53 protein-coding genes and 5 pseudogenes are annotated in these 42,375 nt (G+C 52.4%); 53 read left to right on the top strand and 5 right to left on the bottom strand.

Features of this window, described 5'->3' with window-relative positions; translation table 11 throughout:
- From ACJHW7_RS22720 to ACJHW7_RS22805, 18 genes and pseudogenes are all read left to right on the top strand, one after another.
- Positions 1-95, top strand: a 95-nt coding sequence (locus tag ACJHW7_RS22720) for an IS1 family transposase (RefSeq protein WP_000306640.1), incomplete at its 5' end; no start/stop codon positions are given.
- Between the two features lie 37 nt (positions 96-132).
- A pseudogene (locus ACJHW7_RS22725) lies at positions 133-1,034 on the top strand (DUF1281 domain-containing protein).
- 3 nt (positions 1,035-1,037) lie between these two features.
- Positions 1,038-1,343 carry a hypothetical protein gene (locus ACJHW7_RS22730; protein ID WP_010892536.1) on the top strand — a complete coding sequence of 102 codons (306 nt, stop codon included), beginning with the start codon at positions 1,038-1,040 and terminating at the stop codon, positions 1,341-1,343.
- Positions 1,344-1,419: 76 nt separating this feature from the next.
- Positions 1,420-2,103: a DNA methylase gene (locus ACJHW7_RS22735; protein ID WP_000085939.1), complete on the top strand. Its 684-nt coding sequence runs from the start codon at positions 1,420-1,422 to the stop codon at positions 2,101-2,103.
- Complete coding sequence (locus ACJHW7_RS22740; protein WP_001104904.1) at positions 2,104-2,325, top strand: hypothetical protein; 222 nt, start codon at positions 2,104-2,106, stop codon at positions 2,323-2,325.
- Entirely contained in the window at positions 2,219-2,773 is a 555-nt protein-coding gene (locus ACJHW7_RS22745) for a DUF1380 family protein (RefSeq protein ID WP_001358893.1), read from the top strand. Before ACJHW7_RS22740 ends, ACJHW7_RS22745 begins: the two co-directional genes overlap by 107 nt.
- A 45-nt stretch (positions 2,774-2,818) precedes the next feature.
- On the top strand, positions 2,819-3,595 hold the full coding sequence (locus ACJHW7_RS22750; protein WP_001005032.1) for a hypothetical protein: 777 nt from the start codon (positions 2,819-2,821) through the stop codon (positions 3,593-3,595).
- 413 nt (positions 3,596-4,008) lie between these two features.
- Entirely contained in the window at positions 4,009-4,434 is a 426-nt protein-coding gene (locus ACJHW7_RS22755; protein ID WP_001198920.1) for an antirestriction protein, read from the top strand.
- Between the two features lie 46 nt (positions 4,435-4,480).
- Positions 4,481-4,903 (top strand): DUF1380 family protein, encoded by a 423-nt coding sequence (locus ACJHW7_RS22760; protein WP_000271685.1) that lies wholly within the window; start codon positions 4,481-4,483, stop codon positions 4,901-4,903.
- Positions 4,900-5,091, top strand: coding sequence for a hypothetical protein (locus ACJHW7_RS22765; RefSeq protein ID WP_001027495.1), 192 nt, complete (start codon positions 4,900-4,902; stop codon positions 5,089-5,091). Before ACJHW7_RS22760 ends, ACJHW7_RS22765 begins: the two co-directional genes overlap by 4 nt.
- Before the next feature lie 565 nt (positions 5,092-5,656).
- Positions 5,657-5,862: pseudogene (locus ACJHW7_RS22770) on the top strand (single-stranded DNA-binding protein).
- Between the two features lie 25 nt (positions 5,863-5,887).
- Positions 5,888-6,427 carry a single-stranded DNA-binding protein gene (locus ACJHW7_RS22775; RefSeq protein WP_000290801.1) on the top strand — a complete coding sequence of 180 codons (540 nt, stop codon included), beginning with the start codon at positions 5,888-5,890 and terminating at the stop codon, positions 6,425-6,427.
- Positions 6,428-6,483: 56 nt separating this feature from the next.
- On the top strand, positions 6,484-6,717 hold the full coding sequence (locus ACJHW7_RS22780; RefSeq protein ID WP_000005990.1) for a DUF905 family protein: 234 nt from the start codon (positions 6,484-6,486) through the stop codon (positions 6,715-6,717).
- Between the two features lie 65 nt (positions 6,718-6,782).
- Positions 6,783-8,741 carry a ParB/RepB/Spo0J family partition protein gene (locus ACJHW7_RS22785; RefSeq protein ID WP_000117173.1) on the top strand — a complete coding sequence of 653 codons (1,959 nt, stop codon included), beginning with the start codon at positions 6,783-6,785 and terminating at the stop codon, positions 8,739-8,741.
- A 54-nt stretch (positions 8,742-8,795) separates the two neighbouring features.
- The gene (gene psiB / locus ACJHW7_RS22790) at positions 8,796-9,230 is read left to right on the top strand and encodes a conjugation system SOS inhibitor PsiB (RefSeq protein ID WP_000845928.1); all 435 of its coding nucleotides are present in this window, start codon (positions 8,796-8,798) and stop codon (positions 9,228-9,230) included.
- Positions 9,227-9,989: pseudogene (locus tag ACJHW7_RS22795) on the top strand (plasmid SOS inhibition protein A). Before psiB ends, ACJHW7_RS22795 begins: the two are co-directional and overlap by 4 nt.
- A 173-nt stretch (positions 9,990-10,162) precedes the next feature.
- Positions 10,163-10,312: pseudogene (locus ACJHW7_RS22800) on the top strand (DUF5431 family protein); the annotation flags it as partial.
- The gene (locus tag ACJHW7_RS22805; protein ID WP_096937776.1) at positions 10,254-10,379 is read left to right on the top strand and encodes a type I toxin-antitoxin system Hok family toxin; all 126 of its coding nucleotides are present in this window, start codon (positions 10,254-10,256) and stop codon (positions 10,377-10,379) included. The pseudogene ACJHW7_RS22800 and the gene ACJHW7_RS22805, both read left to right, overlap by 59 nt.
- 276 nt (positions 10,380-10,655) lie before the next feature.
- Here ACJHW7_RS22805 and ACJHW7_RS22810 read toward each other — a convergent pair.
- Positions 10,656-10,976 (bottom strand): annotated as a pseudogene (locus ACJHW7_RS22810) (hypothetical protein); the annotation flags it as partial.
- A 69-nt stretch (positions 10,977-11,045) separates the two neighbouring features.
- Here ACJHW7_RS22810 and ACJHW7_RS22815 point away from each other — a divergent pair.
- The 3 genes from ACJHW7_RS22815 (at position 11,046) to ACJHW7_RS22825 (ending at position 12,504) form a co-directional block, all read left to right on the top strand.
- A complete protein-coding gene (locus ACJHW7_RS22815) occupies positions 11,046-11,252 on the top strand; it encodes a hypothetical protein (RefSeq protein WP_000547965.1) in 207 nt (68 codons plus the stop codon).
- Positions 11,253-11,276: 24 nt separating this feature from the next.
- Positions 11,277-11,564 carry a hypothetical protein gene (locus ACJHW7_RS22820; protein WP_000107542.1) on the top strand — a complete coding sequence of 96 codons (288 nt, stop codon included), beginning with the start codon at positions 11,277-11,279 and terminating at the stop codon, positions 11,562-11,564.
- A gap of 118 nt (positions 11,565-11,682) precedes the next feature.
- Positions 11,683-12,504, top strand: a complete 822-nt coding sequence (locus ACJHW7_RS22825) for a DUF932 domain-containing protein (protein ID WP_001234417.1) — start codon at positions 11,683-11,685, stop codon at positions 12,502-12,504.
- A gap of 295 nt (positions 12,505-12,799) precedes the next feature.
- On the opposite strand, the gene ACJHW7_RS22830 is transcribed toward ACJHW7_RS22825, so the two are convergent.
- A complete protein-coding gene (locus ACJHW7_RS22830) occupies positions 12,800-13,402 on the bottom strand; it encodes a transglycosylase SLT domain-containing protein (protein WP_077635603.1) in 603 nt (200 codons plus the stop codon).
- A 320-nt stretch (positions 13,403-13,722) separates the two neighbouring features.
- Here ACJHW7_RS22830 and traM point away from each other — a divergent pair, with 320 nt between their 5' ends.
- From traM to trbA, 22 genes are all read left to right on the top strand, one after another.
- Complete coding sequence (gene traM / locus ACJHW7_RS22835) at positions 13,723-14,106, top strand: conjugal transfer relaxosome DNA-binding protein TraM (RefSeq protein ID WP_001151524.1); 384 nt, start codon at positions 13,723-13,725, stop codon at positions 14,104-14,106.
- A 186-nt stretch (positions 14,107-14,292) separates the two neighbouring features.
- Complete coding sequence (traJ, locus tag ACJHW7_RS22840) at positions 14,293-14,982, top strand: conjugal transfer transcriptional regulator TraJ (protein WP_000283385.1); 690 nt, start codon at positions 14,293-14,295, stop codon at positions 14,980-14,982.
- A 98-nt stretch (positions 14,983-15,080) separates the two neighbouring features.
- A complete protein-coding gene (traY, locus tag ACJHW7_RS22845) occupies positions 15,081-15,476 on the top strand; it encodes a conjugal transfer relaxosome DNA-bindin protein TraY (protein ID WP_001309237.1) in 396 nt (131 codons plus the stop codon).
- A gap of 32 nt (positions 15,477-15,508) precedes the next feature.
- Positions 15,509-15,874, top strand: coding sequence for a type IV conjugative transfer system pilin TraA (gene traA / locus ACJHW7_RS22850; protein WP_000994779.1), 366 nt, complete (start codon positions 15,509-15,511; stop codon positions 15,872-15,874).
- A 14-nt stretch (positions 15,875-15,888) separates the two neighbouring features.
- Entirely contained in the window at positions 15,889-16,200 is a 312-nt protein-coding gene (traL, locus tag ACJHW7_RS22855; RefSeq protein WP_000012106.1) for a type IV conjugative transfer system protein TraL, read from the top strand.
- A gap of 21 nt (positions 16,201-16,221) precedes the next feature.
- Positions 16,222-16,788 carry a type IV conjugative transfer system protein TraE gene (gene traE / locus ACJHW7_RS22860; protein WP_000399792.1) on the top strand — a complete coding sequence of 189 codons (567 nt, stop codon included), beginning with the start codon at positions 16,222-16,224 and terminating at the stop codon, positions 16,786-16,788.
- Positions 16,775-17,503 carry a type-F conjugative transfer system secretin TraK gene (traK, locus tag ACJHW7_RS22865; RefSeq protein ID WP_001230787.1) on the top strand — a complete coding sequence of 243 codons (729 nt, stop codon included), beginning with the start codon at positions 16,775-16,777 and terminating at the stop codon, positions 17,501-17,503. The genes traE and traK overlap by 14 nt, the downstream gene beginning before the upstream one ends.
- Positions 17,503-18,930, top strand: a complete 1,428-nt coding sequence (gene traB / locus ACJHW7_RS22870; RefSeq protein ID WP_000146685.1) for an F-type conjugal transfer pilus assembly protein TraB — start codon at positions 17,503-17,505, stop codon at positions 18,928-18,930. The genes traK and traB overlap by 1 nt, the downstream gene beginning before the upstream one ends.
- Entirely contained in the window at positions 18,920-19,510 is a 591-nt protein-coding gene (gene traP, locus ACJHW7_RS22875; protein WP_000002792.1) for a conjugal transfer pilus-stabilizing protein TraP, read from the top strand. The genes traB and traP overlap by 11 nt, the downstream gene beginning before the upstream one ends.
- Positions 19,497-19,694 (top strand): conjugal transfer protein TrbD, encoded by a 198-nt coding sequence (locus tag ACJHW7_RS22880; RefSeq protein WP_001324648.1) that lies wholly within the window; start codon positions 19,497-19,499, stop codon positions 19,692-19,694. The genes traP and ACJHW7_RS22880 overlap by 14 nt, the downstream gene beginning before the upstream one ends.
- Positions 19,695-19,705: 11 nt before the next feature.
- Complete coding sequence (trbG, locus tag ACJHW7_RS22885) at positions 19,706-19,957, top strand: conjugal transfer protein TrbG (protein ID WP_001038342.1); 252 nt, start codon at positions 19,706-19,708, stop codon at positions 19,955-19,957.
- Positions 19,954-20,469 (top strand): type IV conjugative transfer system lipoprotein TraV, encoded by a 516-nt coding sequence (gene traV / locus ACJHW7_RS22890; RefSeq protein ID WP_000809841.1) that lies wholly within the window; start codon positions 19,954-19,956, stop codon positions 20,467-20,469. The genes trbG and traV overlap by 4 nt, the downstream gene beginning before the upstream one ends.
- A gap of 134 nt (positions 20,470-20,603) precedes the next feature.
- Positions 20,604-20,825 carry a conjugal transfer protein TraR gene (gene traR / locus ACJHW7_RS22895; RefSeq protein WP_001278689.1) on the top strand — a complete coding sequence of 74 codons (222 nt, stop codon included), beginning with the start codon at positions 20,604-20,606 and terminating at the stop codon, positions 20,823-20,825.
- A 159-nt stretch (positions 20,826-20,984) separates the two neighbouring features.
- On the top strand, positions 20,985-23,612 hold the full coding sequence (gene traC, locus ACJHW7_RS22900; protein WP_068858808.1) for a type IV secretion system protein TraC: 2,628 nt from the start codon (positions 20,985-20,987) through the stop codon (positions 23,610-23,612).
- A complete protein-coding gene (trbI, locus tag ACJHW7_RS22905; RefSeq protein ID WP_000097320.1) occupies positions 23,609-23,995 on the top strand; it encodes a type-F conjugative transfer system protein TrbI in 387 nt (128 codons plus the stop codon). The genes traC and trbI overlap by 4 nt, the downstream gene beginning before the upstream one ends.
- Entirely contained in the window at positions 23,992-24,624 is a 633-nt protein-coding gene (gene traW / locus ACJHW7_RS22910) for a type-F conjugative transfer system protein TraW (protein ID WP_001203720.1), read from the top strand. The genes trbI and traW overlap by 4 nt, the downstream gene beginning before the upstream one ends.
- The gene (gene traU, locus ACJHW7_RS22915) at positions 24,621-25,613 is read left to right on the top strand and encodes a conjugal transfer pilus assembly protein TraU (RefSeq protein WP_000830185.1); all 993 of its coding nucleotides are present in this window, start codon (positions 24,621-24,623) and stop codon (positions 25,611-25,613) included. The genes traW and traU overlap by 4 nt, the downstream gene beginning before the upstream one ends.
- Positions 25,614-25,621: 8 nt before the next feature.
- A complete protein-coding gene (gene trbC, locus ACJHW7_RS22920) occupies positions 25,622-26,260 on the top strand; it encodes a type-F conjugative transfer system pilin assembly protein TrbC (protein WP_130559722.1) in 639 nt (212 codons plus the stop codon).
- Positions 26,257-28,065: a type-F conjugative transfer system mating-pair stabilization protein TraN gene (gene traN, locus ACJHW7_RS22925; protein WP_000821847.1), complete on the top strand. Its 1,809-nt coding sequence runs from the start codon at positions 26,257-26,259 to the stop codon at positions 28,063-28,065. The genes trbC and traN overlap by 4 nt, the downstream gene beginning before the upstream one ends.
- Positions 28,066-28,091: 26 nt before the next feature.
- On the top strand, positions 28,092-28,349 hold the full coding sequence (locus tag ACJHW7_RS22930) for a conjugal transfer protein TrbE (RefSeq protein WP_000864318.1): 258 nt from the start codon (positions 28,092-28,094) through the stop codon (positions 28,347-28,349).
- Entirely contained in the window at positions 28,342-29,085 is a 744-nt protein-coding gene (gene traF, locus ACJHW7_RS22935) for a type-F conjugative transfer system pilin assembly protein TraF (protein ID WP_001030367.1), read from the top strand. Before ACJHW7_RS22930 ends, traF begins: the two co-directional genes overlap by 8 nt.
- A gap of 15 nt (positions 29,086-29,100) precedes the next feature.
- On the top strand, positions 29,101-29,448 hold the full coding sequence (gene trbA, locus ACJHW7_RS22940) for a conjugal transfer protein TrbA (RefSeq protein WP_001287913.1): 348 nt from the start codon (positions 29,101-29,103) through the stop codon (positions 29,446-29,448).
- 1 nt (position 29,449) lies between these two features.
- Here trbA and ACJHW7_RS22945 read toward each other — a convergent pair whose 3' ends face one another.
- Complete coding sequence (locus ACJHW7_RS22945) at positions 29,450-29,764, bottom strand: protein ArtA (protein ID WP_000415566.1); 315 nt, start codon at positions 29,762-29,764, stop codon at positions 29,450-29,452.
- An 80-nt stretch (positions 29,765-29,844) separates the two neighbouring features.
- Between ACJHW7_RS22945 and traQ the strand changes: the two genes are divergently transcribed.
- The 9 genes from traQ (at position 29,845) to traD (ending at position 39,201) form a co-directional block, all read left to right on the top strand.
- Positions 29,845-30,129: a type-F conjugative transfer system pilin chaperone TraQ gene (gene traQ / locus ACJHW7_RS22950; RefSeq protein ID WP_000624109.1), complete on the top strand. Its 285-nt coding sequence runs from the start codon at positions 29,845-29,847 to the stop codon at positions 30,127-30,129.
- Positions 30,116-30,661: a type-F conjugative transfer system pilin assembly thiol-disulfide isomerase TrbB gene (trbB, locus tag ACJHW7_RS22955; RefSeq protein WP_000059850.1), complete on the top strand. Its 546-nt coding sequence runs from the start codon at positions 30,116-30,118 to the stop codon at positions 30,659-30,661. The genes traQ and trbB overlap by 14 nt, the downstream gene beginning before the upstream one ends.
- Positions 30,591-30,932, top strand: a complete 342-nt coding sequence (gene trbJ / locus ACJHW7_RS22960) for a P-type conjugative transfer protein TrbJ (protein ID WP_001443031.1) — start codon at positions 30,591-30,593, stop codon at positions 30,930-30,932. The genes trbB and trbJ overlap by 71 nt, the downstream gene beginning before the upstream one ends.
- Entirely contained in the window at positions 30,919-31,299 is a 381-nt protein-coding gene (gene trbF, locus ACJHW7_RS22965; protein ID WP_024201580.1) for an F-type conjugal transfer protein TrbF, read from the top strand. The genes trbJ and trbF overlap by 14 nt, the downstream gene beginning before the upstream one ends.
- Entirely contained in the window at positions 31,299-32,672 is a 1,374-nt protein-coding gene (gene traH, locus ACJHW7_RS22970; RefSeq protein WP_021553026.1) for a conjugal transfer pilus assembly protein TraH, read from the top strand. Before trbF ends, traH begins: the two co-directional genes overlap by 1 nt.
- The gene (gene traG, locus ACJHW7_RS22975) at positions 32,669-35,485 is read left to right on the top strand and encodes a conjugal transfer mating-pair stabilization protein TraG (protein ID WP_001007052.1); all 2,817 of its coding nucleotides are present in this window, start codon (positions 32,669-32,671) and stop codon (positions 35,483-35,485) included. The genes traH and traG overlap by 4 nt, the downstream gene beginning before the upstream one ends.
- Before the next feature lie 32 nt (positions 35,486-35,517).
- Positions 35,518-36,039, top strand: a complete 522-nt coding sequence (traS, locus tag ACJHW7_RS22980) for a conjugal transfer entry exclusion protein TraS (protein WP_000632670.1) — start codon at positions 35,518-35,520, stop codon at positions 36,037-36,039.
- A gap of 24 nt (positions 36,040-36,063) precedes the next feature.
- A complete protein-coding gene (traT, locus tag ACJHW7_RS22985) occupies positions 36,064-36,795 on the top strand; it encodes a conjugal transfer complement resistance protein TraT (protein WP_000850422.1) in 732 nt (243 codons plus the stop codon).
- Between the two features lie 252 nt (positions 36,796-37,047).
- Positions 37,048-39,201, top strand: a complete 2,154-nt coding sequence (traD, locus tag ACJHW7_RS22990; RefSeq protein WP_000009350.1) for a type IV conjugative transfer system coupling protein TraD — start codon at positions 37,048-37,050, stop codon at positions 39,199-39,201.
- 8 nt (positions 39,202-39,209) lie between these two features.
- Here traD and ACJHW7_RS22995 read toward each other — a convergent pair whose 3' ends face one another.
- Both ACJHW7_RS22995 and vapB read right to left on the bottom strand, forming a co-directional pair.
- Positions 39,210-39,608, bottom strand: a complete 399-nt coding sequence (locus tag ACJHW7_RS22995; RefSeq protein WP_000911324.1) for a type II toxin-antitoxin system tRNA(fMet)-specific endonuclease VapC — start codon at positions 39,606-39,608, stop codon at positions 39,210-39,212.
- Positions 39,608-39,835, bottom strand: a complete 228-nt coding sequence (gene vapB, locus ACJHW7_RS23000; protein ID WP_020219222.1) for a toxin-antitoxin system antitoxin VapB — start codon at positions 39,833-39,835, stop codon at positions 39,608-39,610. Before vapB ends, ACJHW7_RS22995 begins: the two co-directional genes overlap by 1 nt.
- A gap of 81 nt (positions 39,836-39,916) precedes the next feature.
- Between vapB and traI the strand changes: the two genes are divergently transcribed.
- On the top strand, positions 39,917-42,375 hold a 2,459-nt coding region (gene traI, locus ACJHW7_RS23005; RefSeq protein ID WP_410233580.1), incomplete at its 3' end, for a conjugative transfer relaxase/helicase TraI.

Below are 42,375 nucleotides of genomic sequence, written 5' to 3' on the forward strand. Positions count from 1 at the left end.
CACGGCTGGGACGGAAGTCGCTGTCGTTCTCAAAATCGGTGGAGCTGCATGACAAAGTCATCGGGCATTATCTGAACATAAAACACTATCAATAAGTTGGAGTCATTACCGCCAAACTGGTGCTCGAATCGTATGTATTTTTCTGGTGAACCGGCACAGATCGCTGAGATTAAACGACTGGCCAGCGGTGCAGTCACACCGCTTTATCGCCGCGCCACAAATGAAGGTATTCAGCTGTTTCTGGCCGGAAGTGCCGGACTTCTGCAGACCACTGAAGATGTGCGGTTTGAACCATGCCCCGGACTGACGGCTGCCGGGCGTGGCGTTGTATCGCCGGAGAATATCGCGTTCACCCGCTGGCTGACACACCTGCAGGACGGTGTACTTCTGGATGAGCAAAACTGCCTGATGCTGCATGAACTCTGGCTGCAGAGCGGTACTGGCCGGCGTCGCTGGGAAGAATTACCGGATGATGCCAGGGAAAGCATTACCGCTCTTTTCACCCCAAAAAGAGGTGACTGGTGCGACATCTGGAGTAACGAGGATGTATCGGTGTGGTGGAACCGTCTGTGTGACAACGTCCTGCCGGAAAAACCATGCCGTTTGACCTGCTGACGGTTCTGTTCACTCGCCTGGATGTTGAAGTGAATGGCTTTAACGGTGGTGTTCTGAACGGTGTTCCTTCTGCATATCACTGGTATACGGAACAGTATGGCGTGAAGGGGCCTTGTGGGTATGAGGTGAATATCAGCAGTCAGGGAGACAACTTCATTCAGGTTGATTTCGACACGCCGTGGTGTCAGCCGGAAAGCGACGTTATTGCAGTATTAAGCCGCCGTTTCAGTTGCACGCTGGAGCACTGGTACGCCGAGCAGGGCTGCAATTTCTGTGGCTGGCAGCGATATGAGCGTGGAGAGCTTGTTGATGTGCTGTGGGGGGAACTGGAATGGTCTTCCCCGACAGATGATGATGAGCTGCCGGAAGTCACCGCGCCGGAGTGGATAGTCGACAAGGTGGCGCATTACGGTGGATGAAGTATGACGGAGACTGGCGGGCAACCGCCCGTTTCTTTTCCGGTAAAGGATGTCGCCGGGCTCCTCTTTTTACTGCGCCGGCTGACGCGGCGCGGCAGGAACGCTGCCTGTGGTCAGTGTCCCGCGTCCGGCTGGGCACGGGACGGGCGCTTTTACCGCTCCCGGCTGGCATCGGTGACAGTGTACGCCAGCCCGTCGCCCTTTTCTGATGAACGCCCTTCAAGCCGCTTTCGCGGCATATTCTCGCCGTCAAAAAGACGACGGCTGCGATATTCCACGGTCGGCCTGACCCGTTACCGGACGCGGTGAACAGCCCACAGGCCGCGGGGAACGGGCGCCACAGGGGCGCCCTCCCGGTGCCCTCTGTAAGAGAAGGAGTGCTGTTATGTCCCGTTTTATCCAGGGTGACTGCGTGCGTGTTATGGCCACGTTTCCGGGCAATGCTGTCGATTTCATCCTCACCGACCCGCCATATCTCGTCGGTTTCCGTGACCGTCAGGGGCGTACCATCGCCGGCGATAAAACCGATGAATGGCTGCAACCGGCCTGTAATGAAATGTACCGCGTGCTGAAAAAAGATGCGCTGATGGTGAGCTTCTATGGCTGGAACCGCGTCGATCGCTTTATGGCCGCCTGGAAAAATGCGGGATTCAGCGTGGTTGGCCACCTGGTGTTTACCAAAACCTACACATCGAAGGCCGCATATGTGGGCTATCGCCACGAATGCGCTTACATCCTGGCAAAAGGGCGTCCGGCGCTGCCTCAGAAGCCATTGCCCGACGTGCTGGGCTGGAAATATTCAGGCAATCGTCATCACCCGACGGAAAAGCCTGTTACCAGCCTGCAACCACTGATTGAGAGCTTCACACACCCGAACGCGATTGTGCTGGACCCGTTTGCAGGCAGCGGCTCAACCTGTGTGGCCGCCCTTCAGTCCGGACGCCGGTATATCGGTATCGAGCTGCTTGAACAGTATCACCGTGCCGGACAGCAACGTCTGGCTGCCGTACAGCGGGCCATGCAGCAGGGGGCCGCAAATGATGACTGGTTTATGCCGGAGGCTGCGTAAATGAACTATGCCGGACATAAAAAACTTCGCGCCGACGTGGCGGAGGTGGCCAACACCATGTGTGACCTTCGGGCCAGGCTGAACGATATGGAGCATCGCTGTCGCTTTGATTCCGATGTGCTTGTTGAACGCCTGGCACGCCAGACGCTGTATCGCGCCAATCGCCTGTTCATGGAGGCGTATACCGAAATTCTGGAACTGGATGCGTGCTTTAAAGATTGAGAAGGAGACGAGAATGTACGGAACATGCGAAACGCTATGCCGGGAGCTGGCAGCAAAGTATCCGGGATATACACCGCTGATGCTGGTTATCTGGTCCCCGGAAGAGATTCAGGCCCTCGCTGACGGAATGGATATTTCCCTGTCCGATCCTGAAATCAGGACCGTCCTGGCGCGCCTGGAGGACATCCCGGAAGACCAGCGAATTGAGTCCGGTATTTCTTCTGCCGCGGCGATGGAGATTATCAGCAACGTGAGCGAAAACCGCCAGGTGACCGTCCCGGCTGAACTGCTGGCGTCCCTGATTCAGACCGCCGAACAGGCACTGTGGAAACGTGAATGGGCCGCCCGTGATTACGGCCTCGCCGTCCCGGAATGCGTTACCCGCCGTCAGGCGGTGGTTAATCAGGCCCGCATCCTGCTGAAAAACAACACACACGAAAACGGCTGATGTTATCGCCGCCTGCGGGCGGCGATACAGGGAGAACGATTAATCATGAACGAAAACACAACGCTGAACGCACTGATTTGTCGTCACGCCCGTAACCTGCTGCTGGCGCAGGGCTGGCCGGAAGAGACGGATGTCGACCAGCGTAACCCGAAGTATCCGGGCTGGATCAGCATTTATGTTCTGCTGGATGCGCCCCGGCTGGCGACGTTACTCGTTAACCGCCACGGCGGCGTACTGCCGCCGCACCTGGCCTCCGCCATTCAGAAACTGACCGGAACCGGAGCGGAACTTGTTCTGTCCGGCAGTCAGTGGCAGTCGCTGCCGGTGCTTCCGGCAGACGGAACGCAGGTGTCTTTTCCGTATGCCGGTGAATGGCTGACCGAAGACGAAATCAGGGCTGTACTTGCGGCGGTGCGCGATGCGGTACGCAGTGTCAGTTGCCGGGTGGCAGAAGATATGCGGCGTATCCGGGCGGCGCTGACCACCACCGGTCAGACGTTACTGACCCGCCAGACGCGCCGCTTTCGCCTGGTCGTGAAGGAAAGCGATCACCCCTGCTGGCTCGATGAGGACGACGAAAACCTGCCCGTGGTGCTCGATGCCATCCTGAACCGGGGCGCACGTTTTTCGGCGGTGGAAATGTATCTGGTCAGCGATTGTATTGAACATATCCTGTCTAGTGGGCTGGCCTGCGATGTGCTGCGTATACCGGATGAACCGCCCCGCCAGTGGTTTGACCGTGGTGTTCTGCGGGAAGTTGTCCGGGAAGCCCGGGCCGAAATCCGCAGCATGGCGGATGCCCTGGCAAAAATCAGGGGCTGATGATGGCGGGGAAAATCCCCGCTTTTTTTCTGCCGGTCCCCGGACAGAGCACAAAGGAAGTCGCCGCCGGCTCCGCTTTACCCGGCCATGCAGGCATGGCCTTGTGGGTTTTCAGTTATGTGGCCGCCGTGTCGTGTGCGGGCGGTGCCGTGCCTCCATCTTAGCCGGGCTGGCGGGGATGCAAGGGTACGCTTCGCCGCTGCGGTCACCCGGTCCCTCCTTCCCGTCTGCCGTGATTTTCCGGTCGTTCACCCGCTCAGGTTTCGCGGTCTCACCCTCCAACTCCCGTCAGCCGTGTGCGTCAGGCTGCGGCTTCCCTTGCGCCCTGTGCATCCCCGCCTTATCGCCCGGCTTTTATGGAGGCACGGCACCGCCCGGTGTCGCGGAATATGTGAATAACGGAGGAAAACATCATGCAATATGCGAAACCTGTCACTCTGAACGTTGAAGAGTGCGACCGTCTCTCCTTTCTGCCTTACCTGTTTGGCAACGATTTTCTGTATGCCGAGGCGTATGTGTACGCGCTGGCGCAAAAAATGATGCCGGAATATCAGGGAGGCTTCTGGCACTTCATCCGCCTGCCGGACGGTGGCGGTTACATGATGCCGGATGGCGACCGTTTTCATCTGGTCAACGGTGAAAACTGGTTTGACCGCACGGTCAGCGCCGATGCCGCAGGCATCATTCTGACTTCCCTTGTGATTAACCGCCAGTTGTGGCTGTACCACGACAGCGGGGATGTAGGACTGACCCAGCTTTACCGGATGCGCGATGCGCAGTTGTGGCGTCACATCGAATTTCACCCCGAATGCAACGCGATTTACGCGGCACTGGACTGATTAACGGACGGGGCGGCAATGCCGCCCCTGTAAAGGAGACGAGAACATGTACTGTACTGTTAAAGAAATCATCCGCGATGTACTGGATACAGACGTGCCGGACAGTGAATGCGTTTTTGCCGTGGTGCTGACCCGTGGGGATGTGCGCCACATAGCCCAGGACTGGAACCTGTCAGACGATGAGCTGGAAACCGTCATGCAGCGGCTGGACGATGCCTTTGAATATGGTGCGGATGTCAGCATTGTTCACGACGTTGTTCGTGAGCTGATGGAAGAAAAGCGTGCCAGCCGTCAGGTGACAGTTCCGGCGGTGATGCTGGAAAAAGTGATGGCGCTGGCAGGCAGTGAAATGAAGCGCCTGTATGCCGTCGGGAGTGAGAACGGGGGCGACGGTGATGCGTTCGTCAGGGAGGAACGCGAAGCAATGGACGTTGTGTTACAGGCGCTGGACGGGGAGCACATGTCATGAATATCAGCACAGAAACCCGCGAAATTCTGCGCAATTACAAAGCCGTGATTAATGCGCGACGTCGTGAAATGGGGCAGAAACCGCTCACCACCGCGCAGATTGTTGATGAAATCTGCGATTTTGTGGCGAATCAGCAGGCTGTTTTCCTGGGCGGTCACTACATCTTACAGGGCAGCAGAAACAGGTGATACAGGGCAGGCGGTGGAGGCCGCCTGTCAGCCCGCGCGAAAACCCCTGGCAGGCTGACGCCTGCCGGAAGGGAAGCGGGCCACGCTGACGCGTCGCCCGTTACCCTTCCTGTTTGTGATGTGTCCGGAATGTTTTTTTCTGATGTTATTTTTCTGTGGTTACCGTGCCTGTTACTGTTCTTCTTCTTTTTCCTCTTCCTCTTCTTCCTCTTCTTTCCGTTCCTCTCCTGCTTATGGCTTTTCCGGGCGTCCCCCTGGTGGGGCGGGCTGTCGTGAACGGAGCCAGCGAAGCTGTCTCCGCCCTGGCGGGCTTCCATCCCTGACGCGAAACCCTGGCTTGCAGCGACCGTTCCGGTCGCGCCGCCTCTGTCGCGCCGTGGCCTGCGCTCCCGGCATCCCGGCAAAAGGCCGCCGGGATGTAAGGGGCAACGCCGTTTCGCAAACCGCGCTTCACGTCGTTGCGGCGGGTCCCTGCTCATTGCCTGCCGGGTGCCACACACCCGTATGAGTCCCTGTCGCCGGGGCTGATACAGCCACAACCTGCCGCACTGACTGTCCAGGGTAAATGAACAGCCCACAAAATTTTTTACCCAAAACCCGGTAAAAAATTTTGCGTTCTGCCCAGGACAGGTGTGTCAGGCCGTGGCAGTGATGCCCCTTGCGGCGAAGGTTCTCAAAAAGGTGATGGTGAATACCGGAGGGAACAAAAGGCAGGTCCCCGCAAAACGTCAAAACCGCGGCTCCCGAAACTCAAAAGATGATGGGGGCTGAAAACATCAACAGAAGGAGACACATCATGGCAGTTCGTGGCATTAACAAGGTCATCCTCGTAGGACGCCTGGGAAAGGATCCGGAAGTCCGTTACATCCCCAACGGGGGCGCAGTGGCAAACCTGCAGGTGGCCACGTCAGAAAGCTGGCGTGACAAACAGACGGGGGAGATGCGGGAGCAGACAGAATGGCATCGCGTGGTGCTGTTCGGCAAGCTCGCGGAAGTGGCAGGTGAATGTCTGCGCAAGGGCGCGCAGGTCTACATCGAAGGTCAGCTTCGCACCCGTAGCTGGGAGGATAACGGTATCACCCGTTACGTCACCGAAATTCTTGTTAAGACCACGGGCACCATGCAGATGCTGGTACGTGCCGCAGGTGCTCAGACTCAGCCGGAAGAGGGGCAACAGTTCAGCGGTCAGCCTCAGCCGGAACCACAGGCGGAGGCCGGTACGAAAAAAGGTGGCGCAAAAACGAAAGGCCGTGGACGTAAGGCCGCGCAGCCGGAGCCTCAGCCGCAACCGCCGGAGGGTGACGATTACGGGTTTTCAGACGATATCCCGTTCTGAACGACTGACTGTGACAACCGCCCCGTCCTGTGCGGGGCATCACCGGAGAGATGAGGATGAGCGAATATTTCAGAATACTTCAGGGACTGCCTGACGGTCCTTTTACCCGCAAACATGCCGAAGCCGTTGCCGCACAGTACCGGAACGTCTTTATCGAGGATGACCACGGCGAACAGTTTCGCCTGGTTGTCCGTAATAACGGTGCAATGGTCTGGCGTACCTGGAATTTTGAGGACGGTGCCGGGTACTGGATGAACCATGTCATCCGTGATTTCGGGATTCTTAAGTAAGAGAGGTGCCGGACGGGAACGCGTCCGGCAGACAATCATTATTACCGTTTTGGGAGGTACTAACTATGTCAGTTACAGAGTCTAAGGCAAAAACGGAGCGTAAATCCAGCCGTAAACCTGCAAAAACGCAGGAAACAGTCCTGTCGGCCCTGCTGGCGCAGACGGAGGAAGTGAGCGTGCCGCTGGCCTCGCTGATTAAGTCTCCGCTGAATGTGCGCACGGTGCCGTATTCTGCGGAGTCCGTCAGCGAACTGGCGGACTCCATTAAAGGTGTCGGCCTGTTACAGAATCTGGTTGTTCATGCCCTGCCAGGTGACCGTTACGGTGTCGCCGCAGGTGGTCGCCGACTGGCAGCACTCAACATGCTGGCAGAGCGTGACATCATTCAGGTTGACTGGCCTGTCCGTGTGAAGGTCATTCCGCAGGAGCTGGCGACTGCCGCATCGATGACCGAGAACGGTCATCGTCGGGATATGCACCCTGCCGAACAGATTGCCGGATTCCGTGCAATGGCGCAGGAAGGCAAAACACCTGCACAAATCGGTGATTTGCTGGGTTATTCGCCCCGCCACGTTCAGCGAATGCTGAAACTGGCAGACCTTGCGCCTGTCATCCTCGATGCGCTGGCAGAAGACCGCATCACCACCGAGCACTGTCAGGCGCTGGCGCTGGAGAACGACACCGCGCGTCAGGTGCAGGTGTTTGAAGCGGCCTGCCAGTCAGGATGGGGCGGTAAACCGGATGTGCGGGTTATCCGCAATCTGATTACGGAAAGTGAAGTGGCGGTGAAGGACAACACTAAATTCCGCTTCGTGGGGGCTGATGCTTTCTCACCTGACGAACTGCGTACTGATTTGTTCAGCGATGACGAGGGTGGCTATGTGGACTGCGTGGCGCTCGATGCCGCCCTGCTGGAAAAACTCCAGGCTGTCGCTGAACACCTTCGGGAAGCCGAAGGCTGGGAATGGTGCGCCGGACGCATGGAGCCTGTCGGTGAGTGCCGTGAAGATTCCCGGGCATACCGCAACCTGCCGGAGCCGGAAGCGGTGCTGACGGAGGCAGAAGAAGAACGCCTGAACGAACTGATGATGCGTTACGACGCGCTGGAAAACCAGTGTGAGGAATCTGACCTGCTGGCAGCAGAAATGAAGCTGATTGACTGCATGGCGAAGGTCAGGGCGTGGACGCCGGAGATGCGTGCCGGAAGTGGCGTGGTGGTGTCCTGGCGTTACGGTAATGTGTGTGTCCAGCGTGGTGTGCAGTTGCGCAGTGAAGATGACGTGACTGACGACGCTGACCGCACGGAACAGGTGCAGGAAAAAGCGTCAGTGGAGGAAATCAGTCTGCCACTACTGACGAAAATGTCCTCAGAGCGCACGCTGGCAGTCCAGGCAGCGCTGATGCAACAGCCGGACAAATCTCTGGCACTGCTGACATGGACGCTCTGCCTGAATGTGTTTGGCAGCGGGGCGTACAGTAAACCAGCACAAATCAGCCTGGAATGTAAACATTATTCGCTGACCAGCGATGCGCCGTCAGGGAAGGAAGGTGCCGCATTCATGGCGCTGATGGCAGAAAAAGCACGTTTGGTCGTCCTGTTGCCGGAGGGATGGTCACGGGACATGACGACGTTCCTGTCACTCAGCCAGGAGGTGCTGTTATCCCTGCTCAGTTTCTGCACTGCGTGCAGCATCCACGGCGTTCAGACCCGCGAGTGTGGTCACACGTCACGCAGTCCGCTTGACCCGCTGGAAACCGCTATCGGATTCCACATGCGCGACTGGTGGCAGCCGACAAAAGCAAACTTCTTCGGACACCTGAAAAAGCCGCAGATTATCGCAGCCCTGAATGAGGCCGGACTGTCCGGTGCTGCACGGGACGCGGAGAAGATGAAGAAAGGCGATGCGGCTGAACATGCAGAGTTCCACATGAAAGACAACCGCTGGGTGCCTGGCTGGATGTGTGCACCACGCCCACAGACGGATGCCACTGAACGTACCGATAACCTGGCTGATGCCGCCTGATGAACAACCACACCGCCCCGCCGGAGACGGGGCGGCAGCAAGGGAGATACCGTGATGAAAACTGAACTGACCCTGAATGTATTACAGACCATGAACGCACAGGAATATGAAGATATCCGGGCTGCCGGAAGTGATGAACGCCGTGAGCTGACTCACGCCGTGATGCGGGAGCTGGATGCGCCGGATAACTGGACGATGAACGGCGAGTACGGCAGCGAGTTTGGCGGCTTTTTCCCCGTCCAGGTCCGTTTCACGCCTGCCCACGAACGTTTTCACCTGGCGTTATGTTCACCGGGCGATGTCTCTCAGGTCTGGGTGCTGGTTCTGGTGAATGCCGGTGGTGAGCCGTTTGCGGTGGTTCAGGTACAGCGGCGGTTTGCATCGGAAGCCGTCAGCCATTCACTGGCACTGGCGGCGTCACTGGATACGCAGGGGTACAGCGTTAACGACATCATCCATATCCTGATGGCGGAAGGAGGTCAGGTATGAGCGTACGTTCACAGGCACTGGTTCCCCTCAGCACAGAGCAACAGGCCGCATGGCGGGCGGTGGCGGAGACAGAAAAACGCCGCCATCAGGGTAACACGCTGGCGGAATATCCGTATGCGGGGGCGTTTTTCCGCTGTCTGAACGGAAGCCGCAGGATATCGCTGTCTGACCTGCGATTTTTCATGCCGTCCCTGACCGCAGAAGAACTGCACGGCAACCGTCTTCAGTGGCTGTATGCCATCGATGTGCTGATTGAAACACAGGGCGAGGTCTGCCTCCTTCCCCTTCCCGGTGATGCAGCAGAGCGGTTGTTTCCGTCGGTGCGGTTTCGTGTCAGGGAGCGCAGTCGCCATAAATCCGCGCTGGTCATGCAGAAGTACAGCCGCCAGCAGGCACGGGAGGCAGAGCAGAAAGCCCGTGCGTACCAGGCGCTGGTCGCTCAGGCTGAAATCGAACTGGCATTCCATTCGCCGGAAACAGTCGGAAGCTGGCATGCACGCTGGAGTGACCGGGTGGCAGAGCATGACCTGGAAACCCTGTTCTGGCAGTGGGGCGAGCGTTTTCCGTCACTGGCCGGAATGGAACGCTGGCAGTGGCAGGATATGCCGTTCTGGCAGGTTATTGCGGAAGCCAGTCTTGCAGCAAGAGAGGCCGGTCACGCTGTCCGTGAGATGGAGCGGTGGATGGTGCCGAACAAACTCCGGGAGGCAGCGTGATGCGGCAACAATCACACAGATTACCCGTAAACAGCCTGAATGAGCGGGTTATTTTCAGGAAAAGTGAGTGTGGTCAGCGTGCAGGGATATGGGCTATGATGTGCCCGGCGCTTGAGGCTTTCTGCCTCATGACGTGAAGGTGGTTTGTTGCCGTGTTGTGTGGCAGAAGGACAAAAGCCCCGTAGTTAATTTTTCATTAACCCACGAGGCCCCTGCATGCTTAGACAACATCAGGATAGCCTCTTACTGCGCTTTGCGCAAGGAGAAGAAGGCCATGAAACTACCACGCAGCTCTCTTGTCTGGTGTGTGTTGATCGTGTGTCTCACACTGTTGATATTCACTTATCTGACACGAAAATCGCTGTGCGAGATTCGTTACAGAGACGGATACAGGGAGGTGGCGGCTTTCATGGCTTACGAATCCGGTAAGTAGCAACCTGGAGGCGGGCGCAGGCCCGCCTTTTCAGGGCTGATGCTGGTCTGACTGCACTGAAGCGCCTTTATAAAGGGGCTGCTGGTTCGCCGGTGGCCCCTTTCTCCTTGCTGGCATTGTACGGGCATGAACAACCAGACTGCCAGGAAGGCCGTTTCCCTCTGGGAACGGGGATGAACGTGCGCCTGCGGCGCCCGTTCTTTTCCCCCGCCTTCTCTGTTTATGACCTGTCAGAAATCACATCACCTTCCCTTTGATTATTCTCTTTTTCCTCCTGTTCTGACTCTGATTACTGCTGCCCTGATTCCTGTCTGTTTTGTTGTTCTCCTGGCAGTGTCTTTTCCGGGCGTCCCCCTGGCGGGGCGGCTGTCGTGAACGGAGCCAGCGAAGCTGTCTCCGCCCTGGCGGGCTTCCATCCCTGACGCGAAACCCCGGGCTTGCAGCGACCGTTCCGGTCGCGCCGCCTCTGTCGCGCCGTGGCCTGCGCTCCCGGCATCCCGGCAAAAGGCCACCGGGATGTAAGGGGCAACGCCGTTTCGCAAACCGCGCTTCACGTCGTTGCGGCGGGTGCCTGCCCGTTGTTGTGTCCGGTGCCATTCACCTGTTTAAGCCCCTGTCACCGGGGGCAAAGACAGCCACAACCGTCTCCGCCAGTCCAGGGGTGAAATGCACATCCCGCAAAACTTTTTGCCCAAAAGCAGGCAAAAAGTTTTGCGGTCTGCCCCCGGACAGTCGTTTCCGGCCGTGGCAGTGATGCCCCTTGCGGCGAAGGTTCTCAAAAAGGTGATGGTGAATACCGGAGGGAACAAAAGGCAGGTCCCCGCAAAACGTCAAAACCGCGGCTCCCGAAACTCAAAAGATGATGGGGGCTGAAAACCAGAGAGAGGAGAAAGCAGGATGAGTACCCGAAATATCCACGTTAACACCGCGTCGTACACGCTTCTTGTTGCCGGGAAGAAAAAAAACACCGGGGAAGAGTGGGACGTCCTGGAATTCAGCAGCCTGACTGAGCTGAAAAAATATCGCAAAAGCCACCCGGAAAAGATGGCCTTCAGCTATAGCTACGCGCTCAGCCGGGGTGTGGATACGCAGTTCCGCCATATCAACATTGCGGAAGCCGATCACTTCAAACAGTTCCTGCGTCAGATTAAGCGTGCCGGCCTCGATATCCGGGCGATCTGCTGACCGGATGTGATGAATATCCCTCCTGATTGTTGCAATCTTGTTAATTGTGACCAGGGGGGATGATATTAAGCGGAAAAATTTTTTATTAAATTTATTCTTTCATAAAGGAGTAGCTGTTATGCGATTAGCTTCCCGTTTTGGTCGGTATAATTCCATCCACCGTGAACGTCCTTTAACGGATGATGAATTAATGCAGTTCGTGCCTTCGGTATTTTCCGGTGATAAACATGAGTCCCGGAGTGAACGTTATACGTATATTCCAACAATCAATATCATCAATAAGTTACGTGATGAAGGTTTCCAGCCATTCTTTGCCTGTCAGAGTCGGGTTCGTGATTTGGGACGTCGCGAATACAGTAAACATATGTTACGTCTTCGCAGGGAAGGGCATATTAACGGGCAGGAAGTTCCTGAAATTATCCTGCTTAATTCACATGATGGTTCATCCAGTTATCAGATGATCCCCGGAATTTTTCGTTTTGTCTGCACAAATGGCCTGGTGTGCGGAAATAATTTTGGCGAAATCCGCGTTCCACATAAAGGTGATATTGTCGGGCAGGTTATAGAGGGCGCGTATGAAGTGCTCGGTGTCTTTGATAAGGTCACTGATAATATGGAGGCGATGAAAGAAATTCATCTTAACAGTGACGAGCAACATTTATTTGGCAGAGCTGCACTGATGGTCAGGTATGAAGATGAAAATAAAACGCCAGTGACGCCTGAACAAATAATTACTCCCCGTCGTTGGGAGGATAAACAGAACGATCTCTGGACAACCTGGCAGCGGGTTCAGGAGAATATGATAAAAGGTGGATTATCGGGGCGAAGTGCCTCCGGGAAAAATACCAGGACAAGAGCCATTACAGGTATTGATGGTGATATAAGAATCAACAAGGCGTTGTGGGTGATTGCCGAACAGTTCAGAAAGTGGAAGTCATGATAATATAAGTAAAGCCCCGAAAAAATTTCGGGGCTTTACTTATATTATCATTCTTCGGCATCGCTGTGTCGTCTGATATACCTCAATTTCATCAACTGGCTTTTCGGTTGTCTGTAAATATTGTGCCCGCGAAAAATGGTCTGGCAGGAGGCTGCGCAGTTACCGGGTATATATAAGATGGGTTACTGCTTCGCGGGGCTTCGGCCTGTCAGTATTGTCACTCATATGATATTTTTGTGTGTGGCCTTCCATGCCGCTTTTGCGGCATAACCGGTATCTGACAATGCCTGTAAGATTAATTGTTCTGCACGCTGTTAATTTCCGGAAGTGATTTCTTCGTGGCCGGAATCCGGATACCTTTACTGCTTTTTATCCCGGTATAAATCCGGTAAACATCTGATGCGTAGGCAAGACGTCTCTGGTTCTGGCGTTCGGTCTTCCTGAATCCAGCATTGTATGCACCAACGGCCTCCCAGGAGACGCCCCATTTTTTAAAGGCTATTGCCAGATAATAAGCACCGGTATAAATGTTCATGCAGGGATCTGTTGTCAGATGTTCCGGCTTAATTCCATAGCGGGCCAGTTCGTTAAAATGCTGGGAATCTACCTGCATCAGTCCGCTGCCATATCCCGTTACCGGGTTAATACCGATGGCATTAACCCGGTAACGGGATTCTTTCCATGATATTGCTCTCAGTAAATCAGGATCTATTTTGTAATCCCGGCCTGCAAGATCAAAGCAATCAGTGGCATGGCAGATCTCATTTATAAACATCAGGCAGATGGATAACATCCATTTTTTCATTTTTCCACCTCTGGTGACTTTATCCGTAAATAATTTAACCCACTCCACAAAAAGGCTCAACAGGTTGGTGGTTCTCACCACCAAAAGCACCACACCCCACGCAAAAACAAGTTTTTGCTGATTTTTCTTTATAAATAGAGTGTTATGAAAAATTAGTTTCTCTTACTCTCTTTATGATATTTAAAAAAGCGGTGTCGGCGCGGCTACAACAACGCGCCGACACCGTTTTGTAGGGGTGGTACTGACTATTTTTATAAAAAACATTATTTTATATTAGGGGTGCTGCTAGCGGCGCGGTGTGTTTTTTTATAGGATACCGCTAGGGGCGCTGCTAGCGGTGCGTCCCTGTTTGCATTATGAATTTTAGTGTTTCGAAATTAACTTTATTTTATGTTCAAAAAAGGTAATCTCTAATGGCTAAGGTGAACCTGTATATCAGCAATGATGCCTATGAAAAAATAAATGCGATTATTGAGAAGCGTCGACAGGAAGGGGCAAGGGAAAAAGATGTCAGTTTTTCAGCAACAGCTTCAATGCTTCTTGAACTGGGGCTTCGTGTACATGAGGCTCAGATGGAGCGTAAAGAGTCTGCATTTAATCAGACTGAGTTTAATAAATTGCTTCTTGAATGCGTTGTAAAAACACAATCATCAGTAGCGAAAATTTTGGGTATTGAGTCTCTCAGTCCTCATGTCTCCGGAAATCCAAAGTTTGAATATGCCAATATGGTTGAAGATATCAGGGAGAAGGTATCATCTGAGATGGAACGATTTTTTCCAAAAAATGATGATGAATAAAAGAAATTTGACTTCGTTCAAATATCAGAGTTTTTATGATTTAAAAAGGTGACAGTGCGAAAGATAATTAGTATATTAATTACGTGGTTAATGCCACGTTAAAATTTGAAATTGAAAATCGCCGATGCAGGGAGACGTGAACTCCCTGCATCGACTGTCCATAGAATCCTTTGTGAGGAGGTTCCTATGTATCCGATGGATCGTATTCAACAAAAACATGCTCGTCAAATAGATCTGCTGGAAAATCTGACGGCAGTTATTCAGGATTATCCAAATCCAGCCTGTATCAGGGACGAAACTGGAAAATTTATTTTTTGCAATACGCTGTTTCATGAGTCATTTCTTACACAAGATCAAAGTGCTGAAAAATGGCTTCTGTCGCAGAGAGATTTTTGTGAATTGATCTCTGTCACAGAGATGGAAGCATATAGGAATGAGCATACGCATCTTAATCTTGTAGAGGATGTTTTTATTCAGAACAGATTCTGGACAATATCTGTCCAGTCATTTCTTAATGGACACAGAAATATTATTCTGTGGCAATTTTATGATGCTGCTCATGTTCGTCATAAAGACAGTTATAATCAAAAAACGATTGTCAGTGATGATATCAGAAATATAATCAGAAGAATGAGTGATGATTCTTCTGTATCATCATATGTAAATGATGTCTTTTACTTATATAGCACCGGAATCAGTCATAATGCTATAGCAAGAATATTAAATATATCCATCTCCACATCAAAGAAACACGCATCTCTGATATGCGACTACTTCTCTGTTTCTAATAAAGATGAGTTAATTATCTTACTCTACAATAAAAAGTTTATTTATTATTTATACGAGAAGGCTATGTGTATCATAAATACGCGTTAATAAGGTGTTAATAAAATATAGACTTTCCGTCTATTTACCTTTTCTGATTATTCTGCAAACATAAGTGGTAACCAGAAGATAAACAGCGGGAGGTGTTATTGAAAAGATTTGGTACACGTTCTGCAACAGGTAAGATGGTAAAACTAAAATTACCTGTAGATGTGGAAAGTCTATTAATTGAGGCAAGTAACAGAAGCGGAAGAAGTCGATCGTTTGAGGCAGTAATAAGACTTAAAGATCATCTTCACCGCTATCCAAAGTTTAACAGGGCAGGGAATATCTATGGTAAGTCGCTGGTTAAGTATCTGACAATGCGTCTGGATGATGAAACTAACCAGCTACTTATTGCAGCCAAAAATCGTAGTGGATGGTGTAAAACAGATGAGGCTGCAGACAGAGTTATTGATCATTTGATCAAGTTTCCTGATTTTTATAACTCGGAGATATTCAGGGAGGCAGATAAAGAGGAAGATATAACATTTAATACACTCTAGTTTTATTCATTTATCCGAAATTGAGGTAACTTATGAATGCTGTTTTAAGTGTTCAGGGTGCTTCTGCGCCCGTCAAAAAGAAGTCGTTTTTTTCCAAATTCACTCGTCTGAATATGCTTCGCCTGGCTCGCGCAGTGATCCCGGCTGCTGTTCTGATGATGTTCTTCCCGCAGCTGGCGATGGCCGCCGGCAGCAGTGGTCAGGACCTGATGGCAAGCGGTAACACCACGGTTAAGGCGACCTTCGGTAAGGACTCCAGTGTTGTTAAATGGGTTGTTCTGGCTGAAGTTCTGGTCGGTGCTGTCATGTACATGATGACCAAAAACGTCAAGTTCCTGGCCGGTTTTGCCATCATCTCTGTATTTATTGCTGTGGGTATGGCCGTCGTTGGCCTCTGACAGGAAATAAAACGATGTCGGGAGACGAGAATAAACTTAAGAAATATCGTTTCCCGGAAACACTGACCAACCAGAGCCGCTGGTTTGGCCTGCCACTGGATGAACTGATCCCCGCAGCAATCTGTATTGGCTGGGGTATCACAACATCGAAATATCTGTTCGGTATTGGTGCAGCGGTTCTGGTTTATTTCGGGATTAAAAAACTGAAAAAAGGGCGGGGCAGTTCCTGGTTACGTGATCTGATTTACTGGTATATGCCAACAGCCCTGCTGCGCGGTATTTTTCATAATGTTCCCGATTCGTGTTTCCGGCAGTGGATTAAATAGAACTGATACCAGGATTGTTATATGGAACACGGTGCCCGTTTAAGTACCAGTCGTGTAATGGCCATCGCCTTTATATTTATGTCAGTGCTTATTGTTCTCAGCCTCTCTGTTAACGTCATTCAGGGGGTGAATAACTACCGTCTTCAGAATGAGCAACGCACTGCCGTGACGCCAATGGCATTTAATGCCCCCTTTGCCGTGTCACAGAACAGTGCCGACGCCTCTTATTTACAGCAGATGGCGCTGTCATTTATTGCCCTCCGTCTGAATGTTTCATCAGAAACCGTCGATGCCTCACATCAGGCGCTTCTGCAATATATCCGCCCGGGCGCACAGAACCAGATGAAAGTTATTCTGGCTGAAGAAGCGAAGCGTATTAAAAACGATAACGTGAACTCAGCCTTTTTCCAGACCAGTGTTCGTGTCTGGCCTCAGTATGGCCGTGTGGAAATTCGAGGTGTGCTTAAAACCTGGATTGGTGATTCAAAACCTTTCACTGATATCAAACATTACATCCTTATTCTGAAGCGGGAAAACGGGGTGACCTGGCTGGATAATTTCGGGGAAACAGACGATGAGAAAAAATAATACGGCAATAATATTCGGCAGCCTGTTTTTTTCCTGCAGCGTGATGGCCGCAAACGGTACGCTGGCCCCCACCGTGGTGCCAATGGTGAACGGTGGTCAGGCCAGTATTGCCATCAGCAATACCAGCCCGAATCTGTTTACCGTTCCCGGTGACCGGATTATCGCCGTGAACAGTCTGGATGGTGCCCTGACCAATAATGAGCAGACCGCCTCCGGCGGTGTGGTGGTTGCCACCGTCAACAAAAAGCCCTTTACGTTCATTCTGGAAACAGAACGTGGTCTGAATCTTTCCATTCAGGCCGTTCCCCGTGAAGGCGCGGGGCGTACCATTCAGCTGGTCAGTGACCTGCGCGGAACCGGAGAAGAAGCCGGTGCGTGGGAAACGTCCACGCCTTACGAATCCCTGCTTGTGACCATCAGCCAGGCCGTCCGTGGCGGAAAATTACCCGCAGGCTGGTATCAGGTCCCAGTGACAAAGGAAACCCTGCAGGCCCCGGCGGGGCTGTCTTCAGTGGCAGATGCCGTATGGACGGGGAATCACCTGAAGATGGTCCGCTTTGCCGTGGAAAATAAAACGCTGTCTGCCCTGAATATCCGGGAAAGTGACTTCTGGCAGCCGGGAACCCGTGCCGTGATGTTCAGCCAGCCTGCCAGCCAGTTACTGGCAGGTGCGCGCATGGATGTGTATGTCATCCGTGACGGGGAGGGCAACTGATGGCCAGTATCAATACCATTGTGAAACGCAAGCAGTACCTGTGGCTGGGGATTGTGGTTGTCGGTACAGCCTCCGCGATTGGTGGGGCACTGTATCTGTCTGATGTGGACATGTCCGGTAACGGTGAAACCGTGGCTGAACAGGAGCCTGTGCCGGATATGACCGGTGTGGTGGATACGACCTTTGATGACAAGGTGCGTCAGCATGCCACCACCGAGATGCAGGTGACGGCAGCGCAGATGCAGAAGCAGTATGAGGAAATCCGTCGTGAGCTGGATGTTCTGAACAAACAGCGCGGTGATGACCAGCGTCGTATTGAAAAGTTGGGACAGGACAATGCCGCCCTGGCAGAGCAGGTAAAAGCCCTGGGTGCTAATCCCGTCACGGCGACCGGTGAGCCTGTACCGCAGATGCCTGCCTCACCGCCCGGCCCGGAAGGCGAACCACAGCCAGGAAACACCCCCGTATCCTTCCCGCCGCAGGGCAGCGTTGCTGTTCCACCGCCGACGGCGTTTTATCCCGGGAATGGTGTCACGCCACCGCCACAGGTGACGTACCAGTCTGTGCCGGTGCCTAACCGGATACAGCGTAAGGTGTTTACCCGTAATGAGGGAAAACAGGGACCATCACTGCCGTACATTCCGTCAGGAAGTTTTGCGAAAGCCATGCTGATTGAAGGGGCGGATGCCAATGCCTCTGTCACCGGTAATGAATCCACGGTGCCGATGCAGCTGCGTATCACCGGCCTGGTGGAAATGCCGAACAGCAAGACGTATGACGCAACGGGATGTTTTGTGGGTCTGGAAGCCTGGGGGGATGTGTCCAGTGAGCGTGCCATTGTACGCACCCGCAATATCAGTTGCCTGAAGGACGGCAAAACTATTGATATGCCGATTAAGGGGCATGTCAGCTTCCGGGGTAAAAACGGTATCAAGGGCGAAGTGGTGATGCGTAACGGCAAAATCCTCGGCTGGGCATGGGGCGCGGGATTTGTTGACGGTATCGGTCAGGGAATGGAGCGCGCCTCCCAGCCGGCTGTCGGGCTGGGTGCCACAGCCGCTTACGGGGCTGGTGATGTCCTGAAAATGGGTATCGGTGGCGGCGCATCGAAAGCCGCACAGACGCTCAGTGACTACTACATCAAACGTGCCGAACAGTATCACCCGGTGATACCGATTGGTGCGGGCAACGAAGTGACCGTGGTGTTCCAGGACGGCTTCCAGCTGAAAACCGTGGAAGAGATGGCGCTGGAACGCACGCAGAGCAGAGCGGAAGAAGACAATCCGGAAAGTCCGGTTCCTGTTCCGCCATCGGCTGAAAGTCATCTTAACGGCTTTAATACTGACCAGATGCTGAAGCAGCTGGGCAACCTGAATCCGCAGCAGTTTATGTCCGGCAGCCAGGGAGGGGGCAACGATGGCAAATAATATGTCGTCCCGTCAGGCGTGCCATGCCGCCCGGTATGTTGTCGCCCGGGTTCTGCGAGGACTGTTCTGGTGTCTGAAGTACACCGTCATTCTGCCACTGGCCACAATGGCCCTGATGGCTCTGTTTGTTTTATGGAAGGACAACACCACGCCGGGGAAATTACTGGTTAAGGAGATTAACTTCGTAAGACAAACAGCACCTGCCGGACAGTTCCCGGTCAGTGAATGCTGGTTTTCTTCCTCTGATTCTTCAGGCAGATCAGAAATACAGGGTATCTGCCATTACCGCGCGGCTGATGCTGCAGATTATGTCAGGGAGACTGACCGGTCACTGATGCAACTGGTCACCGCATTATGGGCAACACTGGCACTGATGTATGTCTCGCTGGCAGCGATCACCGGGAAATATCCGGTGCGACCCGGAAAAATGAAATGTATCCGGGTGGTAACCGCAGATGAACATCTGAAGGAAGTTTATACGGAAGACGCTTCCCTGCCGGGAAAAATCAGGAAATGCCCTGTTTATCTTCCTGATGACAGAACAAACAGAAACAACGGAGATAAAAATGAACATGCGTAATATTAATGTTATTACAGCCCTCTCTGTGCCGGGTAAAACCGTGTCAGATGATTTTATGCATGCTGTTCTCAGTAACTGCGCCACAAGAATCGTACTTCCTGCACCGGAGAAATTCGGTTCTGAGTCATTGCCGGACAATTTTAATATGACTGCTGTCGGTGTGATGAAGAATTCAGAAATATAAGGAACCCTTCGATGAATAAGCTGGTTTCTGATGGCAGCGTCAAAAAAATAAATTATCCGGTGCTGTATGAGTCCGGAATAACACCTCCGTTATGTGAAGTCAGTGCACCAGAACCTGATGCGGGTGGGAAACGCATTGTGGCATATGTTTATAAATCATCACGGAGTACGGTTTTTGAAAATCCTGACATTGTAAAAACCTGTACGGTCAGGGATTTGAAGAAGGATTTTGTGAACTGCGATGAGAAAGGTGAGGGACAATGAAACAGATTTCTTTCTTTATTCCTCTGCTGGGGACCTTATTACTTTCCGGCTGTGCCGGAACCAGTACGGAATTTGAGTGTAACGCCACCACATCCGATACCTGTATGACGATGGAGCAGGCCAATGAGAAGGCCAAAAAACTGGAGCGGTCCTCAGAAGCAAAGCCGGTTGCGGCATCACTGCCGCGCCTGGCTGAAGGGAACTTCCGGACAATGCCGGTGCAGACCGTCACCGCGACCACTCCGTCCGGCAGCAGACCTGCGGTGACAGCACATCCGGAGCAGAAACTGCTGGCACCTCGCCCGCTGTTTACCGCTGCCCGGGAAGTGAAAACGGTTGTTCCGGTCAGTTCAGTTACGCCGGTAACACCTCCTCGTCCGCTAAGAACGGGTGAGCAGACGGCAGCATTATGGATAGCGCCTTATATTGATAACCAGGATGTTTATCATCAGCCATCCAGCGTGTTTTTTGTTATTAAACCGTCTGCGTGGGGAAAACCACGTATTAATTAACTGGCCCTGAAGTTGTATATCAGCCGGCAATGCCGGCGGGCTTTCTGTATTCAAAATCTGCCTGTAAAACGAGTGCCCTGTGCGTGAAAAGGGATGGGCGGTAGCGTGTCAGAACATGTCGGGAGGAATATTCCGTGAGTGATGAAGCCGATGAAGCATATTCAGTGACAGAACAACTGACCATGACAGGAATAAACCGGATACGCCAGAAAATAAATGCTCATGGTATTCCTGTTTATCTCTGTGAAGCATGCGGAAATCCTATTCCGGAAGCCCGGCGGAAAATATTTCCCGGTGTGACGTTGTGCGTTGAATGTCAGGCGTATCAGGAAAGACAGAGAAAACATTATGCATAAGTCAGTCGCAGAACATAGTGATTTAATTCCGGATGAACATGAGTGGATATTCAGAAAACAGAAATCTTTGTATATGCGCCGGGAAATGGCGCGTTAATTACAGGTATTCCCTTCATGGCTACCGCATTTCTCGCTTTATTTTTCAACTAAGGAATTCATGTGAATAACCCACTTGAGGCCGTCACTCAGGCGGTTAACTCCCTTGTCACAGCACTGAAACTGCCTGACGAATCCGCAAAGGCCAATGAAGTTCTGGGCGAAATGAGCTTCCCGCAGTTCAGCCGTCTGCTGCCGTACCGTGATTACAACCAGGAATCCGGTCTGTTCATGAATGACACCACGATGGGCTTTATGCTGGAAGCCATCCCCATCAATGGGGCGAATGAGTCCATTGTGGAGGCCCTCGATCACATGCTGCGCACCAAACTGCCGCGCGGTATTCCGTTGTGTATCCATCTGATGTCCAGTCAGCTGGTTGGTGACAGGATTGAATACGGGCTGCGTGAGTTCTCCTGGTCAGGTGAACAGGCTGAACGGTTTAACGCCATTACCCGGGCCTATTATATGAAAGCGGCAGCGACACAGTTTCCGCTGCCGGAGGGGATGAATCTGCCACTGACCCTGCGCCATTACCGGGTGTTTATCTCGTACTGTTCTCCTTCGAAGAAAAAAAGCCGGGCCGACATTCTGGAAATGGAAAACCTGGTGAAAATCATCCGGGCGTCGTTACAGGGGGCCAGTATCACCACACAGACGGTGGATGCACAGGCCTTTATCGATATTGTCGGGGAGATGATTAACCATAACCCGGACTCCCTGTACCCGAAAAGACGTCAGCTGGACCCGTATTCTGATCTGAATTATCAGTGTGTGGAGGACAGTTTTGATCTGAAAGTCCGGGCTGATTACCTGACGCTGGGCCTGCGTGAGAACGGCAGGAACAGCACGGCCCGCATCCTGAATTTCCATCTGGCCCGTAACCCGGAAATCGCCTTCCTGTGGAACGTGGCCGACAACTACAGCAACCTGCTGAACCCGGAACTGTCCATCTCCTGTCCGTTCATCCTGACGCTGACTCTGGTGGTGGAAGACCAGGTGAAAACCCACAGCGAAGCCAACCTGAAGTACATGGACCTGGAGAAAAAGTCGAAGACCTCCTATGCCAAATGGTTTCCGTCCGTGGAGAAAGAGGCGAAGGAGTGGGGGGAATTGCGTCAGCGGCTGGGCTCCGGTCAGTCCTCCGTGGTGTCCTACTTCCTCAACATCACAGCATTCTGCAAGGACAATAATGAAACGGCGCTGGAAGTGGAGCAGGACATCCTGAACAGCTTTCGTAAAAACGGTTTTGAGCTGATTTCACCGCGCTTTAACCACATGCGCAATTTCCTGACCTGCCTGCCCTTTATGGCCGGGAAAGGGCTGTTTAAACAGCTGAAAGAGGCCGGAGTGGTTCAGCGCGCAGAGAGCTTTAATGTTGCCAACCTGATGCCGTTAGTGGCGGATAACCCCCTGACACCGGCAGGTCTGCTGGCACCCACCTACCGTAACCAGCTGGCGTTTATCGATATTTTCTTCCGGGGGATGAATAACACCAACTACAACATGGCGGTCTGTGGCACCTCCGGGGCCGGTAAAACCGGGCTGATACAGCCACTTATCCGCAGCGTGCTGGACTCCGGAGGCTTTGCCGTGGTGTTCGACATGGGGGATGGATACAAGTCCCTGTGTGAGAACATGGGCGGGGTGTATCTGGACGGTGAAACCCTGCGTTTTAACCCGTTTGCGAACATCACCGATATTGACCAGTCAGCGGAGCGTGTCCGTGACCAGTTGTCAGTGATGGCCAGCCCCAACGGTAACCTGGATGAAGTGCATGAAGGTCTGCTGTTGCAGGCGGTCAGAGCCTCCTGGCTGGTCAAAGAGAACAGAGCACGTATTGATGACGTGGTGGATTTCCTGAAAAACGCCAGTGACAGCGAGCAGTATGCCGAGTCACCGACTATCCGCAGCCGTCTGGACGAAATGATTGTGCTGCTTGACCAGTACACTGCCAACGGCACTTACGGCCAGTATTTTAACTCTGATGAGCCGTCCCTGCGGGATGACGCAAAAATGGTGGTGCTGGAGCTGGGCGGACTGGAAGACCGTCCGTCACTGCTGGTTGCGGTGATGTTCTCCCTGATTATCTACATCGAGAACAGGATGTACCGCACGCCGCGTAACCTCAAGAAACTGAACGTTATTGATGAAGGCTGGCGTCTGCTGGACTTCAAAAATCACAAGGTCGGTGAATTTATTGAGAAAGGCTACCGTACGGCCCGCCGTCATACCGGTGCCTATATCACCATCACACAGAACATCGTCGACTTTGACTCTGATAAGGCCTCCAGTGCTGCCCGCGCGGCATGGGGTAACTCCTCCTACAAAATTATCCTCAAACAGAGTGCGAAGGAGTTCGCGAAATACAACCAACTGTATCCGGACCAGTTCCTGCCACTGCAGCGCGACATGATTGGTAAGTTTGGTGCGGCCAAAGACCAGTGGTTCAGTTCCTTCCTGCTGCAGGTGGAAAACCATTCCTCCTGGCACCGTCTGTTTGTGGACCCGTTAAGCCGCGCCATGTACAGCTCTGACGGCCCGGATTTTGAGTTTGTGCAGCAGAAGCGTAAAGAGGGGCTGAGTATTCATGAGGCAGTGTGGCAGCTGGCGTGGAAGAAGTCAGGGCCGGAAATGGCTTCGCTGGAAGCCTGGCTGGAAGAACATGAGAAATACAGGAGTGTGGCATGAGTTCAATGCAGAAACCCGCCGACGTCACGGCAGAACGACGCAGCCACTGGTGGTGGACGGTGCCGGGATGCCTGGCAATGGTGTTACTGAACGCAGCCGTCAGTTACGGCATTGTCAGACTGAACGCACCGGTGACTGTCGCCTTCAACATGAAACAGACCGTGGATGCGTTTTTTGACAGCGCCAGTCAGAAACAACTGTCAGAAGCGCAGTCAAAAGCCCTTTCAGCGCGTTTTAACACGGCACTGGAAGCCAGCCTGCAGGCGTGGCAGCAGAAACACCACGCGGTCATTCTGGTGTCGCCTGCTGTGGTACAGGGGGCACCGGATATCACCCGGGAAATCCAGCAGGATATTGCCCGGCGAATGAGGGCGGAACCATGAGATGCCGGGGGCTGATTGCCCTGCTGATATGGGGGCAGAGTGTGGCCGCCGCCGATCTTGGTACCTGGGGCGATCTGTGGCCGGTAAAGGAGCCGGACATGCTGACGGTGATCATGCAGCGCCTGACGGCACTGGAGCAGTCCGGTGAGATGGGCCGGAAAATGGATGCCTTTAAGGAGCGGGTGATCCGCAACAGTCTGCGGCCCCCTGCCGTGCCCGGTATCGGACGCACGGAGAAATACGGCAGCCGGTTGTTTGACCCGTCCGTCAGACTGGCTGCGGATATCCGGGATAACGAAGGGCGGGTGTTTGCCCGTCAGGGTGAAGTGATGAATCCGCTGCAGTATGTTCCTTTTAACCAGACGCTGTATTTCATCAATGGCGATGATCCGGCGCAGGTGGCCTGGATGAAACGCCAGACGCCGCCCACACTGGAGAGCAAAATTATCCTCGTGCAGGGCAGTATCCCTGAGATGCAGAAGTCTCTGGACAGCCGTGTTTACTTTGACCAGAACGGTGTGCTCTGCCAGCGCCTCGGCATTGATCAGGTCCCGGCACGGGTGAGCGCCGTTCCCGGCGATCGCTTCCTGAAGGTGGAATTTATTCCGGCAGAGGAGGGCAGAAAATGAAGCGAAGGCTGTGGCTGCTGATGTTATTCCTTTTCGCCGGTCATGTCCCTGCGGCGTCTGCGGATTCTGCCTGTGAGGGGCGTTTTGTAAACCCGATCACAGATATCTGCTGGAGCTGTATTTTCCCGCTCTCGCTGGGCAGTATCAAAGTCAGTCAGGGTAAGGTCCCCGACACGGCGAACCCGTCGATGCCCATTCAGATTTGTCCGGCACCGCCGCCGCTGTTCAGGCGTATCGGGCTGGCCATTGGTTACTGGGAGCCGATGGCGTTGACGGACGTCACCCGGTCACCGGGATGCATGGTGAACCTGGGCTTCAGCCTGCCGGCTTTTGGTAAAACGGCACAGGGAACGGCGAAAAAGGATGAGAAGCAGGTAAATGGGGCGTTCTATCACGTTCACTGGTACAAATACCCGCTGACGTACTGGCTGAACATCATCACATCGCTGGGCTGTCTGGAAGGTGGTGACATGGATATCGCTTATCTTTCTGAAATCGACCCCACCTGGACGGACAGCAGCCTGACCACCATTCTCAATCCGGAAGCTGTCATCTTTGCCAATCCGATAGCACAGGGAGCCTGCGCAGCAGATGCGATTGCCAGCGCCTTTAATATGCCTCTCGATGTTCTGTTCTGGTGTGCCGGTTCGCAGGGAAGTATGTACCCGTTCAATGGCTGGGTGAGTAATGAGTCCAGTCCGTTGCAGTCCTCCCTGCTGGTCAGTGAACGCATGGCGTTCAAGCTGCACCGTCAGGGCATGATTATGGAAACCATCGGGAAAAATAACGCCGTCTGTAATGAATATCCGTCCCCAATCCTGCCCAAAGAACGCTGGCGTTACCAGATGGTGAATATGTATCCGGACAGCGGGCAGTGCCACCCGTTCGGGCGCAGCGTGACCCGCTGGGAAACCGGGAAAAATCCGCCCAACACAAAGAAAAACTTCGGCTACCTGATGTGGCGTAAACGTAACTGTGTCTTCCTGTGAGGTGAATGATGAAGCTGAGTATGAAATCTCTGGCAGCACTGCTGATGATGCTGAACGGGGCGGTTATGGCGTCAGAAAACGTGAACACTCCTGAAAACCGCCAGTTCCTGAAGCAGCAGGAAAATTTAAGCAGACAACTGCGTGAAAAACCTGACCATCAGCTGAAAGCCTGGGCGGAGAAACAGGTGCTGGAAAACCCCCTTCAGCGTTCAGATAACCATTTCCTGGATGAGCTGGTTCGTAAACAGCAGGCTTCGCAGGACGGGAAACCCCGGCAGGGTGCTCTGTATTTTGTGTCGTTTTCCATTCCCGAAGAGGGGCTGAAACGAATGCTGGGCGAAACCCGGCACTTCGGTATTCCGGCCACACTGCGGGGCATGGTGAACAATGACCTGAAGACCACCGCTGAAGTTGTGTTGTCCCTGGTGAAAGACGGCGCGACTGATGGTGTTCAGATCGACCCGACGCTGTTTTCACAGTACGGCATTCGCACTGTACCGGCACTGGTGGTGTTCTGCAGTCAGGGATACGACATCATCCGGGGAAACCTGCGGGTCGGCCAGGCGCTGGAGAAAGTGGCCGCCACGGGTGACTGCCGGCAGGTGGCTCATGATTTACTGGCAGGGAAAGGAGATTCCGGGAAATGAAACGTATTTTACCTCTGATACTGGCTCTGGTTGCCGGCATGGCACAGGCTGACAGCAACAGTGATTACCGGGCCGGTTCTGATTTTGCTCACCAGATCAAAGGGCAGGGAAGCAGCAGTATTCAGGGCTTTAAGCCACAGGAGAGTATCCCCGGCTATAACGCGAATCCGGACGAGACAAAATATTACGGTGGCGTGACTGCCGGCGGGGATGGCGGCCTGAAAAATGACGGCACCACGGAATGGGCGACCGGTGAAACCGGAAAAACCATTACAGAGTCATTCATGAACAAGCCGAAAGACATTCTTTCACCGGATGCACCGTTTATCCAGACCGGCAGGGATGTGGTGAACCGGGCTGACAGCATTGTGGGAAACACCGGGCAGCAGTGCAGTGCGCAGGAGATTAGCAGGAGTGAATACACGAATTACACCTGTGAGCGGGATTTACAGGTGGAGCAGTACTGCACACGAACTGCCCGTATGGAGCTGCAGGGGAGTACCACATGGGAAACCCGGACGCTGGAGTATGAAATGAGTCAGCTACCTGCACGTGAAGTGAATGGTCAGTATGTTGTCTCCATGACCTCTCCCGTTACCGGTGAAATTGTCGATGCGCATTACAGCTGGAGTCGTACTTACTTGCAGAAGAGTGTACCTATGACAATTACAGTACTGGGAACCCCACTGAGCTGGAATGCCAAATACTCAGCAGATGCCTCATTTACACCAGTACAGAAAACACTGACTGCCGGTGTGGCTTTTACGTCATCTCACCCCGTCCGGGTCGGGAATACAAAATTCAAACGTCATACGGCAATGAAGCTGCGTCTGGTTGTCAGGGTAAAAAAAGCCTCGTACACCCCGTATGTTGTCTGGTCTGAAAGCTGCCCGTTCAGCAAGGAGCTGGGGAAACTGACAAAAACAGAATGTACGGAGGCTGGCGGGAACAGGACGCTGGTGAAAGACGGTCAGTCATACAGCATGTATCAGAGCTGCTGGGCATACCGGGACACGTATGTCACGCAGTCAGCAGACAAGGGAACCTGTCAGACCTACACCGACAATCCTGCCTGTACCCTGGTGTCACACCAGTGTGCCTTTTACTCCGAAGAAGGTGCCTGTCTGCATGAATATGCCACGTACTCCTGTGAGTCAAAAACATCCGGGAAAGTGATGGTCTGTGGGGGAGACGTCTTCTGTCTCGATGGCGAATGCGATAAGGCTCAGAGCGGGCAGAGTAATGATTTTGCCGAAGCCGTTTCTCAGCTGGCGGCACTGGCCGCAGCAGGTAAGGATGTTGCGGCGCTGAACGGGGTGGATGTCCGTGCTTTCACCGGTCAGGCGAAATTTTGTAAGAAGGCTGCAGCCGGATACAGCAACTGCTGTAAGGACAGCGGCTGGGGACAGGATATCGGGCTGGCCAAATGCAGCAGTGATGAAAAGGCCCTGGCTAAAGCAAAATCAAACAAACTGACCGTCAGCGTCGGGGAGTTCTGTTCGAAGAAAGTGCTGGGTGTCTGTCTGGAGAAAAAACGCAGCTACTGTCAGTTTGATTCGAAGCTGGCGCAGATAGTCCAGCAGCAGGGGCGCAACGGTCAGTTGCGTATCAGTTTTGGTAGTGCGAAGCATCCTGACTGTCGGGGGATTACGGTTGATGAGCTGCAGAAAATTCAGTTCAACAGACTGGATTTCACTAACTTCTACGAAGACCTGATGAATAACCAGAAAATCCCGGACAGTGGCGTTCTGACGCAGAAAGTGAAAGAGCAGATTGCTGACCAGCTGAAACAGGCAGGACAGTAAGGTATGGGAAATAACCGGGGGAAATGATGAAAGTCATATTCACGTCGAACCGTTTTATTGATTTTCTTATCCGGCTTTTGATTACAGCGATTGTCATTTCTCCGGTAATTATCTGGTCGTGGGATACGGTAAAAGAAACCACGGCAGACGGGATGCTTGCCGCTGCTTTCGTTATCCTTTACTCCGGTGTGCTCCTGTTTATTCTGTATTTTTGTTTTTCTGCCCTGACTGACCTGCAGAAACCTGATGAAAGAAAAAGTGATGAAAGGAATGAAGATGAATAAAGCATTACTGCCACTGTTACTCTGCTGCTTTATTTTTCCGGCGTCAGGAAAAGATGCAGGCTGGCAGTGGTATAACGAGAAAATAAATCCGAAGGAAAAAGAAAATAAACCTGTACCTGCAGCCCCCCGTCAGGAACCGGATATTATGCAGAAACTGGCCGCACTGCAGACGGCAACAAAGCGGGCGCTGTACGAAGCCATTCTGTATCCCGGCGTGGATAATTTTGTGAAATATTTCCGGCTGCAAAATTACTGGGCTCAGCAGGCCGGGCTTTTCACCATGAGCGCCAGAAAGGCCATGCTGGCACATCCTGAACTGGACTATAACCTGCAGTACAGTCATTACAACGGCACGGTACGGAACCAGCTGGCAGCAGACCAGGCGCAGCAGCGACAGGCCATTGCGAAACTGGCTGAACACTACGGCATCATGTTTTTTTACCGGGGGCAGGACCCCATCGACGGGCAACTGGCGCAGGTCATTAATGGCTTCCGGGATACGTATGGTCTGAGTGTTATTCCCGTTTCCGTGGATGGCGTGATTAATCCGCTGTTGCCGGATTCCCGGACTGACCAGGGGCAGGCGCAGCGCCTCGGCGTGAAATATTTCCCGGCCATGATGCTGGTTGACCCGAAACAGGGCAGTGTTCGCCCGTTATCATACGGCTTTATTTCGCAGGACGACCTGGCAAAACAGTTCCTGAACGTTTCTGAAGATTTTAAACCCAATTTTTAATCGCGGATTTGATTTATGAGTGAAGATTATTTGAAAATGTTTACAGGTGTTGTTCTGTTAATATTTGTCATTATTGCCGGTTATTTCTTTTCTGAGCGTAATGACAGGAAAATGTTTCTCCTGAGCTCACTGGTTTTCCTTGTTGTTAATATCGCGTGTTTATATGTGCTTACCGCCAGTCTCTGGTTTCTGTGTGGTGCAATTATGAGTCAGGGCGCAGCACTGGTTGTTTCAATAGTTGCGGCCGCATTACCGGACGTTACGAGCTTCGACAGGTTCAGAAGAATATTTATCTGTATTATGTTGTCATCGGTATGGTCCGGAGTGATGTGGTTTTTTATAAGGGGGCTTATGACAGGCTAAGTCATATAAAACGGTCATAAAAACCATACAAAATAATGAGGTTGATTACTGAAGACCATATGATAAACCATACCGCAATCCAGTGGCTTCTGAATAGCTCACAAAAATAAATATAGATAATTGAAAATAACCATAATACAACGATGCCTGCTGCGATACTTAATAAACTTATTACAAGATAGTCAGGGAAAGCATTGACCGGTAATGAATGTGATGCTGCATATATCAGCGCAATAATTGCCGCATTTCCCAGTAACGACTCTCTTATTATGTTTCTGATTATTTCCAGTTTTTCTTTAAAAGATCGCTTTTCCATTTGTACCTCTGATTAATATCACACAAACGCGAATATTACAGACATGAATACTCTCATGTAAATAATAACCGGAGTTTAACATGATAAGTAAACGCAGATTCTCTTTACCCCGGCTTGATATTACGGGAATGTGGGTATTTTCCCTGGGTGTCTGGTTTCATATCGTCGCCCGTCTTGTTTACAGCAAACCCTGGATGGCTTTTTTTCTGGCGGAGCTGATTGCGGCCATTCTCGTACTGTTCGGCGCATACCAGGTGCTGGATGCATGGATTGCCCGTGTCAGCCGGGAAGAGCGTGAGGCACTGGAAGCCAGGCAACAGGCCATGATGGAAGGGCAGCAGGAGGGCGGACATGTCTCTCACTAAATCACTGCTGTTCACCCTGTTGCTGAGCGCCGCTGCTGTGCAGGCCTCCACCCGGGATGAAATAGAGCGACTCTGGAATCCGCAGGGTATGGCTACGCAGCCTGCACAACCGGCAGCAGGCACGTCAGCCAGGACAGCAAAGCCGGCTCCCCGCTGGTTCCGCCTCAGTAATGGCAGGCAGGTTAACCTGGCCGACTGGAAGGTGGTGCTGTTTATGCAGGGGCATTGCCCTTACTGTCACCAGTTTGACCCGGTACTGAAACAGCTGGCACAGCAGTACGGCTTTTCCGTTTTTTCCTACACCCTGGATGGTCAGGGGGATACGGCCTTTCCTGAAGCATTACCGGTGCCACCGGACGTGATGCAGACCTTCTTCCCGAATATCCCGGTGGCCACACCGACCACCTTCCTGGTCAACGTCAACACGCTTGAGGCATTACCGCTTTTACAGGGGGCAACGGATGCCGCCGGTTTTATGGCGCGGGTGGATACCGTTTTGCAGATGTACGGAGGAAAAAAAGGTGCGAAATAAGCAGGTGGTGTTACTCATTGCCGGAATATCCGGCATCGTGACGGGAATAATCGTCAGCCTGAATATCCCCTTTATCCGTCAGGGGCTTTTTTATCCCGCCAGCCCTGTAGAAATTGTCGTTTCGCTGAGTCTTACCTTTTCTGTTTCTGTTGTGTTTTTTGTGGGGGCAATTGTGGGATGGATTTCGGTGTCTGAAATATATTACAGCCGCATGACCGGTCTGAATGAATCATCGGAAATATCAGAGGGAACTTATAATGAGAGAAAATAAAAGTAATCCTGAACTCAAAATCAGAAGTACAGAACGAGATTATAAATACATTTCCAGAATTACTGGCAGGTATGCTGGATTGTCTCTGGTATTCCTGACTGCCGGAATTGTTTTATGGACAGTTATGGATATTATTTTTGATGCCTGTATTGATTCGTGGAAAGCGGACCCGGAATTAAATAATTCGAGTTATATGTGGAATATCCTGATATATGCCATTCCGTATACGTTATATGCGCTTGCAGCCGGGTTTCTTGTTACATTTTTTTCTGACCCCAATGTACGAATTAATATACGGAAATATCGAGATATTCCTGCTGAAATGTCGTATGCACCGGGAGAACACATTAAGGGAGGGCAAGAATGATGCCACGCATTAAACCTCTTCTGGTTCTTTGTGCCGCCTTACTGACGGTGACGCCTGCAGCGTCAGCGGATGTGAACAGCGACATGAATCAGTTCTTTAATAAGCTGGGATTTGCTTCCAATACCACACAGCCGGGCGTCTGGCAGGGGCAGGCCGCCGGCTATGCTTACGGTGGCTCCCTGTATGCCCGTACTCAGGTCAAAAATGTTCAGCTAATTTCCATGACGCTGCCGGATATCAATGCTGGATGTGGCGGCATCGACGCCTATCTCGGCTCGTTCAGTTTTATTAATGGTGAGCAGTTGCAGCGTTTTGTTAAGCAGATTATGAGCAATGCTGCCGGTTACTTTTTTGACCTTGCCCTGCAGACAACGGTGCCGGAAATAAAAACCGCAAAAGACTTCCTGCAGAAAATGGCAAGCGACATTAACAGTATGAACCTCAGTTCCTGCCAGGCTGCACAGGGGATTATCGGCGGGCTTTTCCCCCGGACGCAGGTGTCCCAGCAAAAAGTCTGTCAGGACATTGCCGGTGAGAGCAATATTTTTGCTGACTGGGCGGCTTCCCGGCAGGGATGTACCGTTGGCGGGAAATCTGACAGCGTCAGGGATAAAGCCAGCGACAAGGATAAGGAGCGGGTGACCAAAAACATCAACATCATGTGGAATGCGCTTTCCAAAAACAGAATGTTTGACGGCAACAAAGAGCTGAAAGAGTTTGTGATGACGCTGACCGGCTCACTGGTGTTTGGTCCCAACGGCGAAATCACACCGCTGTCAGCCAGAACCACTGACCGTTCAATTATCCGGGCCATGATGGAAGGCGGCACAGCAAAAATTTCTCACTGCAACGATTCTGATAAATGCCTGAAAGTGGTGGCAGACACACCGGTGACCATCAGCCGGGATAATGCACTGAAGTCTCAGATTACTAAACTTCTGGCCAGCATTCAGAACAAGGCTGTCAGTGACACGCCTCTGGATGACAAGGAAAAAGGCTTTATTTCCAGTACCACCATCCCCGTCTTCAAATACCTGGTTGACCCGCAGATGCTCGGTGTTTCCAACAGTATGATTTACCAGCTGACGGACTATATCGGTTACGACATCCTGCTGCAGTACATTCAGGAGCTGATACAGCAGGCACGGGCGATGGTGGCCACGGGAAATTATGACGAAGCGGTTATCGGGCATATTAACGACAACATGAATGATGCCACCCGGCAGATTGCGGCGTTTCAGTCACAGGTGCAGGTACAGCAGGATGCGCTGCTGGTTGTCGATCGTCAGATGAGCTACATGCGTCAGCAGCTTTCCGCTCGCATGCTCAGTCGTTACCAGAACAACTATCACTTCGGAGGGAGCACGCTGTGAATGAAGTTTATGTGATTGCCGGTGGTGAGTGGTTGCGGAATAACCTGAACGCCATTGCCGCCTTTATGGGAACCTGGACGTGGGATTCCATTGAAAAAATTGCGCTCACATTGTCTGTTCTCGCGGTGGCCGTAATGTGGGTACAGCGGCACAACGTGATGGATTTGCTGGGCTGGGTGGCCGTGTTTGTGCTTATCAGCCTGCTGGTTAATGTCCGCACATCGGTGCAGATTATTGATAACAGTGACCTGGTCAAAGTTCACCGGGTGGATAATGTGCCGGTCGGTCTGGCGATGCCACTTTCACTGACGACCCGTATCGGGCATGCAATGGTGGCCAGTTACGAGATGATCTTCACGCAACCGGACAGCGTCACCTACAGCAAAACGGGGATGCTGTTCGGGGCGAATCTGATTGTGAAAAGCACCGATTTCCTGTCCCGGAATCCGGAAATCATCAATCTGTTCCAGGACTACGTCCAGAACTGCGTGCTGGGTGATATTTACCTGAATCATAAATACACGCTGGAAGACCTGATGGCCTCCGCTGACCCCTACACGCTGATTTTTTCCCGCCCCAGCCCGCTACGGGGCGTTTATGACAACAATAATAATTTCATAACTTGTAAGGATGCGTCGGTCACGCTGAAAGACAGGCTGAATCTCGATACAAAGACGGGAGGCAAGACCTGGCATTATTATGTGCAGCAGATATTTGGCGGCAGACCGGACCCGGACCTGTTATTCAGACAACTGGTCAGTGACAGTTACAGTTATTTCTACGGCTCCAGTCAGTCTGCCAGCCAGATTATGCGCCAGAACGTCACCATGAATGCCCTGAAAGAGGGTATCACCAGTAATGCAGCCCGTAACGGTGACACCGCCAGCCTGGTAAGTCTGGCCACCACGTCATCGATGGAGAAACAACGTCTGGCACATGTCTCCATTGGTCATGTAACTATGCGAAACCTGCCGATGGTCCAGACTATCCTGACGGGGATTGCCATTGGTATATTCCCGCTCCTGATACTGGCGGCTGTCTTTAACAAGCTGACATTGTCTGTATTAAAGGGGTATGTGTTTGCCCTGATGTGGCTGCAGACCTGGCCGTTGTTGTATGCCATTCTGAACAGTGCCATGACATTCTATGCGAAACAGAATGGTGCGCCGGTCGTGTTGTCTGAACTCTCTCAGATACAGCTGAAATACTCTGACCTGGCCTCCACTGCCGGGTATCTTTCAGCCATGATCCCCCCGTTGTCATGGATGATGGTAAAAGGCCTTGGCGCAGGTTTTTCCAGCGTGTACAGCCACTTCGCCTCTTCATCTATCAGTCCAACGGCCAGTGCAGCAGGCAGTGTGGTTGACGGTAATTACTCCTACGGCAACATGCAGACGGAAAACGTGAACGGCTTCAGCTGGAGCACCAACAGCACCACGTCGTTTGGTCAGATGATGTACCAGACCGGCAGTGGCGCAACCGCCACACAGACCCGTGACGGTAATATGGTGATGGATGCAAGCGGAGCGATGTCCCGGTTACCGGTCGGTATCAATGCAACGCGTCAGATTGCAGCGGCACAACAGGAAATGGCCCGGGAGGCGTCGAACAGAGCCGAAAGTGCCCTGCATGGTTTCAGCAGCAGTATTGCCAGTGCCTGGAACACACTCAGTCAGTTTGGCTCTAACCGGGGGAGCAGTGACTCTGTCACTGGTGGTGCTGACAGCACGATGAGTGCTCAGGACTCCATGATGGCCAGCCGTATGCGCAGTGCAGTGGAAAGCTATGCGAAGGCGCATAATATCAGTAATGAGCAGGCGACGAGAGAACTGGCCTCGAGAAGTACAAATGCGTCGCTTGGCCTTTACGGTGATGCTTATGCTAAAGGGCATTTAGGCATAAGTGTATTGGGTAACGGTGGAGGGGTTGGTCTCCAGGCCGGAGCTAAGGCAAGCATTGATGGCAGTGATCTTGACTCACATGAAGCCAGTAGTGGTTCACGGGCCAGCCATGATGCTCGTCATGATATCGATGCCAGAGCTACACAAGACTTTAAAGAAGCCAGCGATTACTTTACCAGCCGCAAAGTCAGTGAATCCGGCAGCCATACTGACAATAATGCTGATTCCCGTGTGGATCAGTTGTCTGCAGCCCTGAATTCAGCGAAACAGAGTTACGACCAGTACACGACGAATATGACCCGCAGCCATGAATATGCTGAAATGGCATCCCGTACTGAGAGTATGAGTGGGCAGATGAGTGAAGATCTGTCGCAACAGTTTGCACAGTATGTGATGAAAAACGCACCGCAGGATGTTGAAGCTATTCTGACAAATACCAGTTCGCCGGAGATTGCAGAACGCCGTCGGGCTATGGCGTGGTCTTTTGTGCAGGAACAGGTACAGCCTGGTGTTGATAACACCTGGCGTGAATCCCGTAGAGATATAGGTAAAGGAATGGAGAGCGTACCTTCGGGTGGTGGCAGCCAGGATATTATTGCTGATCATCAGGGACATCAGGCCATAATTGAGCAAAGAACGCAGGACAGTAATATCCGTAATGATGTAAAACATCAGGTTGATAATATGGTCACAGAATATCGAGGTAATATCGGAGATACTCAGAACAGCATCCGAGGCGAGGAAAATATTGTAAAAGGGCAGTATTCTGAACTACAAAATCATCATAAAACAGAAGCATTAACTCAGAATAATAAATATAATGAAGAAAAGCTGGCTCAGGAAAGAATACCTGGTGCTGATAGTCCGAAAGAGCTTTTAGAGAAAGCAAAGAGTTACCAGCATAAAGAATAATCATAACATGTTGGGTAGGGTATGGAGAGACCATGATTACACAACAAATTATCAGTAGTGAGTTGGAAGTTTTAAAGAAACATATTGACTCAGGAGATATTAGAATTCCGTCACTATGGCAGGGATTAAAACCCGGGCTTATCATCATGGGGTGGATGATTTTTTGTCCCTTGCTAATGTCATTTCTAATAACACAAAAGACAAGTGAAACACTCACTGCTGTGTTAGCCGGAGGATGGCTTGGACTTATTATTCTGTTTATTGTGGCAAGGATTAGAATGTTATATTTCTCTCTGCCGGAAGAATTCCTAAAGACATCATCCGTAATGAGGGTTATATCATCAAAACTTAAAGTGTATTTCATTGTGTATATGGGAGTTATATTTTTATGGTCTTTTTTAGGTGGAGGGATTATATACGGTTTTGGCGCAATTTTAGTGACGGTTATTATGGCGTTCTTGATTCAATTAGATATCGGTAGATATCAATTTGTTGGTGTTATTGATGCAATCAATAGTTACGTCAAAAACAAGAAGTTATCAAGAGTAAAATAAAAGATATTAGAGAGTAAATATATGATGAAAACAAAAAAACTAATGATGGTTGCACTGGTCAGTTCCACTCTGGCCCTTTCAGGGTGTGGTGCGATGAGCACAGCAATCAAGAAGCGTAACCTTGAGGTGAAGACTCAGATGAGTGAGACCATCTGGCTTGAACCCGCCAGCGAACGCACGGTATTTCTGCAGATCAAAAACACGTCTGATAAAGACATGAGTGGGCTGCAGGGCAAAATTGCTGATGCTGTGAAAGCAAAAGGGTATCAGGTGGTGACTTCTCCGGATAAAGCCTACTACTGGATTCAGGCGAATGTGCTGAAGGCCGATAAGATGGATCTGCGGGAGTCTCAGGGATGGCTGAACCGTGGTTATGAAGGCGCAGCAGTTGGTGCAGCGTTAGGTGCCGGTATCACCGGATATAATTCCAATTCTGCCGGTGCCACACTCGGTGTGGGCCTTGCTGCCGGTCTGGTGGGTATGGCTGCAGATGCGATGGTGGAAGATGTGAACTATACCATGATCACGGATGTGCAGATTGCAGAGCGTACTAAGGCAACGGTGACAACGGATAATGTTGCCGCCCTGCGTCAGGGCACATCAGGTGCGAAAATTCAGACCAGTACAGAAACAGGTAACCAGCATAAATACCAGACCCGTGTGGTCTCAAATGCGAACAAGGTTAACCTGAAATTTGAAGAGGCGAAGCCTGTTCTCGAAGACCAGCTGGCCAAATCAATCGCAAATATTCTCTGATTATCTTCCGGAGGCTGGTCTGACCGGCCTCCTGACTGACGCCTCGCTTTGCTCGTTGTCCAACCCCGGAAAGAAATAAAATAAATTTTATTTCTCCCCGGCGTTTCCGAAATAAATATGAAAACACTGAGCGGTTGTGCAAATTCTTTGTGCGACCGTGAAGTGTTGCCGGCGAAGCCGGAATTTAACGGTTATTAATCTTTTCATCATTAATAATCAGTCCGACTGACTTTTTTTCTTCGGAATATCATCATGAGTTTTAACGCAAAGGATATGACCCAGGGCGGTCAGATTGCGTCCATGCGTATCCGCATGTTCAGCCAGATCGCCAATATCATGCTTTACTGCCTGTTTATTTTTTTCTGGATACTCGTTGGTCTGGTTTTATGGATAAAAATAAGCTGGCAGACGTTTGTGAACGGCTGTATTTACTGGTGGTGTACCACGCTGGAAGGCATGCGGGATTTAATCAAATCCCAGCCGGTCTATGAGATCCAGTATTACGGTAAAACCTTCCGCATGAACGCTGCTCAGGTACTGCATGACAAATATATGATCTGGTGCAGTGAGCAGTTATGGTCCGCCTTCGTGCTGGCTGCTGTTGTGGCACTGGTTATTTGCCTGATTACCTTCTTTGTTGTCTCCTGGATTCTGGGGCGTCAGGGTAAACAACAGAGCGAAAATGAAGTCACAGGTGGTCGTCAGCTGACAGACAATCCGAAAGACGTTGCCCGGATGCTGAAAAAAGACGGCAAGGACTCCGATATCCGGATTGGAGACCTGCCGATTATCCGGGATTCCGAAATCCAGAACTTCTGTCTGCACGGCACGGTCGGGGCCGGTAAGTCGGAAGTTATCCGTCGTCTGGCCAACTACGCCCGTCAACGCGGTGATATGGTGGTGATTTATGACCGTTCGGGGGAATTTGTTAAAAGTTACTATGATCCCTCCATCGATAAAATCCTGAATCCGCTGGATGCCCGCTGTGCCGCCTGGGATTTGTGGAAGGAGTGCCTGACACAGCCGGATTTTGATAATACCGCAAATACTCTGATCCCGATGGGTACAAAAGAGGATCCGTTCTGGCAGGGTTCAGGACGTACCATTTTTGCGGAAGCGGCGTATCTGATGCGTAATGACCCCAACCGCAGCTACAGCAAACTGGTGGACACACTGCTTTCCATCAAAATTGAAAAACTGCGTACCTACCTGCGTAATTCACCGGCGGCCAACCTGGTGGAAGAGAAAATTGAGAAAACGGCGATTTCCATCCGTGCTGTGCTGACCAACTACGTGAAAGCCATCCGTTACCTGCAGGGGATTGAGCATAACGGTGAGCCTTTTACCATCCGTGACTGGATGCGTGGTGTCCGGGAAGATCAGAAAAACGGCTGGCTGTTTATTTCGTCGAATGCCGACACCCATGCCTCCCTGAAGCCGGTGATCTCCATGTGGCTGTCCATTGCCATTCGTGGTCTGCTGGCAATGGGAGAAAATCGTAACCGTCGTGTGTGGTTTTTCTGTGATGAGTTACCCACGTTACACAAACTGCCGGACCTGGTGGAGATCCTGCCGGAAGCCCGTAAGTTCGGTGGCTGTTATGTGTTTGGTATCCAGTCCTATGCCCAGCTGGAAGATATCTACGGTGAGAAAGCGGCTGCCTCGCTGTTTGACGTCATGAACACCCGTGCCTTTTTCCGTTCTCCCAGCCATAAGATTGCAGAGTTCGCTGCCGGTGAAATTGGTGAGAAAGAGCACCTGAAAGCCAGCGAGCAGTATTCCTACGGTGCTGATCCGGTACGTGACGGGGTATCGACCGGTAAGGATATGGAGCGCCAGACGCTGGTCAGTTATTCCGACATTCAGTCTCTGCCGGATCTGACCTGTTATGTCACCCTGCCCGGACCGTATCCGGCAGTAAAACTCTCTCTGAAATATCAGACACGACCGAAGGTCGCTCCGGAGTTTATTCCGCGTGACATCAATCCGGAAATGGAGAACCGTCTGAGTGCCGTACTTGCCGCAAGGGAAGCAGAAGGTCGTCAGATGGCCAGCCTCTTCGAACCGGATGTCCCGGAGGTTGTTTCCGGAGAAGACGTGACTCAGGCTGAACAGCCGCAACAGCCGGTGTCTCCTGCCATCAACGATAAGAAGTCAGATTCAGGTGTGAATGTTCCGGCAGGGGGGATCGAGCAGGAGCTGAAAATGAAACCGGAAGAAGAGATGGAACAGCAACTGCCACCCGGGATCAGTGAATCCGGTGAAGTGGTGGATATGGCCGCTTATGAGGCATGGCAACAGGAAAATCATCCGGACATCCAGCAGCAGATGCAGCGTCGTGAAGAGGTGAACATTAATGTGCACCGGGAGCGCGGGGAGGATGTTGAGCCGGGAGATGATTTCTGATGAACAGGTCAACTCCAGTCTTCAATTCTCAGGCCGCCCACACGTTCAAATTCCCGGGTGTTATTAGTCACAATAATCAGTCCCCGACTGCGGGCATGACCTGCGATCATTTGATCAAATGGCCCGACAGGGCGTCCCTGAAGGGCAAGTTCTGCTCTTATCTGGCCGGTGTGTGTGGCAGCAGCAGCGTCGTAATCCAGAACGTCAATGCGGGAAACAAATCCCTCGATCACAGCGAGATTACGTTCAGGCATCTGGCTTTTTTCTGCACCATATATCACCTCCATCAGAGTAACCGAACTGATGCACATTCTCCCCTGGTTCAGGTTAAAACGTTCCCTGACACTGGCGGGTTTGTTCTTTATCGTAAAAATGCAGATGTTGGTATCGAGCATAAACTTCAGCATCAGAATGACTCCCTTTCCTGCATACCAGGCTGTTCCCTGTTATCCATAAAATCAGCGCTGACACTGTTTCCGTCGAACCATTCGTCCCATGCCTCTCCGGCAGGCGTAATGATTCGGGTTCGTCCGACAGCAATCACTTCAACGCGTTTTACGTTTTCCGGCAATGCAACCGCTTTTGGCAGTCTGACCGCCTGGCTGCGGTTGCTGAGAAATACGGTGGTTTCCATTATTTGCCTCCTTATGTGGATATGTCTTGTGTATATCCATTGTGGGATTGATGCCGGGATATGTCAAAGGGATATACGTTTATGATGAGTATTGCGCAGGTCAGATCGGCCGGAAGTGCCGGGAACTATTATACCGACAAGGATAATTACTATGTGCTGGGCAGCATGGGAGAACGCTGGGCCGGCAGGGGGGCTGAACAGCTGGGGCTGCAGGGCAGTGTTGATAAGGATGTTTTTACCCGTCTTCTGGAGGGCAGGCTGCCGGACGGAGCGGATCTAAGCCGCATGCAGGATGGCAGTAACAGGCATCGTCCCGGCTACGATCTGACCTTCTCCGCCCCCAAAAGTGTCTCCATGATGGCCATGTTAGGTGGCGATAAGCGCCTGATTGATGCACATAATCAGGCCGTGGATTTTGCTGTCCGTCAGGTGGAGGCGCTGGCCTCCACACGGGTGATGACGGACGGACAGTCAGAAACGGTGCTGACCGGTAATCTGGTGATGGCACTGTTTAACCACGACACCAGTCGCGATCAGGAACCACAGTTACACACGCATGCGGTGGTGGCTAATGTCACGCAGCATAATGGCGAATGGAAGACACTGAGCAGTGACAAAGTGGGGAAAACGGGGTTCATTGAGAATGTGTACGCTAATCAGATTGCCTTTGGCAGGCTCTACCGGGAAAAACTGAAAGAGCAGGTTGAGGCGCTGGGCTATGAAACTGAAGTGGTTGGTAAGCACGGTATGTGGGAAATGCCGGGTGTACCGGTGGAGGCCTTTTCCGGACGCTCACAGACTATCCGGGAGGCCGTCGGGGAAGACGCCTCGCTGAAATCCCGGGATGTGGCGGCGCTGGATACGCGTAAATCCAAACAGCATGTCGATCCGGAGATCAAAATGGCCGAGTGGATGCAGACGCTGAAGGAAACCGGGTTCGACATCCGGGCATATCGTGACGCGGCGGATCAGCGTGCGGATCTCCGCACGCTGACGCCCGGGCCTGCTTCACAGGACGGGCCGGATGTGCAGCAGGCGGTGACACAGGCGATTGCCGGATTAAGTGAACGAAAAGTGCAGTTCACGTACACGGACGTACTGGCCAGAACGGTCGGCATACTGCCGCCGGAAAATGGTGTGATTGAACGGGCACGCGCCGGTATCGATGAGGCCATCAGCCGTGAGCAGCTTATCCCCCTCGACCGTGAGAAGGGGCTGTTCACGTCCGGGATTCATGTGCTCGATGAGCTGTCAGTCCGGGCACTCAGTCGTGACATCATGAAACAGAACCGAGTGACCGTACATCCGGAGAAAAGTGTTCCCCGGACGGCCGGTTACAGCGATGCCGTCAGCGTGCTGGCACAGGATCGCCCGTCGCTGGCCATTGTGTCCGGGCAGGGCGGTGCAGCCGGGCAGCGTGAGCGGGGGGCTGAACTGGTCATGATGGCCCGGGAGCAGGGGCGGGAGGTGCAGATTATCGCTGCTGACCGTCGCTCGCAGATGAACATGAAGCAGGATGAGCGTCTGTCCGGTGAGCTGATAACCGGGCGGCGTCAGCTGCTGGAGGGCATGACCTTCACGCCGGGCAGTACCGTTATCGTCGACCAGGGCGAAAAACTCTCCCTGAAAGAGACGTTAACTCTGCTGGACGGTGCCGCACGGCATAACGTACAGGTCCTGATAATCGACAGCGGGCAGCGGACCGGTACCGGCAGTGCGCTGATGGCCATGAAGGATGCCGGAGTGAACACATATCGCTGGCAGGGGGGAGAACAGCGACCGGCAACCATCATCAGTGAACCGGACCGTAATGTCCGCTATGCCCGGCTGGCCGGAGATTTTGCGGTCAGCGTGAAAGCCGGAGAAGAGAGCGTGGCGCAGGTCAGTGGAGTACGGGAACAGGCCATGCTGACTCAGACCATTCGCAGTGAGCTGAAAACACAGGGCGTACTCGGACATCCGGAGGTGACCATGACCGCGCTGTCACCGGTCTGGCTGGACAGCCGGAGTCGTTATCTGCGGGATATGTACCGCCCGGGGATGGTGATGGAGCAGTGGAACCCGGAGACACGCAGTCATGACCGCTATGTGATAGACCGGGTGACGGCGCAGAGTCACAGCCTGACCCTGCGGGATGCGCAGGGCGAAACGCAGGTGGTGCGTATTTCTTCTCTGGACAGCAGCTGGTCGCTGTTCCGGCCGGAAAAAATGCCGGTGGCAGACGGCGAGCGTCTGAGGGTGACAGGGAAAATTCCCGGACTCCGCGTCTCCGGCGGTGACCGCCTGCAGGTGTCGTCCGTCAGTGAGGACGCGATGACGGTTGTTGTGCCGGGACGGGCTGAACCGGCCACCCTGCCTGTGAGCGATTCACCGTTCACGGCACTGAAGCTGGAGAACGGCTGGGTGGAAACGCCCGGGCATTCCGTCAGCGGCACTGTTGCAAAGTTAGCGATGAGGCAGCCTTTTGTCTTATTCAAAGGCCTTACATTTCAAAAACTCTGCTTACCAGGCGCATTTCGCCCAGGGGATCACCATAATAA

Origin of the sequence: Escherichia sp. WS1152 (assembly GCF_046487665.1) — a bacterium.
GTDB classification, from domain to species: domain Bacteria; phylum Pseudomonadota; class Gammaproteobacteria; order Enterobacterales; family Enterobacteriaceae; genus Escherichia; species Escherichia coli.

Coding starts and splice junctions, on each gene's coding strand:
- ACJHW7_RS22730 (WP_010892536.1), top strand. CDS start 1,038: ATGACGGAGACTGGCGGGCAACCGCCCGTTTCTTTTCCGGTAAAGGAT.
- ACJHW7_RS22735 (WP_000085939.1), top strand. CDS start 1,420: ATGTCCCGTTTTATCCAGGGTGACTGCGTGCGTGTTATGGCCACGTTT.
- ACJHW7_RS22740 (WP_001104904.1), top strand. CDS start 2,104: ATGAACTATGCCGGACATAAAAAACTTCGCGCCGACGTGGCGGAGGTG.
- ACJHW7_RS22745 (WP_001358893.1), top strand. CDS start 2,219: ATGTGCTTGTTGAACGCCTGGCACGCCAGACGCTGTATCGCGCCAATC.
- ACJHW7_RS22750 (WP_001005032.1), top strand. CDS start 2,819: ATGAACGAAAACACAACGCTGAACGCACTGATTTGTCGTCACGCCCGT.
- ACJHW7_RS22755 (WP_001198920.1), top strand. CDS start 4,009: ATGCAATATGCGAAACCTGTCACTCTGAACGTTGAAGAGTGCGACCGT.
- ACJHW7_RS22760 (WP_000271685.1), top strand. CDS start 4,481: ATGTACTGTACTGTTAAAGAAATCATCCGCGATGTACTGGATACAGAC.
- ACJHW7_RS22765 (WP_001027495.1), top strand. CDS start 4,900: ATGAATATCAGCACAGAAACCCGCGAAATTCTGCGCAATTACAAAGCC.
- ACJHW7_RS22775 (WP_000290801.1), top strand. CDS start 5,888: ATGGCAGTTCGTGGCATTAACAAGGTCATCCTCGTAGGACGCCTGGGA.
- ACJHW7_RS22780 (WP_000005990.1), top strand. CDS start 6,484: ATGAGCGAATATTTCAGAATACTTCAGGGACTGCCTGACGGTCCTTTT.
- ACJHW7_RS22785 (WP_000117173.1), top strand. CDS start 6,783: ATGTCAGTTACAGAGTCTAAGGCAAAAACGGAGCGTAAATCCAGCCGT.
- psiB (WP_000845928.1), top strand. CDS start 8,796: ATGAAAACTGAACTGACCCTGAATGTATTACAGACCATGAACGCACAG.
- ACJHW7_RS22815 (WP_000547965.1), top strand. CDS start 11,046: ATGCACATCCCGCAAAACTTTTTGCCCAAAAGCAGGCAAAAAGTTTTG.
- ACJHW7_RS22820 (WP_000107542.1), top strand. CDS start 11,277: ATGAGTACCCGAAATATCCACGTTAACACCGCGTCGTACACGCTTCTT.
- ACJHW7_RS22825 (WP_001234417.1), top strand. CDS start 11,683: ATGCGATTAGCTTCCCGTTTTGGTCGGTATAATTCCATCCACCGTGAA.
- traM (WP_001151524.1), top strand. CDS start 13,723: ATGGCTAAGGTGAACCTGTATATCAGCAATGATGCCTATGAAAAAATA.
- traJ (WP_000283385.1), top strand. CDS start 14,293: ATGTATCCGATGGATCGTATTCAACAAAAACATGCTCGTCAAATAGAT.
- traA (WP_000994779.1), top strand. CDS start 15,509: ATGAATGCTGTTTTAAGTGTTCAGGGTGCTTCTGCGCCCGTCAAAAAG.
- traL (WP_000012106.1), top strand. CDS start 15,889: ATGTCGGGAGACGAGAATAAACTTAAGAAATATCGTTTCCCGGAAACA.
- traE (WP_000399792.1), top strand. CDS start 16,222: ATGGAACACGGTGCCCGTTTAAGTACCAGTCGTGTAATGGCCATCGCC.
- traK (WP_001230787.1), top strand. CDS start 16,775: ATGAGAAAAAATAATACGGCAATAATATTCGGCAGCCTGTTTTTTTCC.
- traB (WP_000146685.1), top strand. CDS start 17,503: ATGGCCAGTATCAATACCATTGTGAAACGCAAGCAGTACCTGTGGCTG.
- traP (WP_000002792.1), top strand. CDS start 18,920: ATGGCAAATAATATGTCGTCCCGTCAGGCGTGCCATGCCGCCCGGTAT.
- ACJHW7_RS22880 (WP_001324648.1), top strand. CDS start 19,497: ATGAACATGCGTAATATTAATGTTATTACAGCCCTCTCTGTGCCGGGT.
- trbG (WP_001038342.1), top strand. CDS start 19,706: ATGAATAAGCTGGTTTCTGATGGCAGCGTCAAAAAAATAAATTATCCG.
- traV (WP_000809841.1), top strand. CDS start 19,954: ATGAAACAGATTTCTTTCTTTATTCCTCTGCTGGGGACCTTATTACTT.
- trbI (WP_000097320.1), top strand. CDS start 23,609: ATGAGTTCAATGCAGAAACCCGCCGACGTCACGGCAGAACGACGCAGC.
- traW (WP_001203720.1), top strand. CDS start 23,992: ATGAGATGCCGGGGGCTGATTGCCCTGCTGATATGGGGGCAGAGTGTG.
- traU (WP_000830185.1), top strand. CDS start 24,621: ATGAAGCGAAGGCTGTGGCTGCTGATGTTATTCCTTTTCGCCGGTCAT.
- trbC (WP_130559722.1), top strand. CDS start 25,622: ATGAAGCTGAGTATGAAATCTCTGGCAGCACTGCTGATGATGCTGAAC.
- traN (WP_000821847.1), top strand. CDS start 26,257: ATGAAACGTATTTTACCTCTGATACTGGCTCTGGTTGCCGGCATGGCA.
- ACJHW7_RS22930 (WP_000864318.1), top strand. CDS start 28,092: ATGAAAGTCATATTCACGTCGAACCGTTTTATTGATTTTCTTATCCGG.
- traF (WP_001030367.1), top strand. CDS start 28,342: ATGAATAAAGCATTACTGCCACTGTTACTCTGCTGCTTTATTTTTCCG.
- trbA (WP_001287913.1), top strand. CDS start 29,101: ATGAGTGAAGATTATTTGAAAATGTTTACAGGTGTTGTTCTGTTAATA.
- ACJHW7_RS22945 (WP_000415566.1), bottom strand. CDS start 29,764: ATGGAAAAGCGATCTTTTAAAGAAAAACTGGAAATAATCAGAAACATA.
- traQ (WP_000624109.1), top strand. CDS start 29,845: ATGATAAGTAAACGCAGATTCTCTTTACCCCGGCTTGATATTACGGGA.
- trbB (WP_000059850.1), top strand. CDS start 30,116: ATGTCTCTCACTAAATCACTGCTGTTCACCCTGTTGCTGAGCGCCGCT.
- trbJ (WP_001443031.1), top strand. CDS start 30,591: ATGCCGCCGGTTTTATGGCGCGGGTGGATACCGTTTTGCAGATGTACG.
- trbF (WP_024201580.1), top strand. CDS start 30,919: ATGAGAGAAAATAAAAGTAATCCTGAACTCAAAATCAGAAGTACAGAA.
- traH (WP_021553026.1), top strand. CDS start 31,299: ATGCCACGCATTAAACCTCTTCTGGTTCTTTGTGCCGCCTTACTGACG.
- traS (WP_000632670.1), top strand. CDS start 35,518: ATGATTACACAACAAATTATCAGTAGTGAGTTGGAAGTTTTAAAGAAA.
- traT (WP_000850422.1), top strand. CDS start 36,064: ATGAAAACAAAAAAACTAATGATGGTTGCACTGGTCAGTTCCACTCTG.
- traD (WP_000009350.1), top strand. CDS start 37,048: ATGAGTTTTAACGCAAAGGATATGACCCAGGGCGGTCAGATTGCGTCC.
- ACJHW7_RS22995 (WP_000911324.1), bottom strand. CDS start 39,608: ATGCTGAAGTTTATGCTCGATACCAACATCTGCATTTTTACGATAAAG.
- vapB (WP_020219222.1), bottom strand. CDS start 39,835: ATGGAAACCACCGTATTTCTCAGCAACCGCAGCCAGGCGGTCAGACTG.